The following is a 57,671-nucleotide window of genomic DNA, read 5'->3' on the forward strand; positions in this document are numbered from 1 at the left end:
AACCAGACGCGTAGCAATTCGGCGGCCCGGCGGGCGTAGGTTTCATCTTCCGTGAAATAATAGGTTACGGCCAATTGCTGTACATCTTCGCAAAGCTGGTGCAGGTAGGTAGCATCCTTAATCGTATACCGTTCCGGATTTATGCGACCGTCCTTGCGGATGTACGGCAGCCCATCCGGCTTGGTCGAATCGGGCCACCAGTACGGTCCCATGCTCATGTAGTCGTGCTTGTCTCCACTCGGCGGTACTTTGCTTTTGTACGTAACCGAATACGCAGGATGGTTCAGGGTTTGCCGGGCCTGTTGAATTAACGCTTCCAAAGCCTGTTGTACGGCCGCATCACCCTGCCTGCTTCGGGCTTTTTGCTGAGCCAGAAACGTACCATCGAGCAAAAACGTGGGAGCTTTTTGCTGGGCCCACAATGCGGGCATGGTCAGTGCAAAGAAGAGTAACGCGATTAGTCGGTTCATCAGCAGGAGGTAGCAAGGGCTTCCGATACGGAAGCCCTCAACGCATTAATTAAGTTGTAGTCGTTTGATACTCACCGTCATACTCTTTCCCGTATTATTCACCGCATTGACGTACACATAAGCTGTATACGCTCCATCGGCCGTTTTGACGAACGCTCCCTGATCAGCCGTTAGACCAAAGGCGTAATCCGACGCATGAGTAAAGGTGGTACGCTCCAGATCAACATCGTCAATATAGACATCAAAACCCGCCGTACCGCGAAGCTGGGCATCTTTTACATCGACTCGTTTGTCCATCAGCGTACGCGTCGTTAATCCGGCGGGCAGGCTTATATCGCTCAAGTACTGGCTTCGGGAGGGAGCCACCCAGGCGTGACCGAAAGTAAAGCCGCTTAACGTCGGTCGGTAGAGGTACACGAAATCAATTTTGGCGGCCAGATTATTACGTTCCACTTCTTCTTTCGTGTATACCGCCATGTCGGCAATGGACACGTAGGCTCTAGCTCCGTCGGTGAGTTGGAGGGTACGCTTCATATCCATACGACTAATGCGGTAAGCTGGCGACTCAAACCGTACTTCTTTTCCAGTCGAGGAAGTACCACTGAACCGAAACCGCACCTCACGACCCTTGGCTTCTTCCGTAGGAGCATAGGAATAGCGTAACGTAACGGCTGACTGGTTTTCGCCCCCCAGCAGCGTAGCCGTAGAAACCGCTCCAGTCGTGACCGTATCCGAAGCCGTTTGCACGGGTTGATCCACGCCGGTATTTCGGTTCGTATACCAGGAATACCGACTGAATCCCGTACCTGTTCCTCCGGCAATGGTAGCTTCCACCCGTACCTCTTTGAGTTGTCCTTCCAGCGTACCCAGGGCGTAGGCAAATTCCATGCGATCACCGACAACGGCAGGACCCGTCGTTTTTTTGAGCAGGTCGTTTCGGAGCGGACCACTGGGTTCATCGTCCGATTTCTGACAGGCCTGTAGTACTACTCCCGCCAGTAAAAGAGTCCATAGCTTTTTCATGTTATTGCTGGAGAGTTACCGTGACTGTATACGTTTTCCGTACCGTCCGATTGCCCGAGACGACTGTGTATTGTTGCGGTTGTGTATAGTCCGTCCAGATGCCCATGGTCGGTTCTACAATGGCGTCCGTCACCACACTGCAATAGGGTTTTACGCGTTGCAGATTAGTACCAAAGCGAGCCACCGCCGTGACGGTCTGGGCTACGGTATCTATTTTGGTCTGACCACTGACTAACACCGTACGGTGATCTGAACCGAGTAAATCGAAGAAGGTCATGTAGCACTGCGAACGAGTAGTAATCAGCAGCCCTGTTTCATCGACGGGCATTTTGGTACAGGAAAGAGCCAGCAGTCCGAGGAGTATGAATAAGTAGTTTCGTTTCATAGGAAAAAGCATCTTCGGGCTTAGAACCACGGTTCGTTTTGGATGATCTGCGGGTTAACTTCAATCTCACCCGTCGGAATCTGGAATTGGTAGTACCGCTGGTAATCGCGGATGGGAGCGTTCACAAATTCATCGCGAATCCGGGTTCCCTGCGAATCGTACAACACCTGACCGGAGGGCATAGGCCAGATTTCCTCGGCTTTCCGCCAGCGGCGAATGTCGAAGAAGCGGTGCCCCTCTCCGACCAGCTCCACAATACGCTCTTGTTCGATGGCTTTGAAAAATTCATCCTTGCTCGAAAACTTCGCCTGGTTCAGGGGTGGTAGATTCCCCCGACGACGGATTTTGTCGAGCAGACCAAACAGTTCGGCCGTGGGTCCGCTGAGTTCGTTGACCGCTTCGGCGTACATGAGCCAGACGTCGGGCAATCGCATCAGGTACATATCCTGCGGGCCATCGCTCCGACCAATACCGCCGGTTTGCCGAATCCATTTCCGGAAAACATACCCCGCTGGAGCCCCGTCGTAGTTGATGAACGTAATCCCGTCGCGGTTCCCAAAGCGGAAGGTAATGCTGTCCTGTACGTTCAGTCCGTCCGTCGTCAGGCGAAGCATTTTCTGTTCGTCCCAGAGCATAGTCGCCCGCATACGGTAATCCCGGCCGACGTATGAACGGGGGTTCGTAGCACTGTTGGCCAGCGTAGTATTGCGACTCAATACCACGGACGGAGCAAAATCACCCGTACTCGTGAGCTGATACCGATTTACCAGCCGATAGGTCGGAGCCACCCATACCTGACCGTTGCCGGTGTTCCGTGAGCCAAAATCCCGCTGCATTTCTTCACCCTGATTGAGTAAAGGACCACCAAACTGTACCGAAAAGAGAATTTCCGGATCGTATTCGTTGAAATATTGAAACAGGTGCCAGTAGTTGGGATTGTCCGCCGGACCCGGCTCACCATTCCGAAACAGCGGAATGTTTTTGTCGATGATTTTCTTGAAATCCGCTGCCGCTGCTGCGTAGTGCTTCTGGGCTTCGCCCGCATTGTTTTCGTTTTTCATCCAGCAGGCCCAGTACAGATTTACTTTGCCGCTGAAGCCCCAGGCGGCCAGCTTCGAGGCCCGGCCCAGGTTATCGCCCGTATAGTTGTCGGGCAGTACACTCGCGGCGTAGGAGAGATCCGCCAGAATCGAATCTTTCACAACGGCCCTGGGCGTACGCGTCAGGGTATACGCTTCGGCATTGCCGTTGAGTCGGCGACCGAAATACGGCACGTCGCCCCAGAGGTCGATCAGACGGAAGTAGTTCAGAGCCCGCAGGAAGCGTACTTCGCCCACCAGGCGGTTCATCAGAGCCTGATCGCTTTCGGATCTCAGGTTTGCCCGCAGTGTACCGATGTTCTGAAGTACATAGTTAGCCCGGTTGATGGTCCGGTAACAGTCTCCCCAGAGGAAGCCAAAGTTGCCACTCGAACCGATAGCACCAGGGTTGTACGTCCCCTGGTTGTTGCTGGTACCCCGGGTATGCACGAATTCTCCGGCTCCATCGAAGTAGTACTCGCGGTCAAAGGTCGTGCGGTTGGCTTCGTACACACCATTGACGGCGAAAATGGCATCGTCGGTCGTTTTCCAGAATAAATCCGAAGAAAGCTGAGTAGTGGGTACCTGATCGAGCAGGTCTTTCTGGCAGGCACTCAGGCCTATCAGTACTATTCCCACCATAGATATGTATCGTTTCACGAGCGAAAAAGTCAAGGTGAATTAAAAACTCAGGTTCAAACCAAAGGAATACGACTTGAGCAGCGGGAAAGGGTCATCCTGATTGTCGGCACCCGATTGCGTCGTACTTTTTTCGGGATCAACACCCCGGTACTTACTGAAGGTCAGCAAGTTCTCAGCCGTCAGATAGACCCGTACCCGGCTTACGCCGATGCGGGTGGTGTATTTGCTGGGGATATTGTAGCCTGCCTGAATGTTCTTGAGACGCAGGTAGCCAAAGTTGTCCAGCCAGAAGGTTGACTCCGCCTGATTGTTCCCACCCGAACCCGTAACCAGCCGGGGTAAGGAAGCCGAGCGATTGTCCAGATTCCAGGTGTCATTCCAGTGAAAGTCCTGAAACGCATTCCGGGCGGCGGGAATATTGACGTTGTTGAAAGGCTCCAGCCAGAAGTCTTTCCGCCCCGTAGCGGCCTGCCACAAGATGCTCAGGTCGAAACCTTTGTAGTTACCAAAGAGGTTAAAGCCGTAATTGCCCGTCGGTTGCTCCCGGTTGAAACGGGGCATGGCCTTGCGGTCTTCGTCGTTGATCTGACCATCGCCATTGAGGTCGCGGTACAGAATATCGCCCGGCGAAACGTACTGGCCCTGGTATGGAGCATTGGCGATGTCTTCCCAGCTCTGAGCAATGCCCTGCGATACGCGACTGTAGGCGTAGTGGTAAGGCATGTTCAGGTACGTATAACCTTTACCGAGAAACTCATTCCATTCCAGCAACCGATTCTGGTTGAAGCTCACATTCATCGTTGCTCCCAGGTTTACCTGACCTATTTTAGTGCGGTACGTCAGGTTCACTTCCATCCCGTTGTTCCGCAGTTTTCCGATGTTCATGCGGGGAGCGTTGTACCCCGAAAGCAACGTGGATAGCGACGAAGGCCGGATCATACCCGTAGTGAGTTTGGTATAGGCATCGATTTCGGCGGTTAGTCGTCCGTCGAAAAAGGCCAGATCGAGTCCTACGTTGGCCGTATTGGTTTGTTCCCAGGAAAAGTCCTCATTGATGATCTTGGCCGAACTGAAGCCCTTGGCGATCTTTCCGTTGAGGATGTAATTGGTCAGGTTAAAAATGTCCCGTTGCTCGTAGCGACCCACACCCGAGTTATTGCCCAGTTTACCAAGGGAGGCCCGGAGTTTACCCGACGAAATAATCGAGGTCAGATTCTGGAAAAAAGGCTCCTCCGAGAAACGCCAGCCCGCCGATACGGCCGGGAAAAAGCCAAACTGATAGCCGGGCAGGAATTTACTCGACCCATCGTACCGGGCCGTAAATTCGAACAGGTACTTATCATTGACGACGTAATTCAAACGACCGATCACCGAGCGTAAGCCCTCCGCGTCGCTGTTTCCTCCGGCGGTTTGCGTCGTCGTCAGGGCCGCGTCAATTTCACTAAGCAAGGGATTGATCCGGTCGAGACGGCTGGCGGACATGTTTCGGTTAAACCAGTACTCTTCGGTATAACCCAGCAGGGCCGTTAGCTGATGGTTTCGGAATAAGGTTTTGTTATACGTAATCCGGCCCTGCAAGAGTGTTTTGTATCCCTGATTGTTGCTGTTACTGATGCCCGCACTGGGGTTGACGATGGTACGGGCAATCTGATCGGTCTGAAAATTCCAGACGTCGGTCGGGTCGTTGTAGCTTTTGGTGAACTGGTTATAGTACCGCAGTCCAAAATCCCCGCGAAATGTTAATCCGGCCAGTGGTAACCATTCCCCGTACACGTTGGCGTTGATCTCCTGCCGATCCCGCTGGTTATGGTACACCGAATACCGGGCAAACATGTTGGCAGCCTGAGCGTCTTCGCCGTAAGCCATGATGCCGCCGTATCGACCCGTAGCCGGATCGTAGGGCAAAATCCCGGCGATGGCGTACCGAATGTCGTAGCCATCCGTACCGCTGTAATTGATGAATCCCTCCTGGTTGGCATACTCCTGTTTCGACCACTGGCCGTCCATCCGCAGGCCGACTTTGATGGCGTCGCGAACTTTGTAATCAAGGTTAAAACGCGTGTTGTAACGTTTGTAGTTGTGATTGATGAGTACGCCTAGTTCGTCCAAGATACCCGCCGACAGATAAAAATTCATCCGATCATTGCTCCCCGAAGCCGAGAGGTTATGCGTTTGTATCCGACCGTTATCCCGCAGGATTACGTCCCACCAGTTTGTATTTGGGTATTTCACGGGATCGACGAGGCTTTTGGATAACCAGTCTTCCACGGTTCCGTACCGAAACGTCGTTGACGAAGCACCAGCCCCCGAAGCCCGCATGTGCATGGTGAGGGAGCGGGCGTAATCATCAAAGTAGTTGTAGAAGTTCGTGGGCTGCGATAAGCCGTAGGTTCCGGTATAACTGATCTGGGCTTTTTGTTTTGTGAACCATTTTTAGTCGTAATCAGTACGACACCATTAGCCGCCCGTGATCCGTAAATGGAAGCTGAAGCCGCGTCTTTCAGGACTGAAATACTGGCCACATCGTTCATGTCGATGCGGTTGATATCCACGTCAGGCATACCATCCACGACAATCAGCGGACCGGAGTTATTAACCGTACCGAGTCCCCGAATAATCAGGTTGGCACTGTTGCGTCCGGCCTGGCCCGTCGATTGCTGTACGGAAAGACCCGGTACCAGTCCGGAGAGGCCCGAGGAAACGTTGCTGAGCGAACGGCTGGCAATTTTCTCGTCGATGTTAATGGCTGCGACGGCTCCCGTCAGGTTTTCTTTTTCTGGGTACCGTAGCCAACGACCACACTTCGTTGAGGGCCTTGGTATCGGGAGCCATGGTAATGTCTCGGGACGTTTCGTTCGTCAGATTCACTTCCTGCGTGATGTACTACGACGGAGACAAGCAGCGTACCGCCGCCCGTAGGTACGGGAAAGGTGAATTGTCCTTCGGCGTTGGAAGTCGTACCGGCGGCAGGACTTCCCTTGAGCTGGATAGTGGCTCCGGGGATACCCATGCCTTTTTCATCGAGTACCCGTCCCGTAAACGTATACGTGCTGGGCCGATTGGCGGGTGGTGGGTTGTTGCCCGGTGTCTGGGCGGTAGCCTCCCCCGCTACGAGCAGCAGCGTAATAGCCAGGGAGCCTAGCCAGCAGGTGGCAAATAGAGGTTTACGCATAAAACACATCGAGTAAGGTAGTGGAATAAGAGGTAGGCAAGAGCCTTATCTGGGGCCAGAGTAGCGATGAACTCCACTGCAACATTAGTGGATATAAGTCTATAAAATACTGGAATAATCTAAATGGAACGCTTTCTCCACTCCTTTGAACACTTTATCACCCACCCGAACGATTCCTCCCCCTTTTTGATACATTTAGCCCCCCTGCCCCGCTTTTGCCCCTGCTACCTTTGTTTCCTACACTGGCCGATGTTTTCCTCCGTGAAAAAAAGAAGAATTCGTTTACTGCTCATTGAAGTAGGATGCACGGGCCTGTTGGTGGCTCTGTTGCTGTACCTGATTTCGCTCGTTCATTAAGCCTTTACCCCTTTCTAGGTTATGAAAATGCTACTGATGGGCCTAACTTTCGTTGCTACGCATGCTTTCGGACAGGCTGATTTTAATGCCGAGATTCAAAGAACACTGCAAGCCTCTGTACAGGCTGAAGTCCGCTGGGCTCTACAACAACCGCCCCGTACGGTTACGGCCCAAACCTCACCCCGGAGTGCCGGAGGTCGCCATGATTTCTATTCGGAAGGCGATTACTGGTGGCCCGACTCCACGAATCTCCAGGGGCCGTACCTCCAACGCGACGGGCTGAGCAATCCCGACAACTTCGTGGCACACCGACAGGCCCTCATCCGGCTAAGTCAGATCATGGGAGCACTGGCCTCGGCCTACGTATTACAACCCGATCGACGGTACAGTGAGCAGGCTCTTCGTCACCTGAAGGCCTGGTTTGTCGATACAACGACCCGGATGAATCCTTCCCTGACGTACGCTCAGGCCATCAAAGGCCGGGTTACGGGGCGGGGCATTGGGATCATCGATACGATTCATTTAATGGAAGTGGTGCAGGCCGTTCAGGTGATGGAAGCTCAGTTGGATGCTGCTACCGTCGCCGTGGTACGTAGCTGGTTTCGTATGTACCTGCACTGGCTGACGCACCATCGTACGGAATCGAAGAACGGGAGGCGAAGAATAATCACGGTACGTGCTGGGTTATGCAGGTGGCGGCCTTTGCCCGCTTTACCGGCCATGACTCGCTGCTTGCCGTATGCCGGGATCGGTACAAAACTGTTCTACTTCCCCAGCAAATGGCCGCCGATGGTAGTTTCCCGCTCGAACTCCGGCGGACGAAACCCTACGGTTATTCCCTGTTCAACCTCGATGCGATGGCAATGATTTGTCAGATTGCTTCTACGCCCCGGGATAACCTCTGGACGTATGAGACACCCGACGGACGTAGCATTCGCAGGGGCATCAGCTACCTCTACCCTTACGTCGTTGACAAGAATCGCTGGCCCTTGCCACCCGATGTGATGTACTGGGACAACTGGCCCGTCGCTCAACCTTTCCTGGTTTTCGGAGCCCTGGCTTTTCAGCAACCAGAATGGCTTCAAACCTGGAAAAAAGGGGATCATACGCCTGCAAACGAAGAAGTCATTCGTAACCTTCCGATTCGCCATCCCCTACTCTGGCTTCCTCATTCATTCCGTACTAACTAATTCAACCATGAAACGACTTTTTATCGGTCTTGCTCTGGCAAGTAGCTGGGCGTTTGTATCTCCCACCTTTATTGATCGATCTTTTCAACACGCCCAGGAACAAAGCCGATGTATGCTTAGCGAGTTGAAAATCGCGGAATCAAAAGAGGCTTCCAAGCTGGTATCCCCCCGCAGCCTCAATGCGAAAGGCGAACTCGAACGAGTAGCCGCCCGCGACTGGACGAGTGGTTTTTTTCCGGGCCAACTCTGGTATGTATACGAATACACCGGAAAGCCCGAATGGGCCGAGCAGGCTCGCCACTTTACGGCCCAACTGGAAGGCGAAAAAACCAACGCCCGCACCCACGACATGGGTTTTAAAATGTATTGCAGTTACGGCAATGGCTATCGTCTGACGCAGGATCCCGCGTACAAACAAATCCTCATCGAGTCCGCCCGTACGCTGTCAAAACGCTTTAAGCCCGCGGCGGGAATTATCCGCTCCTGGGATCATCATCAGGACGTGTGGCAGTGCCCGGTTATCATTGACAATATGATGAATCTGGAACTGCTGTTTGCCGCCACGCGGTGGACCGGGGATTCTTCTTTTTACAACATCGCCGTCACGCACGCCCGCACAACAATGAACAATCACTTTCGGCCGGATTTCAGCTCCTATCACGTGGTGGATTACGATACGCTGACGGGTCAGGTACGTACCAGGCAAACTCACCAGGGTTACAGCCACGAGTCGGCCTGGGCCCGGGGACAGGCCTGGGCTTTATATGGCTATACTTTGTGTTACCGGGAAACGAAAGATCCGGCCTTTCTCCGACAGGCCGAAGCTATCGCCCGTTTTCTGCTCCAGCACCCCCGTTTGCCGAAGGATTTGATTCCGTATTATGATTTCGATGCTCCCGGAATTCCGAACGAACCCCGCGATGTGTCGGCAGCTACGGTGATGGCTTCCGCTTTGTACGAACTCAGTACCTATGCCCCCAAGGCTAATTACTGTGCCAAAGCTGATCAGCTCCTGACCAATCTTTCCAAAACGTACCTGGCTCCTGCCGGGAGTAGCCATGGGTTTCTTTTGCTGCACAGTACGGGTTCCAAACCGCATAACAGTGAGGTGGACGTACCACTGATTTACGCCGATTATTACTGGCTGGAGGCCTTGTTACGGGCGAAACGGCTGAACGAGAAGAAAGCCTTGTTTTAATACGAAAAGGCCAGTGAATCGTAACGATTCACTGGCCTTTTACGGCTCACGCCACTCAGGACGGCGTTTCTTCGGTGACTACCTGTTGACTATATTCCGTTGGCGTTAAACCGAATTCGGCCCGGAAGGCCCGGCTGAAGTATTTGGGATCACTGAAGCCTACGGCAAAAGCAATTTCCGAAACGTTGGCTTTGCGTTGCTTTAATAATATTTTCGCCTTTTTCAGTCGCGTCGTTCGCAGCAAATCCACGACGGAGCGATCCGTCAACATTTTTACTTTTCGAAATAATACGGGGCGACTCATGCCCATCGCTGCCACCAGACTGCCTACGTTGAAATCCGGGTCTGCTAAATGTTGATCGAGTACCGTCATGAGCTGATTTAAAAACTTCTCGTCCGGGTGTTCAAGCGTCTGGGCCTGCGGCTGTAGCGTAATCAGGCGATGATACTTCGTCTTCAGTTGCTGCCGTAACAACAGCAGATTCTGTACGCGGGCCCGTAGTAACACCGGGTGAAAAGGTTTAGTCAGGTAATCATCCGCTCCCGTTTGCAGTCCTGATAACTGATGATCGACGCCATCTTTCGCCGTCAGCATGATGACCGGAATGTGACTGGTACGTGCATCCGTTTTGAGGCGATGCGTCAGGGTTAATCCATCCATTTCGGGCATGGCGAGGTCCGTAATCAACAGATCAGGTAAGAGCTGCGAAGCCGTTTCCCAGGCCTCTACCCCATTGCTAGCTTCCAGTACCTCATAGTCCGTAGTTAGCAGATCAGCCAGATAATTTCGAATGTCCGCCTGATCTTCTACGATGAGGAGTAGCGGCTTTTCTCCGGCGGCTGGTTCCGAACGGGTAACGGCGGGTAATGCTTCGGATACCACTGGTTCTGGAACGGTAACCAATGGCTCCTCGACTGGTAGGATGGGTAAGGTGATTTTGAATCGGGTAAAGCCCGTGGGTTCCAAACCGGCCGCCTGGCTCTCTACGCTGATTTGTCCCTGGTGTTGTTCTACAATGCTTTTGCTCAAGGCCAGTCCCAGACCAAAACCCGTATCCCGCGACTGATGGCGATCCGCCTGATAGAACTGTTTGAAAATCTGACTGATTTCTTCCGCTGGAATCCCCAGACCCGTATCTTCAATGAGCAGCGTCACTTCTTCCTGCGTTGCCCGCACCCGCACGCTAATACGCCCGCCGGCAGGCGTAAATTTGAAGGCGTTGACTAATAGGTTGGAAATCACTTTTTCCATTTCCCCCGCGTCAAACCACAAGGGGATTTCTTCGCCTTCCGATTCGAAGTTGAGTTGTACCTGACGCGAACGGGCGTGCCCGAGAAACGAGTGTACGATTTGTCGGAGAAAGCGGACGAAATCCGCCTGCTGCCGCTGTAGCTGGACATTGCCCGTTTCGTGTTTTCGAAAATCCAGCAACTGATTGAGTAAGCGTAACAAGCGGTCCGTACTGGCCCGCATCAGACTAACCTGTTTATGAATGCCCGGTTCCTGACCGTATTGGCTCGCCAGTACTTCCAGCGGCCCCATCACCAGCGTCAAAGGCGTACGAATTTCGTGGGCGATTTCCGTAAAAAGTTAAGCTTGGTTTGATGGAGTTCCTGCTGGCGTTTTTTCTCTTCGTGTTCCCGCTGTAATTCGTGGGCCAGTTGCAATCGGTTACGGTTAAATCTTGACCACAACCGTAACAAGGCCACAAACGTCAGGGCATACACGACGTACGCTAAGGGTGTTTTCCAGAGCGGCGGTAATACTGTAATGGTCAGCTCCAGGGGTTTAGAATTCCAGACGTCATCATTATTCGAGCCTTTTACGCGTAGCACATATGTTCCCGGATTCAGGTTCATGTACAAAGCCCGGGGTTCCGACACGTAATTCCATTCTTCATCAAACCCCATCAACTGGTAAGCGTACCGATTTTTTGACGAGTTGATGTAATTGAACGCCGCAAAATCGATGGAAAATACATTCTGTTGATGCGTAAAGGTGAGGCCTCGTTCAAAATCAATATCAGATTCTCCACTTTCTGAAAGCCGGGTAATCGGTTCATTGAACAACCGGACCTGTGTAAACGCCAGTTGAGGAACCCGCGTATTCCGACGGATACTGTCGGGATGGAAATGAACGATGCCATTGTAGCCCCCAAAATAGAGATAGCCCTGGGGATCCTGATAGGTGGAGTTAGGCGTAAACTCGTTGCATACCAATCCATCATGCCGGTTGTAATGCACAAAGCGGTCGTGTTCCGGATCGAAATGGGCCAGACCTTTGTCGGTACTAATCCATAAATGACCCTGACGGTCTTCCTGGATGCCCACGATTGTATTACTCGGCAGACCATTAGCCGTACTAAATCGTTCGAATCCCTGCTGACCGGGACGTAACAGATTCAATCCCCCTTCCCGCGTGCCCACCCACAGTCGGTGTTTCCGGTCTTCGTACAGACAAACGAGGTGATCACTGCTGAGCGACATCGGGTCCGTTTCGCGGTGCTGGTAGCGAACAAAGGCGTCCCGTCCGGGTAGTTTCCGGTTCAGACCGCTGGTGGTGCCTACCCACAGTTGCTGCTGATAATCGAGTAATAAACACGTGGCATTTCTTGAACTCAAGGAGGTATGCTGACCCGCTCGGGGTACGTAGGATTCAAATGATCGGTTCTTTGGATCGAATGCACACAAACCTCCCAGATTAGTCAGAATCCATAGTTTGCCCTGAGTATCCCGTTTCAAATCGTAAATGCGATCATTGGGCAACGAGTGAGGATTATTCGGTTCGTGCAGGAAACGGGTAATCACCTGCGTCCGTAAATCCAGGTAGTTGAGCCCCTTCAGCGTGCCGATCCACAAGCCCTGATTTCCCTCAGCCAGCAGGCATTTGACTTTATCATTGGAAAGTGAGTTCGGGTCTTTGGGGTCGTGGCGATAATGACGGGCGACGCTTCGATTGGCGTTGATCAGCATAACGCCCCGGTCTTCCGTACCCAGCCAAATTTGCCGTCCGTCGATTGAGGGCAGTATCGGTCCCGCGATTTTAAATGTTTCACCCAAGGGGCCAAACGACCCAAATTGTCGGGCGTAGGGACTGTAGAAATCCACGCCCCCATAGTAGGTTCCGACCCAAATGGAACCATCGCGATCCCGGAAGATGGATCGAACCGAATTATCACTCAGCGATTCCGCGTCGGTTGGTTCATTGGTTAGCGTTTTGAACCAGCTTCCATCCGACGCCACCACGTACAAGCCCGACAACGTACCAATCCAGAAGTGTCCGCTTCTGTCCGGTTGAATGGTACGAATGGTTTGCGTGGATAGATCCAGTCCCGGTACGGGATTCCAGCTACTAATTCTTCCTAAACGCGGGTCAAATACGGCGATCCCCTTTCGGTCCGTACCCAGCCACAAACGCCCCTGCGGATCCTGAGCAATGGTATTGATTCCGTTCGAGAGGTTATGATAGACGGAATCGGCGGGTTGTAAGAAGTAGTCCTGTACATCAAACTGGCCATTGGTACGGACTTTCAGTTGGGTTAATCCCAACGACGTTCCCAGCCATAGGTTACCCTGACGGTCTTCAAACAGAGCCCGCGTGTTGGGGTGACTCGGTTCAGTACGCTGATAAGTATAGCTCCGTAAGGACTTCAGTCGATACGGTTTCGGGCCTTCGAGCTGATAAAGCCCTTTCGACGTACCGACCCACACGCGATGTCGCCGATCTTCGGTAATACTTAAAATGGTGGAATCCGGCAAACCCTGTGCTGAAATACGTTCGAAATCGTCTCCTTCAGATTTGTACAGAGCTAAGCCTTTACTGGTTCCCACCCATAACCTTCCCTGACTATCGTGCAAAAGAGCATTGATTGTATTGGACGGCAAGTTCTTTCGCCGCGTAGGCTGATTTCTATATACGACCACCTGCCGGGAATCGTAGCGGTTTAAGCCATCGCGGGTGCCTAACCATATAAAACCTTTACGGTCCTGGGTGATCGCGTACACGCTGCTTTGCGATAAGCCTTCATCAACACTGAGATGGGAAAAGACAGGCTTGGTCATTTGCCCCTGACAAAAAGGTATCAGGAAAAATAAGCAGAGGATACAAAGCCAGCCCGCACTTGTTTGAGCATTCATGGAATTTTCAGACTCGTTTTCTTAGCTCAACGGGTCCTACCAAAGATAATTTTATTCATATATTTTAATTTAATAATCATATTTTATTTTATCTGACTAAGGGTCGCATTACGCAAGTGTCGTCCTTCGTTTCTCGTGTTTGTACTTAACCTATCCTGCCTTTTTCTGTATTCATAATAGTTTGACCTTCGTAGCTGATTTTGGTCGTTCTCACGAAACCTATCATTGCATCGGACTATTACTCGGCGACTGACTTGTAAACCCCTCTTTATCAGGCCAGAACAATTGAATAAAGTTCACTTAAAGTATCATTAATCCTATATCATCGCGGCAGTAGTATAAGCTATTTTTGTACATTAAATTTTATACTAACAGTCATTGTCAAAAACAAATTTCTTTCACAGTTATCAGGGGCATCAGCTATTGCACTTCTACTGGTTATTACTGAACCAATATTGGATGGTTTATTTTATAAATCTGTAATAAACACCTCTCCTATCTTTCGCACTACTCAACATAACCCTTGATTGTCTTTTGTTCACTGGCTCTATCTCTATAAATCTAATTTCTCCGCTGAAGCGAATGACTTAGCTGATAAAGACAAAAATTGTGTAATTCTCTAAATCGATAAGTAAACCCGTCTAATTATTTATTTATGTATTTTTAGCATATTAATCTAATCTAACAAACTATTTTACAGCTATTTGCCAATACATATATACGTCAAAAGTAACGTTATTTTTAACGTTAAAATTTGGATTCTATCATTAAGAAATAGTCTTTATTTTAACGTTAAAATAAACGTCAAATATTTTAATATTGATTATCTTTTTAGCGTTAAAATCAGTGTTGTTTTTTACATATATTATTAGCTAATTTACACGTTAATTACAGATTCATTATTTACTCTATTTTTAGCGTAAAAAATAGCGTCCTTTATACCTTTATTATAAATGTTATTTTTAACGCTTTATATGTTTTATTTTGAGCGTTAATATAACCGTAATTTTAAGCGTCTGTAATAAGTTCAATTTTAACTCTATTTTTAACGTTAAAATTAGATTCAAAAATAAAGTTTTAATTAGCTTTGGATTTATGTTTGAAAATAACGTGTTTTGGTATTCTGAATTTCGAGTCAAAGTCAGCGATCAATCCAGAGCTAATAATGGCTTGTTTTTGAGCGGCAGAAACAACTTCAGTTTTAGTGTAGTATCCAACGCTTTTTTTAACGCTAATTTAAACGTTACAACCATGGTTTTTACCGTCGGAGGAATTAAAGGTGGAAGTGGGAAAACGACTATTGCGACCAATCTTACGGTCTTACTGTCCAAACAGGGATTCGATGTTTTACTGGTAGATGCCGATGAACAGGAAACCTCTACTGATTTTACGGCCTGGCGGGAAGAGAATCTGCAGGGAGAAATTGGCTTTACCGCCATCAAGCTCTCGGGAGAGGCGGTTCGTAGTCAGATTTTAAAGCTAGTACCCAAGTATGACCACATTGTGATTGATACCGGAGGTCGGGATACGACTAGTCAGCGGGCAGCTATGACTGTTTCGGACGTCTACTTGGTACCCTTCAATCCCCGTAGTTTCGATTTGTGGACCTTGAACAAAGTCGAACGACTGGTTCAGGAAATCCGGGCCGTTCAGGCAACTCCTTTAACTGCCTTCGCCTTTTTGAATCGGGCAGACCCGAAAGGTACGGACAATAACGATGCCGCTGAACTCTTACAGGCTTCTGAAGTTTTTACTTATTTACCCACGCCGTTAATCAATCGAAAAGCTTATTCCAACGCCGCTTCTCAGGGATTAGGTGTGGTGGAAATGGAGGCGAAAGATCCTAAAGCAACGACGGAAATTACTAAATTATTCGAAGCAATCAATCCTCTGATTGTCAAAGGATAGTTTAAATTATTTGACGTTAATGTTCACTGGTATTATCGACGCTATTTTTACCCTTCAATTTAACGTTAAATAAAGCTTTTTTTTAACGTATCTTTTGAGGCAGAAAATCACTGTATCTATTCACGTTATGGCCATTTCATCCGCACCCAAAAAGAAAGCTTCCAGTGATTCGGTTCCTGAAGATAAAATTCTGGAGGTCATCAATCGGGGAGGCTCTACGACTCGACCGGTTGAAAAAGAGCCGGAGGAAAAACCCGCTCGTAAAGAAGCCAAGTCCAAACCCGCGAAAGCCGAACCTGTACTTGTGCCGGAAGTACTCAAACGCTTTTCGATTGAGTTAACCGAAAGCGAAACGCATATGATCAAGGAGCTTCGGAATCACCGCCCACAACGCGGTAGGGCCCGTAAGATTTCCATTTCGGTCACGGACTGGATCATCGAGGCCGTACAGGAGAAAATTGATCGGGAAAAACGTAAATACGGCGTTGAGTAAATTCCGTATGGGGGAGGGGAGGGGCTGTAGTGAACCCTACAGCCCAAATGATTTGGCGGTATAGCTACCTACGTTTTTGATTTCGTTGTTAGCCATCCGTACCTCGATGTCGTAAAGGATTTTATTAATCTTCTCGATCGGGAAGGACTCGATGACTTCCTCTGCCTGGTCCTGTCGCAACTTGAAACGATTCACCAGACGGTCCATCAAAGGACTAAAATCAATGACATTAGGCGTAATGTAGGAAACCTCAAACTCTACCTGTTCCACGGGTTTACGACCCCGACCGGGGCGATCCCCCAGAATAGGCGTGAACGTAAAGGTCAGGTCCGTATGGCCATTGATTTCGCGACTGGCTACTTCCAGTACATCCCGTTGAAATTGCGTCCATACGGGGTATTTATCCTTACCCGTCTTGGTATCCATCACACCCAGCATGAGCTTTAGATCCACGAGCTTACGACGGAAGGTCTTGTTTTTCATGTTTTTGTACATGCACAACAATTCGTAAATCCGCTTGGCGTAAATGGACTGCAAACTTATCGCGGCCTGTAACTGAATTTTTGTAAAGCGTTCTTTCAGATCAACATAGAAAGGGCGAATTTCCTGGGACAGGGCAATTTCGATAATGCCCGTCCCTTTTTTGTACTTCGCCGAAGCGGCAAAGGTCGTCTGCAGGAAATCCCCGTTGGGCAAATAACCCTGTACCAGCCGGGTGACGATGCGGGCTGTGGCATTTTTATACGCTTCAAATTTAATCTCTTCACTGCCCATGATTTTTGCAATTTCCTTGATGGAAACCTGATAGACTTTCATGGGTGAATCATCGGGACGAACCTGAGCAATAACCATGTAGAGGATATTTCGCTCCGTCTCCGTCATCTCGTAACGGGCCTGTGTAAGGAAGTTGTCCTGATAAATTTCTATCTGTGCATTCATGGGTTAAGAGATCGGCTATGACTGAACAAATAACGCATAAAAAAGAATATAATGTACCTAGTTTGAACAAATACATTTTATTACCAACCAAACTACATTTTTATGGATCGGGTTTACCGACTAAACCCCATTTTTTAAATGGAAAATACCGACCAAAGTCCATGTTTTTACCGACCAAACTACATTTTTTAAAAGTTATCCACAGGATAATATACTAATAATCAACTCATTACAACGCTAGTTTTTCCCTTCAAGAGATTATCAAGAGATATTGAAAAACACAAACTCTTGATGAATGAAAAAAGGGCCCCCGCTTCGTACGGGTTGAAATCAAAAAAGGCTTTTATAAAAATCAAAAAATCAAAAAGCGTGGCAAAGAAAAAAAGAGAGTCAGGCCGTGAACTAAATTTTTAGTTTATCGACTAACCTAGAAAGCGAACTTAACTCCATTCCGCCCAGCATCGTCAGCTCGCAAATACAGCCTCTCTCAGCCATTTTCTAAAGGAAGCATTTACCCTGACCCCAGTCAAATACTTTGAAGGCCTCACAAAGGCTCTTATTGAAGTCGGCTCTGAAGATCTTACTTTGTTACACCGACCAAACTACATTTTTTAATTCCGATCCCCGGTCAGCAGGGTTGCAAGGCCTGAGAGTGCCACTTCCCGCTCCATCTTTCAGATACGCACCGACCAAACTACATTTTATTACAAACCATTTCGCTTCAGAGTGATTGGTTATGATGAGTATAGAATCATTGTTAATAAATAACTGTCTGATTATGAGCTATCTTTATAAACCACTAGATTGTTTTTGAGACGTAGAAGATACACCGACCAAACTACATTTTATTAGGCAGTTTGTTTAAAAATCAACAAGTTAAGATACTGATTTTCAGATAGTTAAAAACCATATTTTCAAGTAAAATACAGGACGACCAAACTACATTTTATTAAGAAATCTGGGTTAGAATCAGGCTGATGTACGTCCAAAAATGACCGACCAAACCACATTTTATTTAGTATAGGCCTATTGAATATCAACTGTTTAACTTCAACCTTAACACTGGATTTGCTCCAATGATAATGACCGACCAAACTACATTTTATTAAGATGAGGCGAAAGGAAATTCAGTCTATTGTTTTGATTATAAGATGGTTATAACCCAGCCTCTAAAGGATCTATTCATCAATACATTCAAAATACCGACTGCATTGTGTATGCCATTCGAACGCCAATGACAGGTTCTATCGCCAGTTTTTTCGTTTTACGGAGAAGGATAACGAAGAAATGTATGAAACTAAAATCAGCGGTACAGCAAACGTCTTTTAAAACGTTTAGTGTACCGCTAATTTTAACGTTAAAATTAGTGCTTACAAAAGCTATTATAAACTGAAAGCGAGGTAGTAACCCCCTGGCTTATGACCATTTTTTACACCACCAACGGCTAACACAACATACTGCTTTCCATGCATCACATACGTCATCGGAGTAGCGAACCCACCCGCAGGTAGTTGGTATTCCCAGACTACTTTGCCCGTTTCTTTGTCGAAAGCACGGAAGCGTTCATCCTTCGTGGCAGCTATGAATACCAAACCTCCAGCCGTAACCAAAGGGCCTCCGTAGCTCTCCGTTCCCGTAATAGGTAATCCTTTTTTCGTCAATTCAGGAAATTCGCCGAGCGGAACTCTCCAGAGATATTCTCCGGTATTAAGATCAATTGCATTCAGGGTTCCCCAAGGAGGCTTAGTAGCCGGATAGCCATCGGGATCAAGAAAACGTTTCCAACCCGTATTCACATAAGGTGGAGGGGGTGGTGTATCGACGTTAGTTACCGTGGGTTTTGAATCATGGGGATCGGGCGGAATGGGCTTATTGATTCCCAGAAGAAAATTAACGATGGCCAGACGCGTTTTTTCCGGTACATGCTGAAACGAAGGCATCCGACCCCGTCCCGTCTGCAAAATTTGCATTACCTGTTGAGGTGAATACTTGGCTTTTACATTCCGTAAGTCGGGGTATTCGACCCCATTGCCTTTACGTTCGGAGCCGTGGCAAATCGAGCAATGATCGAGATAAAGCGTTTCGCCCGAAAGCGGTTGGGATTTCTGACGTTTAAATTCTTCCATCTGCACATCCCAGACCATCTCATTAGCATTTTGATAGAGAATACCCTGCTCGTCAACGGCACTGCCACCCCATTCGGCTCCACCTCCCAATCCGAAAACCAGCGTTCCTTCTTTACTGGGCGGTATGAATTTGTTTCCGGAACGCGTTTCCTGAAAACGCTTGAATACAAACGCATGAGCTTCAGGGGTACGCGTCGTGATGTCAGCTTCGGTTAAAAACTGTCGCGTAAGTGGAGCCGGTTTCAGCGGGTATTTTTGCGTAGGCCAGGGGATTTCACCAGGTAGAGCTTCGGTGGGTACCGGCCGTTCTTCAATCGGAAACAGCGACTCTCCCGTGTCTCGGTTCAATACATACACCAGGCCATCTTTCGTCGCCTGTACGACTACTTCTACTTTTTACCCTGATGAACTACGGTGGTGAGCGTTGGTGGACAGGGAATATCGCGATCCCATAAGTCGTGATGGATCGTCTGAAAATGCCAGATTCGTTTCCCCGTCTCCGCCTCTAGAGCCATAATACAGTCAGAAAAAAGGTTTGTTCCTTCCCGAGCACCGCCGTAGAAATCGCTGGAGGGAGAGCCCGTACCGAGATAAACCACTCCGCGTTTTTCATCCAATACCATACCTCCCCAATTATTAGCGGCCCCACTTTTTTTCCAGGCGTCTTTGGGCCAGGTATCATAGCCGTATTCACCCGGGTGAGGAATGGTATGAAAAACCCACTTGAGTTTACCCGTACGTACATCAAATCCGCGAATGTATCCCGGAGCGGCATCCGTACCTTCCCCCACCCGCGAACCCATTACCAGGGTTTCTTTATAAATGCGCCCGGACTGGTAGCATCAACCGGTAAGGCGTTTATATCCCGGTCCAGGCCGTCGCCTACACCTTCGTGTAGATCGATGGAACCCTTCTCACCGAATTCAGACACCAGCGTACCTTTCTCGGCATCCAAAGCAAACAGCCGGGAGCCCGCCGAATAGTAAATCCGTTTTCCTTCGGGCCAGTACATCAAACCCCGGATGGGATGAAAGGTAGGAATCTGATTTTCGAAAGGATCAAATTTCCAGAGTTCTTCTCCCGTATCCGCTTTCAGAGCGAAGAGCTTGAGGAGCGGCGTCGTCCCGTATAGGATTCCATGGATCATTAAGGGCTGACACTGAATTTCAAACGGGTTTTCACCCTGAACCGCTTTATAGCTCCAGGCTACTTTAAGCTGCGAGACATTGCTGCGATTAATCTGATCAAGTTTTGAATAGCGGTTACCGGCGTAGTTGCCTCCGTACGTGGGCCAATCTTCCGAGGGTTTTTCGGGACTGCTACAACTCCAGCCAAACAGAGCGAAGGCTCCGATCAATGCAAGGTATTTCATAACGTAGGTGGCGATGCCTATACGCTATAAGGCGAGTGGACGCCGGATTGTTTAGGAATGATTCTGGTCGCTAGTATGACCTATACCACTTCTGTTGCTTCAGCAAGGGTAGGCAAAGAGGGCAAATCAATACTAAAACGGGTGCCCTGATTCAATTGAGAACTTACCATGATCCGGCCACCGTGTAGTTTAATAATCTTTTCCGTCAGGGATAAGCCAATACCGTTTCCTTTGATGGCATGCGAGTTGGTAGCCCGGTAAAAAGGCTGGAAAATATAGTCAAGCTCCGATTCGGCAATCCCAATACCCTGATCTTCGAAGAGTACTTCAACGTGGTCCGAATGAGGATTCACCGTAATTTGCGTATGATGATCGGGTGAAAACTTGCAGCCGTTTTCAATCAGATTCATAAAAGCCATTTGTAAAAGTGACTCTTCGCCTTTGATGGCAATAGCGGGTAAGGATTCATCTTCGTCCTGAGCATCCGTCGCAAAACTGATGCGGTAATTAGGATACTTATGTAATACGGAAGCCACGGCTTCGTAGATCACTTCGTCGAGCTGGACGGTTGCCCAGGTTACCTGAATTTCCTTGACGTCAAACTGAGCCAGTTCGAGCAATCCATTGGATAACGCGTTCAGGCGGTTAATGTCTTCCAGAAGCGATTTTAATAAATTCTGGTATTCTTCACTCGAACGGGGTTTAATTAAAGAAACCTCGATTTGGTTGGTAATCAGTGTTAAAGGCGTACGTAGCTCATGTGATGCATTAGAGACAAAACTTCGCTGCATTTCGAAACTGGAAATCCGGTCGAGCATCTGATTAAACGATACGGCTAGCCGACTCAGTTCATCGTCCGCGTCGGGCGGAACGGGTAGGCGTAGTTCCAGATTTGAAACTTTGATCTGCTCAATTTTTTCGATCATGTTCGAGATCGGTTTAATGGAGCGACGGGCGAAAATCTGACTCAGCACAATAACCACCAAAAAGGCAATCACCAGGTAGCTACCGAGACCGTAATCATTTCGTGCATTTTCTGCTGCCCGTAATCATCAATGGCGTACGAAACTACTTTGTACCGTTGCCCTTTGGAGTTGTGCAGTAATAGACCGTAACCCATGCGTTCGCCATCGCTGATCGAAACTACCTTCTGACTGGTAATCTGTTGTAACAGCGGTTCGGTGATCGTAAAGGGAGGTTCCTGGATTTCCTTGTCATCCAGCTCCCCACTGTCGTACAGGAGTTGATTTTGTTCATCGAAAATGGCTACGCGGCGGTTGGATAAAGAGGTATAGGTCCCTTCGTCAATCCATCGTAACAGCGAACGATCCAGCGATTCCCCCCGAGACATGAGGTGCGTCATCGTCACCCCCCGGTTTTTAACGATATTCAGAAAGTAATCCCGATTCGAGGTAGAGAAGTAGTAGTAAAAGTTCGCCAGAAACAGGAGCAGCACGGGCGAAACCACCACGACGAAGGTAAGGGACAGGCGGGTACGGAGGTGCATGTTTATTCGGCCATTTCTTTCATGATGTAACCAATGCCTTTGCGGGTATGGATGAGTTTCGTCGTGAAATCCTTGTCAATTTTCTTTCGTAGGGTATTAATGTAAACATCAATCAGGTTGGTGCCCGTGTCAAAAGGAATATCCCAGACGTTTTCGGCGATTTCGTTTCGGGTCAGTACCGTTCCCTGATTTCTCAAAAAGTACTCCAACAGGGCAATTTCGCGGGGGGTGACGTTGATAGGGCGACCGGCCCGGCTTACCGTTTTTTCCCGCAGATCCAGTATCAGATCCGCAATGCTCAACTGGCTGTGAGCGGCGGAAGTACTGGATTGCTGACTACGCTTGCGGCTTACCTGAATGCGGGCCAGCAATTCACTGAACTCGAAGGGTTTGACCAGATAATCATCGGCTCCGGCGTCGAAGCCCGTGAGTTTGTTTTCAATTGTACCCAGGGCGGTCAGAATAATGATGGGAATGTGGCTGTTTCGATCGTGAATGTAGCGACACAGGTCGTACCCATTGATGTCGGGCAAATTAATATCCAGTATGACCAGATTAATCTCGCCCAGTTCCAGAGCTTTCTTCGCGGAAGCTCCATCCAGAGCTACGGAGGCCTGAAAGCCGTATTCGTCCAATCCGCGTTTGAGCGAAGTGGCGAGTTTCAACTCATCTTCTACAATTAATATCCGCATACAGAATCCAATCGAGGTGGCGTATTAAAATCCCTCAGAAAAAGTCAAGTTTACTACGTCAATCCTCACATTAAAATTTTTTAATCACCTACGAGAGGTTTTACGGTTTAACTAAAACCCCCGTACTAATCTTTAATGGCTAGGTAAAACGCTGAAAAACAGACGTATATAGGCCAAAGATACAATTTTCCTAAGCTTTAAAAATAGAACTATATAACCTTTAGCGAATTCTAATCCTGTCTTTAACTTCTCTTAATGTTGGCCTAATCTTAGGCATTTACATTTGTTACGAGGGTTTTACCAGTGGTAGTAAAACGGATGATTTTACCCAATTAATTGATGAATGCCTCGGATTTATTACGTTTTCTTAACTACTCCATGTTAGTACGTCAGTCATTGATTTATCCAATCGCCTTTCTGGTGGCTATGCTTGGTTTTCAGGCCCAGGCTCAACCGAAGGTTACGCAAGGCATACCGCTGATAGCGGCCCCTACTGATACGCTTCAACTGACTTTAACGCAGGCTGAAGAGCAGTTTACCCGGCAGAACTTAAATCTGATGATTGCTCAGCTGGGCATCAGCGAGTCCCAGAAGCAGGAAATACAGGCGAAACTTCGGCCGAACCCTACGGTTTACGCTGAAATCATGCCTTACAATAATGGTACGGCTACCGCGGGTAGGGAACGGGCTATTCTGCCGTTTCGCCAAAGTAATTCCGAGCAGATTGTACAGTTGCAACAATTGCTTCTACTGGCCGGTAAACGCAACAAACAGCTAGCCATCGCCCAAACCAGTACCGAAATCGCCCGTGACCGCTTTCAGGATCTGATCCGGACGTTGCGGTACGAACTGCGGAGTACGTTTTACAGTCTGTACTTTAATCAGCAGTCGATTAGTATTTACGACGAGGAAATTCAGACGCTTCAGCAGACGGTGACGCTGTACCAGCAGCAGTACGAAAAAGGGAACGTTCCCCTCAAAGATCTAACCCGGCTGAAAGCGTATCTGTTTAATCTGACGACGGAAAAACAGTCGCTTATCCTGCAACTGGCCAACGATCAGGCTGAACTGGCCGTACTGCTGAATATGAATCCGGCGACGGTGATACGGCCTGAAGTAACAACACAGGAGCTTGAAGCTTACAATCCGGCTTCTCTGACGCTGAATGATTTGTACAACCGGGCAGAAGAAAACCGGTACGATCTGAAAGCGTATACTGATCAGTCCAAACTTGAACAGCAGAATCTGATTCTACAGAAAGCATTGGCTAAACCTGATCTGACCGTGCAGGCGACCTTTGACCGCAACGGGGCTTTTGGTTCAAATTATGTCGGGGTGGGCGTTGGATTGCCCGTACCCATTTTCAACAAAAACCAGGGCAACATCGAAGCCGCAAAAATTCGTACGCAGGCCAGCCAGCAGGGCATCGCCGCTTATCGATTGCAGGTGCAGAGCGAAGTACAGAAAGCGTATGTAAAAGTGCTCCAGACCAACCAGTTATACCAGCAGTTTGATACTCGCTTTAACGAAGACTTTTCGCGTCTCATTGACGGCGTAACCACGAATTATCGCAAGCAAAATATCGACGTAGTCGAGTTTCTGGACTTTTTCGATTCGTATAAAAATAGTCAGATTCAGTACCGTCAACTCCAGAACAACCGAATGCAAAGCCTCGAAGAGTTAGGCTACGCGGTCGGAACAAATCTATTCAGTCGATAAACTACTCATGAAAACGAATTCATTTCCCGCACTTAAATGGTGCCTGTACGTAGCTCTGCTGCTAAGTCTGGGCATGACCGGTTGTCATTCCGACTCGGATAAAGATACGCAAACGGCCGAAGCCACGCCCGTCGATTCGAACTTACTGGCCGGAGCTACCATCGACACCGCCCGGCTGAAACCCATTACCAACGAACTACAGCTAACGGGTAAAGTCACCTTTAACCAGGACAAAGTAGTCAAGGTCTTTTCGCTGGTGGGCGGTCGTATTGAAAACGTGAAAGCAGATCTGGGAGCCCACGTACAAAAGGGACAAACGCTGGCGGTCATCAGTTCGGGCGATCTGGCTGATTTGCATCAGGAAGCGATTGCCGCCCAGGGACAATTAGCTCTGGCTCAGAAAAATATGCAGGTAGCCGAAGACATGGTACAAGCCGGATTGTCTTCCCAGAAAGACCTCGTTGCCGCTCGTGGACAATTGTCTGCGGCGAAGGGGGAGGTTGACCGGGTCAACGAACGCCGCCGCATCATGGGTGGGAGTGGAGCTTCCTACATCGTAAAGGCTCCGATTAGTGGCTTCATCGTGGAAAAAACGGCCGCTTCCGGTATGGAACTGCGGTCGGATGATCCCGAAACGCTGTTCACCATCTCTAACCTCGATCAGGTATGGGTGATGGCAAACGTGTACGAAGCCGACCTGAGTAACATTAATGAAGGCGACGAAGCAACGATCACCACCATCGCTTATCCGGATCAGGTATACAAAGGTCGAATCGATAAGGTTTTCAACGTTCTCGACCCCGATAGCAAGACCATGAAGGTGCGAATTACGCTGCTCAATGCCGACTTTAAACTCAAGCCCGAGATGTTTGCCAACGTCATTGTTTCGTATCCGGGACAGGGGGAACGTATAGCAATTCCCGGTAATGCACTCGTATTCGACAAGAGCCGGAATTTCGTTGTCGTCGTCAATCGGCAGAATCAGCCCGTTGTACGTGAAGTGACCATCTTTAAAACCATCGGGGATACGGTCTATCTCAACAGTGGCTTGCAGGCGGGCGACCGCATTGTAACGAAAACCAACTGTTGATTTACAATGCCTTAGATAATTAATGGAGCCGGGCTCCGACCTTTCCCATGAATAAGTTCATTAAAGGTATTTTGTCCTTCTCGCTGAAGAACAAATTCTTGATCTTCTTTCTGACGCTGCTGGCCGCTGTAGCGGGTTTCATCTGCTATCAGAATACCCCCATTGAAGCGTTTCCTGACGTAACCAATACCCGGATTACAATCATTACGCAGTGGCCGGGACGCTCCGCTGAAGAGGTGGAAAAATTCGTTACCATTCCGGTGGAAATCGGGCTGAACTCCGTTCAGAAAAAAACGGATATTCGCTCGTCAACGCTGTTTGGGTTGTCCGTCGTCAATGTCATGTTTGACGATGGGGTGGACGATGCCTTCGCCCGTCAGCAGGTCAATAACCTCCTGGGCAATGTGGATTTACCCGAAGGCATTCGGCCCGAAGTACAGCCGCCCTACGGACCTACGGGGGAAATTCTCCGCTATACGCTCAAGTCACCCACGCGGTCGGTACGGGAATTGAAAACGCTTCAGGACTGGGTCATTGACCGGCAGTTCAAAAGCGTACCCGGCGTGGCCGACGTAGTAAGCTACGGCGGGGAAGCCAAAGCGTACGAGATTTCCATCAATCCCCACCGCCTGCTTGACTACGGCATTACGCCACTGGAAGTATTCCAGGCGGTACAAAGTGCCAACCTCAACGTGGGGGGCGACGTGATTGAAAAAAGTTCGGAGGCTTATGTAGTCCGGGGCATCGGGATGCTCGATAACTTACAGGACATCGAGAATACGGTAATCAAAAACGTGAAGGGTACGCCCATCATGGTACGTAACGTGGCCGATGTGGCAGAGTCTGCCTTACCCCGCTGGGCCAGGCTGGTCGTGACAAAGAAGACGACGTCGTCGAAGGTGTAGTGATTATGCGGAAGGGCGAAAATCCCAGTGAAGTCATTGCCCGGGTGAAGGATAAAATCAAGGAACTCAACACCACGATTTTGCCCGAGGACGTTAAAATCAATACGTTCTACAACCGCGAAACGCTCATCAACTTCTCCACGCATACCGTTACCCACAACCTGCTGGAAGGTCTGATTTTCGTAACCGTAATCGTCTTTATTTTCATGGCCGACTGGCGGACGACCGTCACCGTATCCATTGTCATTCCCTTAGCGTTGCTCTTTGCCTTCATTTGTTTACGACTGAAAGGCATGTCGGCGAACCTGCTTTCGATGGGTGCCATTGACTTTGGAATCATCGTCGATGGAGCGGTGGTGATGGTGGAAGGCATTTTTGTAACGTTGGACGAGATGGCTCACCGCGAAGGCATGACGCGTTTCAACAAGATGGCTAAACTGGGCGTGATTCGGAAAACGGGTACGGAAATGGGTAAAGCCATTTTCTTTTCCAAAGCCATTATCATTACCTGTCTGGTCCCCATTTTCTCATTTCAGAAAGTAGAAGGAAAGATGTTCTCGCCCCTGGCCTGGACCCTGGGCTTTGCCTTACTCGGAGCCCTGATTTTTACGCTGACGCTGGTGCCCGTACTGGCCAGTATGCTGCTGAAGAAGGACGTGAAAGAAAAACATAACTTCTTCACAGATTTCATCACCCGCTCGACCATGAAAGGCTTTGGCTTTACGTACGCCCACAAGAAACTAACGCTGCTGGCTACGACGATACTCGTCGTTATTGGGCTGGCTGGTTTTAAACTGTTGGGTACGGAGTTTCTGCCGGAGCTGAATGAGGGCTCCATTTACGTGCGTGCAACCATGCCGATGTCGATTTCATTGCCAGAATCTGTACGCCTGACCACGCAGATGCGAAAAGTATTCGAGCAGTTCCCCGAGGTAAAAGCAGTGATTTCCCAAACCGGACGTCCCAACGATGGTACGGATCCGACCGGCTTCTACAACATTGAGTTTCTGGTGGATATTCATCCAAAGGACGAGTGGAAAAGCGGTATCACGAAAGAGCAACTGATTGCTCAGATGCAGAAAAAACTTTCGGTATTTCCCGGCGTAGATTTTGGCTTTTCGCAACCCATTATGGACAACGTGGCCGAAGCCGTCTCAGGGGTGAAGGGTAGTATCGCCGTCAAGATCTACGGTAAGGATCTGAACATTCTGGAAGAAAAAGCCGGAGAAATCGATGCTCAACTGGCTACCGTATCGGGAATTACGGATCTAGGGGTGATTCGGAACATCGGTCAGCCGGAAATGCACATTTTGCTGGATGAGCAAAAGCTGGCTCTGTACGGGGTGAATAAAACCGATGCTCAGGCCGTCGTTGAAATGGCCATTGGCGGGAAAGCTGCCACGCAGATTTACGAAGGTGAACGCCGTTTTGATTTACGGATTCGGTACGCCCCCAACTTCCGCTCAACTGAGGAACAGATTGCCAATCTGATGGTACCGACGATGAACAATACCGAAATTCCCATCAAACAGATTGCCACGATCAGTACACAAACGGGTCCGGTATTGATTTATCGGGAAGGGAACGTTCGCTACGGAGCCGTGAAGTTTTCCGTACGGGGTCGGGATATGGGCGGTGCAGTAGCCGAAGCCCAGCAGAAAGTGGCCGCTGCGGTGAAACTGCCGCCAGGTTATACGGTGAAATGGGCGGGGGATTTTGAAAACCAGCAACGGGCTACGGCTCGACTGGCTCAGGTAGTACCGATCAGTTTGCTGGGTATTTTCCTCATCCTGTTTGTATTGTTCGGTAATGCTAAGGACGCCGGTTTGGTGCTCATCAACGTGCCTTTTGCGATTATTGGTGGAATTGCCGCTCTGCTCATTTCACACGTCAATTTCAGCATCTCGGCGGGCATTGGATTCATCGCTCTCTTTGGTATCTGTATTCAGAATGGGGTAATTCTGATCTCGGTATTCAAGAAGAATCTGCAAAAGAAAATTCCGCTCAACCAGTCCATTTCGCAGGGCGTATTGTCACGGGTCCGTCCCGTGGTCATGACGGCCATGATGGCGGCGATCGGTCTGATTCCGGCGGCTTTATCTACGGGGATTGGTTCAGAAACTTCAAAACCTCTGGCAATTGTCGTCATAGGTGGTCTGATTACGGCGACCTTGCTGACGCTATTGGTATTCCCACTGGTGTTTTACATGTCCTACCGACGGACGTATGCTCACTTGGTAGATCAGTTGTAGGTTTAGGTTAATGCAAAACAGGAAGAGCGGCGTAAAAATACACCGCTCTTCCTGTTTTGGTCTTTTTCTGGAATAGGTTTCCCAACCTGTACCTACTATTTGGCCGTTTCCAACTGACTAGTCTCACCACTAGTTAAACCATGAATAGTAGTAAAAACCTGACCGATATTAGGTGCAAGCTCGAAAACAAGCAGAAGTATACTAACCCCGGCAGGGTTCAACTTAGCCCCGTATGCAATGCGGGGAATACGTGAGCTTGCACCCGAATACAAAATGGTCTCACAACTCAGGCGAGATCTTTTTTACAACTTCAAAAACTCCACCCGCCGATTATTCGCCTTTCCCACCAGCGTATCATTTGAATCAATGGGTTGGGTTTTGCCTTTCCCATCGGTTTCCAATCGGGATGCATCCAGGCCAAAGTCCGAGATCAAAATACTTTTCACCGATTCCGCCCGGCGTTTGGACAGGTCCACATTCGAGCTTTCATTCCCATCCGCGTCGGTATGACCTACGATCTTCACGCGTAGACTGGCATTTTCCTTCAAAACATTGGCAATATCCTGCAAGGCCCCGAACGAACCGGGCTTGATGCGATCACTGTTTACATCGAAAAGAATCCCGTGTGTGGTAAATTTTCCTTCGGTCAGCAGTTTATTACGGGTATCCGGAGCACCCACCGCCAGCTCGATGTTACTCACAAAAAAGGCTCCACCTTTCTTGTCGTAATCTGGAGCGTAAGCAGCCAGTACTAATGAATTCAAGGCTGTAGTCGTTTCCAAGGCCCGAGGTAAATCCAGCACTTTGGTACTATCCAGATAAACTCGAACGCGTTGCTTTTGCCGCCAGATAGACACCTTTACCGCATTTTTCTTGGGAACAACGAATTCGGGAGAGCCGTCCCGGTGCTGCGAGCCGATCAGATGCGAGGAATAGTGAATACTTCCATAACCCGAAGATTTGGGCCGGAAGGCAACTTTGAAATTAGGCGTTGACGAAGTAGCCTCATCGGCCCCCCAGCTAAATTTATCGTTGGCGGTTTTCGTCTGCATCAGACTGATAATAAGCGTACCGATACCAGCGATACCTGGAGAAGCCATGACATCCATTTGCAGGGTGAAATTTTCGGGTAAATCCTGCGTCAGGTATTCCGGATAAAAAACGCCATCCTGATTCATACGTAGCCACTTTCCGGGTCGATTGTTCACCGTAACCAGTTCGCCACCCGTACGCGTATTCCATTGAGCCGGAAAATCGCCTATGGCATCCTGCGAGAAATCTTCGTGAACAATGATTTTTTCTCCCGGAACAAAATCAAAGCGTGAATACGAGGTAAAAGGAATGGGCGAAGCGGGTGCCGCTGCTGGGGAAACAGACGGAGCAGGATCGTTAGAAGTTCCCACGGTACTAGTGGAACCGTTGGGCTCAGACGTAGGTGGCGTAGACTCTTCGCCCGCTTTTGATTCCTTCTTTTTCTTTTTTGAAGTGGCCTTGTCGATCGACTGATCAATGGTTTGGTCAATCTTCTGATTTACTTTCTGCTCTACTCTACTTTTAATACGGTCTAACAATTGAGCCTGAGCATGGCCCGCCCACATACTGACAACTACTAGTACCAAAAATTTCTGCATGCCTGAATAAAGAGTTAAGGAGTTTCAAATGCGGAAGCAAGTATACTGACTTCTGCCATAGCCTGCGGCTTTAAGAAGTATGAACACGAACTAAAAATGGATTATCGGTTGTCAGGCAGGATTAAATACGTTTATTTTTTGGCGAAGAACGTATATTGAATGTTCCAGCGAAATTCCTTGCCCGGTTCGGCCTTGATTGGAATATACGGTTCCGGACAAAACGTCGTACGCTTGGCCCAGCACACGATTCGGCTCAGCGGTTGATCGCCGGTGACGGTAACCCCTACACTTTTGTTTTCCACGCGGAGGTGGTAGTCTTTGGCGGTTGTACCAAAGCCCGTCAGGAAGACCTGCGTCGATTCGCCCGGCCCCAGTTCCTTCAGAAAACGCCACGTGTTTCCTTCCACCGCCGCCAGCGTACCCAGTCCCTGGGTTTCGCCTTGAGTTTGGAGGGCAAACGGAAACGTGACCCGGCAGTCGGGGCCCGTCGGCTGGCGATCCAGTACAAAGAAATTGTGGTTGTAGACGTTTGTTTGGATCGTTTTAGTCCCCGTATTTTTCAGGCGGTGTTCCAATACCAGTACGGGTTTGTTAGGAAGCAGTCGAACCGTTTTTTCGTAGTGGTACGAATACCCCGCCGCATCGCTTAGTTCGTGCACGAAGGTCACTTCATCTTTACCTACGCGGGTCGTCCAGTGACCGGGATTGGTGTTTTCGTAAGAATGATAAAAACGGTAGGCGGTCGTATCTTTTTTACGTAAAGCACCCACACCAATTTTCAGAAAGGTCTCGCCGGGATTTGCGGCTGCGTAACCTATAGCTACAAATTCTTCTACGGGACCCGTAATGGCGTCGTTTACCTTGGGATCGTGTGTATCGAACCAGGGGCCGAAAAAGGAGTGGCCCCGATACTGTAAATCGGTAATGACACCCGACCAGTCAAAACGCTCCGCCCGATAATAACCTTTTTCAGCATCCGGCACATACAGTTTAGCGGTGATCAGTCCGTTGGAAATCGTAGCTTCGGGAAAGGACTCACTTCGTTGAAAAGCCCAGAGACTGAGCGTTAAACAAAACAATCCCAGTAAGCGGCTGAAACGGGGAAAAAGAGGTCGAAAAGAGCCTTGTAAATCAACGCGAAGAGCCATCGTAGGTAAGAGTTGAGAAGCACAAAGAACGGCCAAAATGGAGCGGAAAAGCCTTCAAATAAACAGAAGATTTATGTTTCTGCGTCCGTAGCTCGCGAAAAAGAGCTATACTTAACCTTTAAAACGCTCAATTAACTGCTTGGCAATGCTTACTACCGATGGCTTCCGTCGTTATTTAGGAATACATCCTGAAGAAACCCGTACCGTCTGGCTTTTTTTCCTCCATCACTTTCTCTTAGGAATTGGAACGATTCAATTATATGTAGCCGCGAATGCCATTCTACTGGAAAATGACCCGGCTACGAGTTTGCCCCTGGCGTACATAGCCTCGGCCATTGGGATGATTCTGATCGGTAAAGCCTACGCTCATTACGAACATCACCTGGGGCTGAGTTCCGTCGCGTTACGCGTACTCTGGACCGTGAGTGTCATGACCCTTCTGGTGATGCTGGTGGTTTGGGTCGGCCATTCGATCATAGCGGCCATTGGTATCATGGTCGGGTACCGGATTATTTACTTGCTGACCAGTCTGGAATTCTGGGGCGTATCGGCAGTAGTATTCGACACGCGGCAGGGCAAACGCCTCTTCAGTATCATCAGTTCGGGCGATATGCCCGCCAAAGCTCTGGGGGCCGTACTGGCCGCTCTGGTACACGCTCACGCCGATTTATTGACGTTACTGGGCGTTTCGTTACTGGCCTTTCTGGGAGCCTTATTCACATTAAAACTAACGCTACGTTCGCACGCCATTCGTACCCGCGACCGTTCAACGGCCCGTCGTCGTCCGCAATCGCGTTTGATTCAGCAGTTATTTGGTGGAAGCGAACTGGTCTTTTTCATGTGTCTGAGTATCCTGACCGTGGCGTGTTTCGCAACCAAAATTGAGTTTAACTTCTTTCTGGACGTTAAACACCGTTTTCACGATCAGTCTGAAGTAATTGCGTACGTCAGCTACTGGCTGGCGGGCACCTACGTACTGGCCATGTTGGTGAAGCTCCTGCTGTCCCGGCGGGCACTGGATCGTTTGGGGGTGCAGAATTCCTTATTAGTATTACCGCTGGTAGCATTGATTGGATTGCTGGGATTGTCCATTACCCGGAGTGTAGTAGGCGACGAAACGGTTCTGTTAGTATGGGCCTGCTTGCTATACGTTTCAGTGGAGGTCATTCGTCGTTCCTTATTCGATGCGGTTTTTCTGGTTCTTTTTCAACCGCTGACGCCCCATCAACGGCTGCTGGGTCATACCCTGGCCAAGGGCATGTACGAACCGCTAGGTCTGGGTCTGGCGGGTTTGTTGCTGGGACTTTCGCAGTGGTTAGCCCTGAGCGAAAGCAAGGTCATCTGGTTCTGGCTGATTTTTCCGGTGGCTACGGGTCTGCTCATTCGACGGGCGTATCGCTTTTATTTACATACCCTGGGCGATGCCTTATCCCGGCGATTCCTGCCCGGCGAACAGGTAGCCCTGCCTGGCGAAATAGCTCTGGCTGCCGAACAGGATTTAACGAGTCCTTCACCCGAGCGGGTACTGGCGGCAGTAGCCTGGTTTGAAGAAAATCAACCGACCTTACTAGCTCAGAAAACATTGCCGCTGTTGAGACATCCCGACGCGTTGGTGCGGCTGGGGGTACTGGAACGTATAGGCTCCGAGGCCAAACAAATGCCTCTGCAACCCTTACTGGCGGATACGCATCCGCAAGTACGCCAGCGGACGGCCCAGCTCCTGGCTCAGCAGCCAGGGCCCATTCGGGAATTGCTCGAATCGCCCGACCGGGGTATCCAGAAAGGAGCTCTGCTCGGACGCCTGCAGAAAGATCGTACCGATAGCATTGCCCGCGAACAGTTGGATCGCTGGATTAACGCATTTACCGAAGAAGAGCAGGTTGCGGCTCTTGAAGTAATCCGTCATTTGTACTTAACGGAGTATACGGCTTTTGTTCAGAAAGGCTTACAAAGTACCCGGCCTGCGGTGGTAAAACAGGCCATTGAAACGGCGGGTAGACATTCGTCACTGGTCCCTCAATTATTAACTTTACTACGCGACCGTTCGTACGGACGAGCTACGCTGCGGAACTTACGTCAGGCCGCGAGTGAAAACTTATCAGCCTTTACGCCTCTGCTGGACGCTCCCGTCGAACAGCGGCGGATGCTGGCTCAGTTGCTGAGTACCCTGCAAACGCCTGAAAGTGAGCAATGGTTGATGCGACTGGCCGGAGAATCGGACCGCACGGTACGGGAAACGGCTCTGCATTCGTTGCGGCATTTTTCTTCATCGGCCGAAAATCGACTGTTTTTTGAGGCGTTGCTTTCCGAAGACCTCGCTTTGGCCGAGCGGATTCAGGCGGGACAGTACGCCGCGATGGATGCCGAATGGCAATCGGCTCTGGGTTACGAAATGGAGCGAGTACTGAAACGGATTTTGCGGATACTCAGTAAACTATACGATGCCGAAGCTTTGAACCAGATTCAGCAGAGTCTGCAACACCCTTCGCAGGAGCGGAGTGCCAACGCCCTCGAAATGCTCGAAAACCTGGTGCCCCGGCCCGTGTATCGCTTGTTCCGTACGCAACTGGAAGCGTCGGCTTCCATTGTACCCGAATCGATGGCTGAGTCGGTAGCCTTTATTCTGGAGGAAGGAACGACCCTGTTTACGGAATGGACCGTCAGCGTAGCCCTGCGTCGCTGGAATTCCTGGGTAGGAGATCCGAAACTGGTGACGGCTTATCTATCACATCCGATTCATTTACTCAGCGAAAGTGCGGAAAACACGCTCGCTGCTTTTGAAAAAAATACGCCTATGCACGCTCATGCAACGTCCAGCCATTCGGCTCACGAACTAGTACAGATTCTGAAGAATACGCCTTTGTTTGCCAGTACCGCGGAAAACGTACTCGCCAGTATCATTCCGATTATGAAACAGGTGCATTACCCGGCGGGAGAGGTGATTATCCGAAAGGGCGATCTGGGCGATAGTATGTTCGTAATTCTGTCGGGGGAGATAGAAATTTACGATCAGGATACGCTACTGGCCGAAATGGGCCGGGGCGATCTCTTCGGCGAACTGGCCCTGCTGGATTCCGAACCGCGTTCGGCTACGGTCATTGCCCAAACGGCGGCTACGCTGTTCCGGATCGATCAGGAAGATTTTTATGATCTGATGGAAGAACGCGACGAAGCCTGCGGAACGTAATGCGGGTACTCTGCCAGCGGATTCGTCATCAGAATGAAGTGGTTACGGCTCAAGCAAGGTAGCCTGCTTTTGCAAAAGCTCCAGTTGGACGGCTTTGGCGGGTTGCCGATGAGCGAGGGCCGTAGCCGTCCAATACTGATGCGAGCTTAAAAAAGTGATCTGCTTCTGTAGCCATTCCGCTTCCGTACCGATCAGGTGTCGGGCCTGTAATTCCTGGTAGAGGGTATGGGAAATGGACCCGAAACCCGGCCGACCCAGGTAATCCAGATCCGCATCGCAGAGGATTTGTTCCAGATGCGTTTGCGGGTTTTGCGGAACCTTCGTTGCCCGAATCATCCCGCAAATCAACTCAATCTGCCCGGCTGAGTAGCCAAATGTGGACAGGCATTGCTCTACTACTTCACAACCCGCTTCTTCGTGGTTTTCATACGTATACATGAAGCCACAATCGTGGTACAAAGCCGCTGTACGTAACAACATAAGCGATTCCTGATCTTCAACCCCTTCGCTCCGAGCCAGCCATTCAGCGGCTCGAACTACATCTTCCGTATGGTGCAGACCGTGGTAATAGAGCGTTTCGGGTAATTGTTGCCGTAGTAAATCAAGGATGAATGCTTCGGCTTGTATAAGGTTCATACTAGGAGAGGTTTGGTAGGGATGCATATGGTGCGATTAAGCCTGTACTTCGACTACTGCCACGGGCTGGGCTTTATTTTTGAGCGTAATTTCGCCCAAAGGCTGACCTTGGAAGGATTCTTTGACTTGTTGATACACGGCATCACTGATCAGGATCTGCCCGGGTTTTGCCACGGATTGCAGTCGCTGGGCCAGATTGACGGTATCACCAATCACTGTATAATCCAGTCGTTTGAGCGAAGCCGAACCAATGTTTCCCGAAACCATTTCTCCCGAATTGATACCAATGGCTACCTGCGGGAGGAAGGTCTGATCGGGTAAAACTTCTTCCATCTCCGACAGTTGCGTACGCACGGCCAGCGAGGCTTCAATGGCCCGATCCAGGTGAAATTCACCCCGGAATACGGCCATAACGGCATCGCCAATGAACTTATCGATATAGCCGCCCTGGGCAATGATGGCCTTCACGATCACTTCGAAGTACGAGTTGATGAGCTTCACTACTACATCGGCAGGTTCGCGTTCAGTGATCGCCGTAAATCCGCAAATGTCCACAAATACGACGGTGCCTTCCACCGTTTCATTGGCCGTGAGGGAAGATTCGAACTCCGAACGGGTCATAAACTGAAGTACATTTTCATCGACGTACATCCGCAGAATATCGTTTTCCTTGATGGCTTTCAGCGTTTGCCGGAGCTGATCGACGTGCTTCAGCGTCTTCTGCATCGTCACTTCCAGGTCCTCGAAATCCACGGGTTTACACAGAAAATCGTATGCCCCCCGGTTCATGGCTACGCGGATGTTTTCCATATCGCCGTAGGCCGAAACGATGACGGCCTTAACGATGGGATTGGTTTCGTGAAGTTTCACCAATAAGGTCAGACCATCCATTTCGGGCATGTTGATGTCACTCAATACCACGTCCGTATCGGGATGCTGCTGCAATTGCTGAAGGGCTTCCACGCCATTCTGGGCGAAGATGAATTCGTACTTTCCTTCCCTGATCTGACGGCGAAACTTCTGCTTGATGAGTATTTCCAAATCCGTTTCATCATCCACAACCAAAATCTTTGCCTTCATAATGTGTCTTTGAGTTTCTGCTTTAACTCGCTGAAATCAAGCGGTTTGGTTAAAAAATCATTTGCTCCCAGGCTGAGAGCTTTGGCGTGCGTGTCTTCGTCGCCGTAAGCGGTAATCATCATGACGAGCGGCGGGGCCATGGGGTGCGACTCTCGAATGGATTCCAGTAATTCCAGACCGCTCATTCCGGGCATGTTGATGTCCGATAGAATGAGTACAATTTCCGAGTGCTGATCCTCAAGGCGGGTAAGGGCTTCTTCTCCGGAGAAAGTAAAGATAAAGCGAAGTTCTCCACTTCGGATTTCGCGACGAAAACGTTGTTCAAAAAGCGACTGAACATCGGGTTCGTCGTCTACAACTAATATATGCATGAAGGAATCGTTAAAATCGTTGGATTAGGCGGGCAGGCGAATAATAAACTCAGTAAAAGCATCTGGCTCGGAAATCACTTCCAGCGTACCGCCGTGGGCTTTGGTAATGATGTCATAGCTTAGGGAAAGGCCCAGACCCGTACCCTGTCCGCTGGGTTTGGTGGTGAAAAAGGGCTGAAAAATTTTCTGTTTGACGTGTTCGGGCATTCCTGTACCGTTGTCGCGAATGCGTATTTCGATCTGTTTCTGCACACGCTGGGTCCGAATGCTCACCGTAGGTTCGTAGCCCTGCGGTTGCTGACGCTTGCGTTCGGAGACGGCGTAAAAGGCATTGGTAAACATATTCAGCAATACCCGGCCCAAATCCTGCGGCAAGACGTTGATCTTGCCCAGACTGGCATCGAAATCCGTTACTAATTTGGCGTTGAAGGTTTTATCCTTGGCCCGCAAGCCGTGGTAGGCCAGTCGCAGGTACTCATCAGCCAGAGCGTTCAGATCAATCGCTTCTTTTTGCCCCGAAGACGTACGCGAGTGTTGAAGCATCCCTTTTACGATACTATCCGCCCGCTTGCCGTGGTGCTGAATTTTCTGAAGGTTCTGCTCAATATCGCTGAGCAGCTCACTGACTAATTCCGTATCAAGCGTTTCTTTCTGGGACTCTTCCCGCAATTCTTCCACGAGTTCGACACTGACTTCCGAGAAGTTATTGACGAAGTTGAGGGGATTCTGGATTTCGTGGGCAATCCCCGCCGTCAGTTCCCCAAGTGAAGCCATCTTCTCGGCGTGAATGAGCTGGTTTTGCGTAGCTTTCAGGTGATCAAGGGCTTTTTCGAGTTCTTCTTTTTGTAAACGAAGTTCGGCGGTACGTTCAGCGACGAGTACTTCGAGTTCATTTTTCTGGGCTTCGGTTACCTTGCTTAGTTGCTCCTGTTGTTCCCGCCGCAGACGTTCATCTTCCAACGCTTTCTCCTGCTTTCGGTTATTCAGCCACAACGCGAATACCCAAACGAAAGCGAAAAAGCGGGCGGCATTGAGGTAGTCGTCAAATTGACCATAGAAATCTTCGTTTAGCAATTGAATGAACGTAGACAAAAACGAGACTGCCGTGAAAGGAATCAGCGAAATGGAAACCGAACGTACAGGACGAAAAAAATCCAGCTTGAAAACGGCAAGAATCATCCCAAAAAGCACCAGCGGCCAGGCCATCCGAATCAGTACCGAATCCCGAAGGATCATCTGACCTACGAGCAGAGCGATAGAAAAATGCCGGAGGTACACCAGCTGTTGATCCAGCCAGACATTTTTATTCGCTGTATCTAACGTTTTGCGGACGTAATTGATGAAAAAGAAGACAATGAGGAAGGACGCGACAGACATAAGTTTCCAGTAAAACAGGGGAGCTGCGTAGGAAGTACGGCTTAAATAATTAAAATTAAAACAGAAACGGGGTATTGCCAACGGAAAAGCCTAAAAAGCCTTCGCAAGGCCAAATAATAGCGGCTCCGAACCAGAAAATACCGTAGGAATGCCCACTGCGTACCGTAAAAAGCTATTTTGATGCTTAATCCGTTACATTGTTTCCATCGATTAAGGAAGATAGGGTAGAATTGAAGCTGGGTCTCCGCTGGCTGACGTATCTTTACGCTAGACCTCTAACTACCGTTATGAAACGACTTTTTCTGTGGATGATTTTAGTGCTGGCGGTTGCGAAGACCCAGGCTCAGCAAATGTCGCTGGATACATTGCTTCCCGTTCGGGGCTTCTGTATCGCTGCTCCCTTGCCGAATCGACTCGATGAGTTTATCCGTTTCATTGATACGGAACTGGCCCCTCGAAAAGTTAATACACTGGTCCTGCGGGTGGATTACAACTATCAATTCAAAACGCATCCTGAATTACGCGACAGTGTGGCTTTGTCAAAAGCGAGGTACGCCGACTCGTGCAAGCCTGCCGCAAAAATAAGATTACGCTGATTCCGCAGGTTAATTTGCTGGGCCATCAGTCCTGGGCTAACAAAACCGGAAATCTGCTGGAAAAATACCCGCAACTGGATGAAACGCCCTGGGTGAAAATGCCCGCCAAGTACGAGTGGCCCAATCCCGATGGCTTGTACTGTAAAAGCTATTGCCCGCTGCATCCGGACGTACATGCGATCGTATTCGATCTAACAGACGAAATTTGCGATGCTTTCGAAGCCTCTGCCTTCCACGCCGGGTTGGATGAGGTCTTTTACATCGGGGAAGCCCGCTGCCCCCGCTGCGGTGGTCGTGACCCGGCTGAACTATACGCCGGAGAGGTACGCACGCTTCGGGACCATCTGGCCCAGAAAAACCGCAAACTCTGGATGTGGGGAGATCGCTTACTGGAGGGTAAAGTCACGGGTATGGGGATGTGGGAAGCCAGCTTTAACCAGACCCACCGGGCCATCGATCTGATTCCGAAAGACGTGATGATTTGTGACTGGCATTACGAACGTCCTGACCAGACGCCCGTGTACTTTGCCATGAAAGGCCTCAGCGTAGTAACCTGTCCCTGGCGGAAACCTAAAAATGCCGTTGCTCAGGTACAGGACATGCTCCGGTTCCGCCGCTCGGCTACCCGGCCCATGAAAGAATTGTATCAGGGTATGATGCAAACCGTTTGGTCAGATGCCGGCAGTTTTCTGGATGAATTCTATGGTCGGAAAAAAAGCACTTCCGAAGAAACGCCCACGCGATGTTTTCATGATCTGTACCGTGAAATTGCCCGCTTAACTCCCTAGTTTTCTGCTATGAAAAATTCGCGTATTCCTTCCATCGACGTTTTTCGGGGATTGACGATGTTACTCATGATCTTCGTCAACGATCTCTGGACGCTGCGGGCGATTCCTTCCTGGCTGGAACACGCCGAGGCGAACGTCGACTTTCTGGGACTAGCGGATACGGTGTTTCCCTGTTTTCTTTTCATTTTGGGAATGTCCATTCCGCTTGGCGTAGATGCCCGGTTAACCAAAAGAGAATCCCCGGTACGGATTTCCGGGCATATTGTAGTACGTACGCTGGCATTACTGGTCATGGGAGTTTTTACGGTCAATGCTCCGGACATAAACTCAGAGCTCACGGGTCTTTCTTCGGCCTGGTTTCAGATTTTGATGGTTACGGCTTTTTTTCTGATTTGGAATGTGTATCCGAAAACTTTTGCCCCCGTTTTGGTCCGCCTACTACAAGGTATGGGGGTACTGATTTTACTGGTCCTGGCCGTACGATTTCGCGGAGGTACACCAGAAAATCCGCAAATTTTCCGTCCTCAATGGTGGGGAATCCTGGGGCTGATCGGCTGGGGCTACGGCGTTTCAGCCTTACTCTATGTGTGGATGAAGGGTACTACTGGAGCACTGGTTGGAGCGTTCTTCTTTTTTACGCTGGCGACCATCGCTGCTCACGCCGACTGGCAAGTCGCAGGTTTTCCCTTGCAGGATCTGATTCTAGGTAATGGAGCGTTTCACGCTTTTACCATGGCGGGCCTGCTGACGACCCTTCTACTACGAAAACAGGACTCGGTTCGGGGGGTGAGCTTTCTGGTAGGAGGGGGCTGCCTCATGTTGGGTGCCGGGTTTATTGCTCATGCGTACTTCATCACTTCAAAAATACAGCTACGCCTACCTGGGTGTTTCTGTGTACCGGCATTGCACTACTGGTATATGCGGTAATTTACGTACTAGTGGAGATTGGTCAAAAAGAACGCTGGTTTATCTGGCTCAAACCCGCCGGCGTGTATACGCTAACCTGCTATCTGTTGCCGTACTACTTTTACAGTTTAGCGGAGCTTACAGGCTGGACTTTGCCCGATACTTTGTTAACCAGCGGGCTGGGATTAGTAAAGAGTCTTCTATTCTCAGGCCTGGTTATTGCAACCGCTCAGTTATTAAGTATGATTCATATGCGTTTAAAATTATAAGTAAAAATCACCTGTATAAGTAAGTATTTAAACTCGTAAAGTACAAGACTGTACTCTTAAATATCAGGCTTTTAGGTGTAAAGCTAACGGATATGACTATTCGTCATTAGTAAAATTTTTTAATTACTACGTTTGCTTAATTAAAAAAGCCTATTACATTTGCCTCGTAATCAAGGCCCTGCCGCCCTTTTACAGGTGTTTTGAATACGTGAGAAACAGTCTCCCGCCAAGTAATAGTTAGGTCTAAACGCCAATAGTACCTGCCAGTATTTTTTAGTGTTGTAGCAGTCGTTTTTTGCCCTCTTTGTCGTCTGCTTGTTCCTGACTTACCGCCCAGTTCTCATCCGGGATTTCTTTTGCGAAATCCAAAATTCCGTTGTGTTCATTGATTAACCTTTACCGCCTGCTGTATCGTGTGCCTCGTTAGGGCTTACGTATATCATTATTCGTTCGCCGTCTTTGTGAAAGATAGGTGTTAACGCCGTGGGCTAAGGTATCCTTTTGAAACATTTTGAAGCATTGAATTAACCCCTGCCTGCCAGCAAGGACTCAAACCCTGTTGTCTCATTTTAAAGGATTGAATTTATGCAGTTTATATCTACTCTGCGAAATAGCTTAGCAGCGGCCGTACTTACTTCTCTTGCAGTAACGGCTCACGCACAAAACCCTCTAAGCCCCGCGATGGGCTTTAACGTAATGGTTCGGGATAACCTGACCGTATCAAGCAACGAAACCGACGGACCTATGGCGGCTGGTGGTAATTTTATCATCAAAGGCGGTTATCAGGTTAATATTCATGAAGTAGGCACGTACAGAGGAACGGGAACGAACATCATTGGTCTGTACGTAGGCAATCAGGTGATTTTTGAAAGCGGCAATACCGTGAAGATTGGAAATGGCCGCTATGTGAAGATTGGAAATCTGAGTAATACGGATGTCTCCAATGGCAATCATCAAACGGAAAGCACGCGAATTGTTAAAAAGGGATTTTCACGCGATAGCAATCCACGGATTGAACTAGCACTCACGCAGCCCGTTGATAAAGTACCCATTGGTGAGGGCGAGAAAATTGATTTCGAGACGATCTATAAAAACTTTGAAGTAGCTTCTCATGACATTTCATTCTGTTCGACAAACGCTACTCTGGTGACTCCCAATGGCGAACCGATTACTTCTACCCAAATTCCAGGTCATGGTCAGGTAAAAGTGGTTTTGAAAGCGAATACCGTGAATACGCTGAATATCTCAGGTGAGGATTTAAACCGGATTGTTTCGATTGGATTTTCGGGTAGTGTACAACGACCCAATGCTTCAACGCCCTTTGTTATAAACGTAAGTGTAAACGGAACTTTCAACTGGAACCCCTTTAACTTTACCGGTATTGGTGATCAGGACGGACAATTCATCCTCTTTAACTTTCATCAGACCAGTAAAATCTTATTGACAGGTCAAAATAACACCATCAAAGGAAGTTTGCTGGCCCCGTCTGCCGATGTTATAAAAAGCATTTCCAGCAATATTGATGGTCAGGTGATTGCTCGTAGTTACGATCAGTCCGGTGGCGAAAACCACTATCAGTTATTCAATGCCAGCGTTCCGGGTTGTAAGGAAACCTCGCTCCCGGTAGAATTGAGCTACTTCAAGGCCGAAGCCAATAATCAGCAACAGGCGGTGCTGACTTGGGGTACGTCTCAGGAAGTAAACAGTGCGTATTTCATCGTTGAAAAAGTCGCGATGGTAAAACCTTCGAAGGCATTCGTACGCTACCCGCTAAAGGGCAGTCGAAACAAGCTCAGACCTACACGTTTGTCGATGAACAGGCGGCCTATGGAGTCAACTACTACCGCCTCAAACAAATCGATACGGATGGCAGCAGTCAGATATTCCGTAGTGTTTCCGTCATTATCGATTCCCCCGAAAATCGTCTGTTTTCCGTATACCCCAACCCCAGTCGGGGATCAACCTTCAGCCTACGCATTCAGGACGAAGCCACGCAGATTCAGTTGCAAACCTTACAAGGCATACGTGTACCCGTACAGATTTCATCCGCTTCGCAGGAGATCCGGGTAAGCCCTACGCAGTCGCTTGCACCCGGTACCTACGTTTTACGTATCCAGGACCGCTCAGGCGTATATGCTCGCAAAATCGTCATCCTTTAGGCTATTCGTTTACAAGTTCAATCAATTCTATGCAAAAGAGGCGGAGCTACTTCCGTCTCTTTTTGTTTTGTAAAAAGTTGATAGTGAATAATTTGATGTAAACAAAGAATACACCTTTTCCATCGGTTAGAATTTCAGTACTGTTTTTTTTGCATTAAAATGCGTTTTTGCATAAAATTGCAAAAAGTAGATTCGTATGCAGGTATTGAAAGCTCGCAGGGCTACCTTATTCATTTTTCTGGTATGCGGCCTTGGTATTGCCACCTGGGCTCCGTTGGTGCCTTTTGCCAAAGAACGTCTGGCTCTGAACGAGGCTCAGCTAGGTCTTTTGTTACTTTCGCTTGGAGCTGGGGCCTTAATCATGCTTCCCCTGAGTAGCATTTTCCTGCATCGCTACGGAAGTCGGAACGTCATTCTGGCGGCTGGTTTACTAATGGCCTTCCTGTTGCCAACCCTGGTCATACTGGTTCATCCGCTAGCCATGGGAGCAGCCCTGTTTTTTTTCGGGGCAAGTATGGCTACAGTCGATGTGGCGATGAATGTACAGGCCCTCAGCGTCGAAAAACAAATGCAAAAGCCGATTATGTCTTCTTTTCACGGCCTCTATAGTCTGGGAGGAATCTTAGGACCTTTGGTAATGGCGGGTTTATTAAAGCTCCAGTTAAGTCCATTCTGGGCGGCAGGACTGGTCTCGCTAAGTCTGGTACTCATGCTCAGTAGTCAGTATAAAGCTTTGTTACCCGTAGCGGAAGAGGTACGCAGCGAAGCATCAGCAGGTCTGAGCTGGCCCAGCGGGGCGGTGTTGTTTCTGGGTCTGATGTGTTTCATCGTATTTCTGGCGGAAGGCTCCATCCTGGATTGGAGTGCCGTTTTTTTACGTGACATCCACCACGTGGACCCCGCCTTGCTGGGACTCGGATACGCGGCTTTTTCCGTAGCCATGACCATCCTGCGGTTGCTGGGGGATGGACTTACGCAAAAGCTGAACGCCCGGACGCTGGTCAGGGGCGGAGCCTTACTGGCCAGTGCGGGTTTTGGGCTGGTCATTCTTAGTCCCTGGTTTGAACTTTCGCTCGTGGGTTTCACGCTCGTCGGACTGGGAGCGGCCAACATTGTGCCTATCTTTTTTAGTGCCTCGGGACAGTTGCCACATACCTCGGCCGCTCAGGCTCTGCCCATCGTCACAACCATTGGATACGCGGGTCAGCTGGCGGGTCCGGCACTCATTGGCCTGGTGGCTGAATTGACTTCCTTACCCATAGCCTTTGCGGGCATTGCTGCCTTACTGGTGGTGGTGAGTATTTCCTATCGATCTTTTCACTGATTTTTATTCATGAAATTAGAACACGTAGCCATCTGGACCCGCCATCTGGAAACCATGCGGGCTTTTTACGAAACGTATTTTTACGGCCAATCCAACGCAAAGTACCGGAATGCGACTACAGGACTGGAAAGTTACTTTCTGCATTTTGAGTCAGGAGCCCGACTCGAACTGCTCCATAAAGCAGATATTCCGGAAAACCGTAACGACACGCTTCAGCAACAGCACCTGGGGCTGATCCACCTGGCATTTGAAGTAGAAAGTCGCGAAGCAGTAGAGCGTAAAGCTCAGGAACTTGCCGGGGCGGGTTTTCCTATCCTACGCGGACCACGGGTAACGGGCGATGGGTATTACGAATTTGAAAGTCATGATCCGGAGCAGAATCGTCTGGAAGTGAGTTACCGTCTGCCGTCTGCGTTATGAAAAAAGAACTACGCTTTTCGCACATTCTGGCCCAGCTTGAAAAGGAAAAATCGGTCACCTTTGCCAGCCTCAGTCTGGAGCTGAACGTTTCAGAAGATACAATCCGTCGGGATATTGATGAACTGGCTAATCTGGGCCTGCTGGCTAAAATTCGCGGCGGAGCCATGCCCCGCTCCGCCCATCCCCTGACCTTCAAAGATCGGATTGGCTACCTGAGTGAAGACAAAGAACGGATGGCTCTGAAAGCCATCCGACTACTGCGAAACGGCATGACGGTATTCATGGATAGTGGTACGTCGGTTTACACGCTCGTTTCTTTGCTACCCGTAGCGATCGAACTTCGGGTGATTACGAATAATGCAGCATTGATTCCTTTGCTGGGTCAGTATGCAAATATTGAAACACAAATACTAGGTGGGAAGTACAACAAAGAACGGGAAATCTTAACCGGATTGCTAGCCGTAAAAGCCGTCGAACAGTTCCGGGCGGACTTGTTTTTCATGGGCGTTTGCTCCATCGATCTTCAGGCGGGCATTACTGCCACCCATCAGCCCGAGGCCGAACTGAAACGGGCCATGGCAGCCGCTTCGCTCCAGGTCATTGCCCTCTCAGACGCCAGCAAGCTTGGTACGCAGGATCCTTTTGCAGTATGCCGGCTTGCGGAAGTATCCCATATCATTACCGAACGCAATGCAGACGACGCACGCTTTGAGCCTTATCAAAAAGCAGGCGTACGTTTTCTCTAAATTTCTGGTTAAAAGGGGGTATTGAACCTTTGATTGCAGGAAATTAGTTCGCGACCGGGACAATGCGTATGTGTTTTCCCGATCGCCGAACTAGTTTTATTCAAAAATCGAAGCCAGTATCTCCAGCCCTTTCCGACTTAAAGGTTTTTCCAGATACGCCGCAACCTGGGGGTAGTTCGCCGCCCGCTGCTGGTCCGCCGGATCTACGGATGAGGTGATAATCACCACCCGGATTACACTACGCAGGTCATACTGCTGTAGGGCTTCCAGAAATTGCCAGCCATTCATAAGGGGCATGTTCAGATCCAGCAAAATGAGGTATGATTCGTCCGTTTCCTGAGCCGCAAGTAAAAAATCCAGAACTTCCCTGCCATTATAAAAAAGCTGCGGTTGTCGGGACAAACCCATGTTGATGACCCGTAACTGGTGTAGCTTAAGCGTTATGAGATCATCATCTACGATGAGTACGTTCATAAATTGTAAGGCAAATTGGCGTTTACCTGCTGAGCTTTATGGGCAATATCTCGTACAATCGTATCCAGTTCCTGAGCCGAAGTACGAATGTGAGCCATTAATTCAGTTCGCAGGGCTTCATTCATTTCTTCTTCTTCCAGAGCATCAACCAGACCCATCAGACGAGCGATGGGGGTTCGAACCACGTGACACTGAATCCAGGCTATTTCTTTTAACTTCTGGTTCTGGGTTTTAATGGTTCGGTCGTAATGCACATGCTGGGTAATGTCGTTGGCTAGAATCAGCTTCGATTGACGGCCGTTGAGGAAAATGACTTTGCTTTGAATGTATACAAAAATAATTTCCCCATTTTTCTTTTGATGCCGAAACATACCCTGGTAAGAATTTCTCTCCGAAAGCAGCGATTCTTTTACCGCCTCCTCCAGTAAGAGAATATCCTCCCTGGGTCTTATTTCCCGGATCGACATATTGAGAAATTCGACTTTATCGTAGCCATAATGCTTTAGAGCTGCTTCATTTACGTCAACAAATTTCAGGGTTTTTAAATCATACACCCACATGGGTACCGGACTTAACTGAAATAACGTACTGTACCGTTTTTCGGATTCAAGTAAAGAGATTTTTAATTTATATCGTTCAATGCAGTACAAAATACTCTTTTGTAAAGAGAAAGCTGACCATTCGCTTTTGAGCAAATAATCGGAAAAGCCTAATTCAATGAATCGGCTACTGAGACCAAAGGCCGGATCATCGGCTAGAACAATGATGGGCGTGCGAGGACAAAGCGATACCAAAGCCGTAATGGCTTCGGCTAAATAAGGGCCTGTAACCGAACTATCCAGTAAGACGACTTCCAGATTAGTAGCACGGGGAGAACGTAAGAAATCGGCAGCTTCTGCTATCGTTTTTAACCGTGCAATTTCCTGGGCATCATACCTTCCGCTAAGGAAATTCCGAATTTTTTCTAAATCCGGATCGCTATTTTGAACTACTAGTAAGCGTGTGCAATAATTCATGGAATAATGGGCAGAAACCATACCGTACCAAGCCGGTTCCTGGTGGGGAGACGCGGCAAAGCAAATATTGGTTTCAGCAAACGGATCAATGTATGTGGCGGCAATGACATCGTGCCCCGTCAGGTTACCTGATTAGGCTAAGTAAAGATGGTAAGTCTTTAGCTAACCTGTTTACTTATGATTAAAAAGTATCAACTCAGGTTAAAAAAATACTAGGCTATTCAATCGATACCCTGAGCATGCTTGTTTATACCATTTCTAACTTTTATTACCTTCGTACTACGGCGTTTTAAACGGAATTACCCTACCTCTTTACCGTTGTTTCGGATATGATTAAGAACTTTTTTTACTGACGCTTCTTACGCTGGCCGCTTTTTCAAGCCATGCTGCCCGCGTTGATACGCTGGAGATCACTAGCACCCGCATGAACCGAACCCTACGAACGGCAGTCGTTCTGCCCGATCGGTACAAAAAGACAAAGCAGGCTTTTCCCGTTCTGTACCTGTTGCACGGGGGGAGCGGAAGTTTTCGGGACTGGCTCACCAAAACGCCTGACCGCACGTTACTGCACCGGCTTTCGGATCAGTACAACCTGATTATTGTAACGCCCGATGGCGACCCAACCAGTTATTATTTCGATAGTCCTTTCGTGAAGGAAAGCCAGTTTGAAACGTTTATTGCTCAGGAACTTGTCGAGAAAATTGATCGTACCTACCGCACCGTTCGCACGGGGAAGGGCCGCGTTATTGCGGGGCTTTCCATGGGCGGGCATGGAGCCCTGTATATTTCCAGCCGCCACCCCGAGCTGTATGCGGCAGCGGGTAGTATGAGTGGGGTGATGGACATCAACACCGCTCACTGGAAAGTAGATTCGAGCTTTGCCCGGTTGCGGGCTGCTAATTTTGCCCGCCTCCTGGGACCGCCCAAATCCGGGCCCATGCCTTATCCCGGCTATACGCTCGTAACCCTGGCCGATCGGCTCAAGAGTAACCAGTTACCTTTGATTCTGGATATTGGCGTGGATGATTTTTTGATTGAGACGAACCGCGACCTGCACCTCCGTTTGGTCGAAAACCAGACGCCTCACGACTACACGGAACGGCCCGGTGCCCATACCTGGCCGTACTGGGAGAACGCCTTGCCGTATCAGGTGTTGTTTTTTAGCAAAATTCTCAAAGCCAATCAGGTGGCGGTACCTTGATTCAAACGATGAAAAAACGCATACGTTACAGCTGCTTTATACTCTGGGGAATACTGGGTCTGCTTTCTGCAAGTACCGCCCAAACGCTTCGCATCGAAGGAGGACGCATTACGGGCAGTCGTCAGGGGGACGTTCGTAGTTACAAGGGCATTCCGTTCGCGGCACCGCCCGTGGGTAATCTTCGCTGGCAAGCTCCTCACGCAGTGGTACCCTGGAAAGGTGTTCGGGCGTGTACTTCCTTCGGACCCAGTCCCATGCAGCCTTCTCCCGCTCCGTTCAGTATGTGGAGCCAGGAATTTCTGATTCCTAAAGAACCCATTAGCGAAGATTGTCTGTATCTAAATGTCTGGACCAGTGCTCGTAAAGGCGAAAAACAACCCGTATTGGTCTGGATTTACGGCGGTGGTTTTTCGGGTGGAGGAAGTGCCGTACCTATTTATGATGGGACCGCCATGGCTGCCAGAGGCATTGTCTTCGTTAGTTTCAACTACCGGGTAGGGCCTTTTGGATTCTTCGCTCATCCCGAGCTTACGCAGGAATCGGGTCATCATGCTTCCGGAAATTACGGGCTGATGGATCAAATTGCCGCCTTGCGTTGGGTGCAGAAAAACATCGCCGCCTTCGGAGGAGATCCTGCAAACGTGACCATTGCCGGTCAGTCGGCGGGTTCGATGAGTGTGAATAGTCTGGTTGCCAGTCCTCAGGCTAGTCATCTTTTTCAAAAAGCCATCGCCGAAAGCGGAGCCAGTTTTGCCCGACCCCTGGCCGGTTTAAAAGCAGCCGAGGAAAGTGGTGTGCAAGCCATGCACACGTTGAAAGCAGCCTCCCTGGCCGAGCTTCGCGGTAAACCTGCCGCTGAGATTCAGCGAATGGCACCCACCGTTCGGGGCCCCATCGTTGATGGGTACATCCTGCCCGAAACGGTGGCTCAGTTGTTTGCCACCCGAAAACAGAATCCCGTCGTTTTACTCACGGGCTGGAATGAGGAAGAAGGGCTACTGCAAAGTCCCCTGAAAACGGCTGGAGCGTATTGCCAGTACCTACAGCAGCAGTATGGATCGGAGGCGGCTTCGCTTTTGCGTTTTTACCCGGCAACTACTGAGGAGCAGGCAACGGTTTCGCAATACAATCTTTCACGGGATCTGATGTTTGGCATTCAGAATTACGCCTGGGCTCAGATACAAAGTCAACAGGGTCAGCCGGTGTACGTTTATCGCTTTACCCGGAAAGTACCGGGTACGGGTGAATACGCCAGGTACGGGGCCTTTCACACGGGCGAAGTTGCCTACGCCTATGACAACCTGAAATTCATCGATCGCCCCTGGCAGAAGGGAGATCACGAACTGGCCCGGATCATGTCGGCGTACTGGCTGAATTTCATCAAAACCGGAAATCCCAACGGAAAAGGCTTACCAGGCTGGCCAGTCTACGAAAATCAAAACAAACGTATCATGGAGCTCGGTGATCAGGTACAGACTCGCCCCCTACCCGATGCGGCGGCTCTGGACTTTCTGTATCAGCTTCAGAAACAAAACTAAATTCAGTTCGGGCGACTGAATCGGTCTGCTGAGTACAGAAAAACCACGAATTCGTAGCTAAAACGGAATGTTTTTCGCTACGAATTCGGAGTTTGGATCAGGGTAATCGTTATCGCTGAATGATCACTTTGAACGTTTTGGCAGAACCCAGCGAGTCATTTTTCAGAGAGACCAGGTACAGTCCCGGAGCAACGCCGTGTACCGGAAAACGAATCTCATTACGTCCACGCATCAATTCCAGTTGCTGAGTGGCGATAACCGTACCTTGTAAAGAATACAGCTGAACGGAAGTTGATTTCTGTAAATTTTCATCCGAGTAGTCAACGAGTACTTTAACTTCTCCATTGGCAACAGGATTAGAAGCCACTTGAAGGGAAATGCCTTTGTAGTCGATTAATTGAACTGAACGCATACTGCTATACGTAAACGTTCCGTCGTTGTCAATCTGCTTCAATTGGTAATAATGCAGCGTCTGTGGATTCAGATTGTTGTGCGTAAAGTTGTATACCTGACGTACTTGCGTCGTACCTTTTCCGGCTATTCGAGCGACGGTTTCGAACGATTTTCCATCCGTCGAATGCTGTACTTCAAAAAAAGCATTATTCCGTTCGGAGGCGGTACTCCATTGCAGGAGTGCGGCCTGAGTCCCTTCCGCTTTGGCAGTAAAAGCGGCCAGCGATACGGGCAAGCTTAGGGGAGTGTACTCATACGTAACGCAAACGCCCGCACCTACTTCCGTAGAAACTACGGTCTCCAGATTACCGGCTCCCGAAATGGTCGTTGAGCTTTCTACCGTGGTAGGAATGGCTAAGTTTCCGGAACCCGTAAAGATATTTTTCTGAGCAGTAGACGTGTATTTCTTTTCGCTGGTCGAACTGGCAAACTTGTAATAATAAGAAATTCCGGAAGGGCCTGCATAGTCTACTTTACCATCGAAATTGGCTAGGGAACCGGACAGCTTAACGCTCGTTATCAGCTCTATATCGCCAATAATAGCCGGCAAATCCATCAGAATTGAGCCTCCTACGGATAGTTTGTAGTTGTCTGCACTACCCGTGTTTTCGATGTTAATATTTGCGTGGTACGCTGATTCCATGGCGTACATATAAACGGTATTGAGCTTACCCAGGGTGGCATCGTACTTAGGAAGCTGAAAGGTTTCCGTCCAGCTGGTAACGGTAGTGGGCTTACCCGTGCAGTACGTTAGGGTATTGGTAATGGGCTTGAGCCCAATGCCGGGAACGCTTACGGACCCACTGGCAGGAACAGTTACGTTTTGGGTAGCATCAATACTGTCCGTGTAACCCTGGGTGGGGTATACATAGGAAATAACATAGTTGCCGGGATAACTGGGCAGAACAAAATTGCCTGAAGCATCTGTGATCGTGGAACTGATTAAATCGTAGGTGTCAGGATTACGAAGTTCGACCAAAATTCCGTTCAGGCTACTTCGCCATTTTCTTTTGTATTGTTGGCTATGCCCTTTTCCTGCCAGACGCTACCGCGGATGCTTGAAGAAGGAGGGGAGGTCTGTGCAAATAACACAGCATGAATTAGTAAAAATGTGGCAATAGATACGAAAGTTTTCATCGTAAAGTACTTGTTAATACACAATAGAGTTGTAGAGAAACCTAGAAAAAGTTTCGTAAGGCGACGATGTTAAATACCAATAAAATAGTTGTTCGCAGATAGCTAAAAGAGTTCGTTTTTAGCATAAGCAAACCTGTGGACAAGTAGCGGTTGTCTGTTGGAAATAAAAAAGATGGCGGAAAATTGATAGGTTTGAATGCCTTAGTTAAAGCATTCGGTAGTACTAACAAATGGTTGATTGTTAGCAGAAATTAATTTCGTCAATGGCGGGGGGTGTACAACGATTAGATCAAATAATTTGGCGGATGTTTTTACTTAATTGTGGTGCAAAATAAATAATTTGCCTTTTAATAAAAAAATTAAAAATGAAAAAAAATAGGTATAACTATACGTTTCAACCAGTCTACTAATGTATTAACAAGGGGATAAAAGCTTATTTTTCAATTGAATAAATAAGCTTTACAGCTACGTAATTTTTTGATGTACAGTAGGTTAATTTTTTCTGATAAGTGAATAATGCTCATTAGCTTGTAGTAATATTACTACAATATACGTAATGCTGTTGCTACTATTCAATTCGTTTAAATATTTTTGGTGATGCTTGTTTTTCACTTTGAAAGCAGGCATAAACAGGGACTTTTAAAATAAAAAGTTAAGGATATGATGCAGCAGATTCATGATAAAATCAATATTTAATTTAACATAAGTAAAGTAGAGCTAAGCTATGTATGATAAAACTATAAAATTAGTTAACAGATATAGTTTAAAAAGCACAAGTATTGAAAATCGTTTGTATTGGAAAGCTAATGGTGTGAAATAAAGTGAGTAGAGTGACTTTCAAGTCCGGCAGCTCTACTCACTTTCTATTTGTATTAATCATTTAGCCGGGACTTTAGCTGCTCAAATTCATCCTTGTAACGCATCAAATCATCAGCGGAATAAGTAACCTGACCGCTTTCCATCAGATAAATCATGTACGAGAGAAAATAGTACCGTTCCCGACTGGTAAGTTCATTTTTATCTTCCGTAGATAGGGGCCGCCGCAACAGATCCAGGATCAGTCGATTCTGAGCCATTACTTTAGCCAGCATACTGTGTAACGTATCTTTTTGAGCAAATTCGGGTTTTTCAGGCATGAATTCCATAGTAGTCAATGATTAAGTAAGGAAATAGATGATTCTGGCCGGGGAATGCTAAAAGGCTTATTCCAGCAGTTCGTGTGCACATTTAAATTGGCTTATTCTAGGCACAATCAGACGTATGAATGCTTTGAGGGTTGCAATTTTCGATGCATAAAAAAAATATTGCAAAGCTGGTCGATACATAGTACCTTGCCATGCAAACTAATGAAACGATAGCTATGAAAATCTTACTTGGTGGAATGATCATTGGCCTGAGTCTTTGGAGTATGTCCTGTGTCTCTTCATCGGATACGAACATTACGGTTAGTGACAATGAAAAGGCGTATACCTTTTCAGCTCATTACGATCAATCCCGAACAGCCGCTCTGCAAGCGTATATGGCGGATGCCTTTGGAGAAAAGGAATGGGGTTCGCAAGACGACATCGATCAGATCACCACATTGGCCGATCAGACCACCTTTCACATCGAAGCCTCTGCGGGCCAACTGGCTATTGAGCTGGATAAATCGGCCAACAAGCCTGCGGCCTACCAGCGAATGAAGCAGGTCTGCGAAGGAATGCGAAAGGTTATCCTAAACCCCTAAGTCAGGAGGCACGATAACTAACCAGCAGAGCCAGTGGCAGCTGGCTTTGCGGATACCTGCCGGAGGAAATAGTCTTGTAGACTAACTAGCGATACCTCTTGGAAAACAAGATCAATGTTTAGTAGCGACGCACATCAGTGATAGAGCACTACTGGCCGCATCAGGATTACGGGCCGACAGAACATTGCCCAGCCGGTATTTGAATTCAGCTTTACCCGGAATTCCCTTTAAAGCATCCGCTCCAATTTCGTGGTTGTGCGGAAACACCTTGACTGTAAAACCCAGCGGTTCCAGCGTATTTTTAAAAAACTGCTCCGTAACGCCGTGACCGGGTTTATGGTGAATTTCCGAAGCCAGAGCCGCCTGTTGCTGAGGTCCTGATTTGTGGAAACTATGGCCAATCCATCGGTAGTACCACAGACGAGCATGCCAGAGTAGTTTGGCCAGCCCTTTGTAATTCCAGGCACTTAGTTGGGGGTCGTGGTCGGTGACGATCACGCCACCAGGCTTCACCAGACGGGCCGCTTCCCGAAGTACGGTTTCCATGTCATCGCAGTGGTGAAGCGTAGCGTTAAGCGTTACGATGTCGGCAAATTCCGAAGTAAAAGGCAAAGCAGTAGCATCGGCCAATACGGGTACATAACCTTGTTTAGCAGCAAACAACAGCGAGTTGGGGGCCACATCCACGCCAATCAGCAGACGTGGATTTCCCTGCAAGGTGGCAAAAATGTTGCCGGGACCACAGCCGATGTCTACCACTACTTTATCGTCCCAGTCACCCGAAGCAGCCTGCCAGCGACTTTTGAAGTGGTCGCTTCGGTGGCAGTAAATGAGGTATTCTTCCGCCCATTCCGGATGATCAAAGTAATAGGCATTGGCCTGAAGCCCGGCTGTAATCTGGTTGAGGGGAAATGCAAGGTACTGACCATTGTCCTTCAAAGCGACTGTCCCCTTCAAATACGGAGAGAGGGCTGCCTTCATTTGGAAAGTGTTCATCATGGAATACTATGAGTAGTGGTGGAGAATACTAAAAACAGCGAGGTAAATAATGTTCGATCCATACTCGGCGGTAATAAGGAAGAATAAACGGTATTGAAACAAGAAGGCAATCAATAAGTGATACTGCTATACGTCTGGCTAAATATATAGTGATATCCGTTTTTAATCAACAAATGAATTGGGAAAATACAGCGTTTGTATAATTTATTAGGAATTGATAATGAGACGAAGACTTGAAGGGATTGTTATTCTCAGATGTAAAGATAATTTATGCTAAATGGAGATAATAATATTTATATTTTTTATATGTAATCCACTGATATAAAGAAGTTTGTGTACGATAATTTTTGATATTTGGTAATATATGAAATGCTAAAAACTACGAATAACTGTACGCTTATAATCGATCATTAGTAGTGGATAAGCACTAAATAAGGCTATTGATTATCCATTTTAAGCAGAAAAGGATCACCCATGCTGGCGATCCTTTTCTGCTTAAAATGGTTTATAAAAGTTCCTTGTATTCTTCACTAAACGGTTGATTACGGAGTCGCTTACCCGTTACTTTAAACAGGGCATTGGCTACACTACCACCCGTGGGAGGTAAAGCGGGTTCACCCAGACCCGTAGGGTCAATTCCGTTGTCGACAAAGTGAACGTCTACTTCCGGAATTTCAGAAAGACGAATCAGCCGAAAGCTATTGAAATTTTTCTGTTCCGGTACGCCCTCTTTGAAGCTTAGGTTACCGTACATCGCATGGCCCAGACCATCCACAATACTACCCACCACCTGCTGGCGGGCACCGCTGGGGTTGACCACCAGCCGCAATCAACCGCGGCGTGAATTTTGCTGACTACCGGGATACCTTTTTTCACGCTGACTTCTGTTACCTGGGCCACGTACGAGTTATGCGAAAAATAGACGCTAAAGCCCTGATTTTTCTTCTGACCCCAGCCCGCTTTCTGGGCTGCTAGCTGGATGACCGCCTTCATCCGGTCAATGTCGTATTTGATGGCTCCGGCGGGTTTGGCTTTGGCCTGATCCAGCAGAGCTAACCGGAAGGCAACGGGGTCTTTACCCGCCGCCTGGGCGACTTCATCAAGGAAAGACTGTTCGGCGAAGGCCAGGAAATTGGTAATCGGAGCCCGCCAGGGACCCGTCGTAATGGCAGACTTGCGGTCAACCGAATCAATCAGCAGGTTCGGGACGGCACCCGATGGAAAATTATCCTCCCGCGTAGAGTTGCCAACATTGAAGCCCACACCACGTAATTTATAGCCAATCAGGTTGTTCTGAGCATCCAGAGCCGCTTCAAACCGGTACCGCACACAAGGCCGGTAACTGCCGCCACCCATGTCGTCTTCACGCGTCCAGATTACTTTTACCGGGGCCTTAATCAAGCTCGAAAGCTCGGCGGCTTCGAGTACGTAATCAGCCTTCAACCGGCGACCAAAACCACCGCCCATACGGGTCATGGTTACGCTGACCCGGTCAGGACTGATGTTAAGTAATTTGGCCGTTTCCGTACGGGCGAGTTCCGGGGTTTGAGTCGGTCCTACCAGTTCAACACCATCAGGCCGAACGTGAGCGAAAAAATTCATCGGCTCCATCGGATTATGGGGCAGGAAGGGGCATTGATACTCAGCTTTTATAATTTTAGCCGCCTGCTGAAAAGCCGTATCCACATCGCCGTCTTTGCGTCGAACCGTCGCCTTGGAACTGTCGAGCATTTCCTGTAAGAGCCGGTTATGATCGGCTGTACTTTCCAGATCAGCCTCTTTTTCGTAAGTGATCTTCACGACTTCGCGGGCTTTCTGCACCTGCCAGGTGGATTTCCCTACGATGGCAACGTTGTTTTTAAACGTAACCACATCGACAATCCCCGGCATGGCTTTCGCCGCTTCGGCGTCAACGGACTTTACCTTCAGTCCGAAGGCCGTAGGTCGCTGAATCATGGCGAACAGCATCCCTTCCCGGTAAAAGTCAAGACCAAATAGCGGTTTCCCCGTCACGATCGCGGGATTATCCGTATTGGCCACGGACTGTCCGATCAGTTTAAAGTCCTTCCGGTTTTTTAATACTACATCGGTGGGAATGGGCAGGGCGGAAGCTTCAGTAGCTAGCTCGCCGTAGCTGAGCTTTTTACCCGCGTGCAGGACAAATCCCTTGTCGGTTGTACATTCCTGAACGGGGACCTGCCAGCGTTTGGCCGCGGCCTGCATCAACATCTGACGAGCCGTAGCTCCAGCTTTTCGCAGGCGTTGGTAGGAGTGACGAATGGAGCCACTGCCACCGGCCACCTGTCGCTCAAATGCAGTAGTATTTAAAGGAGCCTGAACAATCACGACGCGTTTCCAGTCCGCGTCGAGGTCCTCGGCTACCAGCATGGGGAAGGCCGTTTTAATGTTCTGCCCAACTTCGGGGTTGGGCGATTGAATGGTGATGGTACCATCGGGCGAAATAGCCAGATAGCTATTGAAAGTACCGTCGGAGCGGGGGGCGGCTTCACTGTCCGTCCAGTGAAAACCCAAAAGCAAGCCTCCGCCTGCGGAAGCCGCCAGTTTTAGAAAGGTACGTCTGTTGGAAGTCATGAATGCAGTTAGGGCTTAGAGCAGAGACAGCTATTTTTTCTTCGTGGCGGCTCGCTGTACGGCTTCACGAATGCGGTGATACGTACCACAGCGGCAAAGATTGCCCGACATGGCCGCTTCGATTTCGGGCAGCGTAGGCTTGGCATTTTTCTTGAGAAATGCCGCTGCTGTCATGATTTGTCCCGCCTGACAGTATCCGCACTGCGGTACATCGACTTCGTTCCAGGCCTGCTGAACGGGATGGTCGCCTTTTTCAGAAAGCCCTTCGATCGTCGTGATTTTTGCCTGGGATACCGCTGAAACGGGTAGTACGCAGGAACGGGTAGCTTCACCATTGACGTGAACGGTACAGGCTCCGCATTGGGCCATACCGCAGCCGAATTTAGTACCCACCAGTCCTAAATGATCCCGTAGCACCCACAGCAGGGGTGTATCCGGATCGGCTTCCGTCTGATAGTCACGGTTATTAATTTTTAGCTTGAATACCGCCATGAGTGCGTCAGATTTGGTAAGAATGCTCGTAGATAGGAAAGTTACTTTTTTTGACGGAAATGTTCAAAAAAGAAACGATCAACGAAGGAGATTCTGCGACAGAACCTGAACAGGATAACTAAATAAACTACTGATAATCAATGAAGCGTTATGACAAATTACCCTGCGTATCTGGCATAAGGGTCGCAGATACGCAGGGCATTTCAGTAACTACAAGAGTACCTATTTTCGGGACGAAAGAAACGATTCATCCGTCAGAGCCTTCATGAAGTGAACCAGATCTGCCTTTTCCTGCGTACTCAGGTTCAATGGATCGGCTGACAGCGTCTGGTTGGGTACAGGTAATCCCAGGCCCTGACCTCCGCCCCGGTCATAAAATTCCACGACTTCTTCGAGGGTTTTGTATACACCGTTGTGCATATACGGAGCCGTTAGGGCTACATTCCGTACGGTCGGTGTTTTGAAGGCGTGACGGTGCAGGTCGGCACCCGTCAGGTTGTACTTTCCTACATCCGAATCCAGACTCAGGTTTTTCCAGCCGGCCTGAGCAGGCACACCGAGCACTTCACTCTCCGCTTTTTCGTAGAAGGGGGGAACTGTACCATTCGTCAGGGGCAGGAAATGACAGGTGGCACACTTCGCTTTTCCAGCAAAAAGATTGAATCCGCGTTTTTCATTCGCGTTCAGGGCCTGCGGATTGCCGCGTACGTACTGATCAAAACGGCTATTCAGTGAAATCAGCGTTCGTT

General features: G+C 48.9%; 44 protein-coding genes and 5 pseudogenes (2 of these 49 running past the window's edge). 19 read left to right on the top strand and 30 right to left on the bottom strand.

The genetic code is table 11. From position 1 onward, the window contains the following. The 7 genes and pseudogenes from BWI93_RS15155 to BWI93_RS28915 all read right to left on the bottom strand — a co-directional run. Positions 1 to 470, bottom strand: partial view of an alginate lyase family protein gene (locus BWI93_RS15155; RefSeq protein WP_094812738.1) — the 5' portion only. 712 nt of this gene lie to the left of the window's left edge; the window shows 470 of its 1,182 coding nt (coding positions 1-470); the start codon lies at positions 468 to 470; its stop codon lies beyond the left edge, outside the window. A 45-nt stretch (positions 471 to 515) separates the two neighbouring features. Beyond that, entirely contained in the window at positions 516 to 1,493 is a 978-nt protein-coding gene (locus tag BWI93_RS15160) for a DUF4466 family protein (RefSeq protein WP_094812740.1), read from the bottom strand. A 1-nt stretch (position 1,494) separates the two neighbouring features. Then, complete coding sequence (locus BWI93_RS15165) at positions 1,495 to 1,878, bottom strand: hypothetical protein (RefSeq protein WP_094812742.1); 384 nt, start codon at positions 1,876 to 1,878, stop codon at positions 1,495 to 1,497. A gap of 20 nt (positions 1,879 to 1,898) precedes the next feature. Then, the gene (locus BWI93_RS15170) at positions 1,899 to 3,599 is read right to left on the bottom strand and encodes a RagB/SusD family nutrient uptake outer membrane protein (protein ID WP_094812744.1); all 1,701 of its coding nucleotides are present in this window, start codon (positions 3,597 to 3,599) and stop codon (positions 1,899 to 1,901) included. A 39-nt stretch (positions 3,600 to 3,638) separates the two neighbouring features. Beyond that, positions 3,639 to 6,005 (bottom strand): SusC/RagA family TonB-linked outer membrane protein, encoded by a 2,367-nt coding sequence (locus tag BWI93_RS15175; protein WP_255157907.1) that lies wholly within the window; start codon positions 6,003 to 6,005, stop codon positions 3,639 to 3,641. A 68-nt stretch (positions 6,006 to 6,073) separates the two neighbouring features. Beyond that, positions 6,074 to 6,421, bottom strand: a pseudogene (locus tag BWI93_RS29625) (TonB-dependent receptor plug domain-containing protein); the annotation flags it as partial. Further along, entirely contained in the window at positions 6,361 to 6,771 is a 411-nt protein-coding gene (locus BWI93_RS28915) for a carboxypeptidase regulatory-like domain-containing protein (RefSeq protein ID WP_255157896.1), read from the bottom strand. The pseudogene BWI93_RS29625 and the gene BWI93_RS28915, both read right to left, overlap by 61 nt. Positions 6,772 to 7,164: 393 nt before the next feature. Between BWI93_RS28915 and BWI93_RS15180 the strand changes: the two are divergent. Beyond that, positions 7,165 to 8,318, top strand: a pseudogene (locus BWI93_RS15180) (alginate lyase family protein). A gap of 7 nt (positions 8,319 to 8,325) precedes the next feature. Further along, a complete protein-coding gene (locus BWI93_RS15185) occupies positions 8,326 to 9,516 on the top strand; it encodes a glycoside hydrolase family 88 protein (RefSeq protein WP_094812746.1) in 1,191 nt (396 codons plus the stop codon). A gap of 55 nt (positions 9,517 to 9,571) precedes the next feature. On the opposite strand, the gene BWI93_RS28920 is transcribed toward BWI93_RS15185, so the two are convergent. Both BWI93_RS28920 and BWI93_RS28925 read right to left on the bottom strand, forming a co-directional pair. Further along, positions 9,572 to 11,062 (bottom strand): response regulator, encoded by a 1,491-nt coding sequence (locus BWI93_RS28920; protein ID WP_255157908.1) that lies wholly within the window; start codon positions 11,060 to 11,062, stop codon positions 9,572 to 9,574. Positions 11,063 to 11,067: 5 nt separating this feature from the next. Beyond that, entirely contained in the window at positions 11,068 to 13,653 is a 2,586-nt protein-coding gene (locus BWI93_RS28925) for a two-component regulator propeller domain-containing protein (RefSeq protein WP_255157897.1), read from the bottom strand. Positions 13,654 to 14,904: 1,251 nt separating this feature from the next. On the opposite strand from BWI93_RS28925, the gene BWI93_RS15195 reads away from it, so the two are divergent. Together BWI93_RS15195 and BWI93_RS15200 are read left to right on the top strand one after the other, a co-directional pair. Further along, the gene (locus BWI93_RS15195; RefSeq protein ID WP_094812864.1) at positions 14,905 to 15,561 is read left to right on the top strand and encodes an AAA family ATPase; all 657 of its coding nucleotides are present in this window, start codon (positions 14,905 to 14,907) and stop codon (positions 15,559 to 15,561) included. Between the two features lie 127 nt (positions 15,562 to 15,688). Then, on the top strand, positions 15,689 to 16,054 hold the full coding sequence (locus BWI93_RS15200) for a hypothetical protein (RefSeq protein WP_094812748.1): 366 nt from the start codon (positions 15,689 to 15,691) through the stop codon (positions 16,052 to 16,054). 36 nt (positions 16,055 to 16,090) lie between these two features. Here the strand turns inward: BWI93_RS15200 and BWI93_RS15205 are convergent, their stop codons facing one another. The 7 genes from BWI93_RS15205 to BWI93_RS15225 all read right to left on the bottom strand — a co-directional run bounded on the left by BWI93_RS15205 (position 16,091) and on the right by BWI93_RS15225 (position 22,690). Next, positions 16,091 to 16,993: a replication initiation protein gene (locus tag BWI93_RS15205; protein WP_094812750.1), complete on the bottom strand. Its 903-nt coding sequence runs from the start codon at positions 16,991 to 16,993 to the stop codon at positions 16,091 to 16,093. A gap of 1,382 nt (positions 16,994 to 18,375) precedes the next feature. Next, on the bottom strand, positions 18,376 to 19,476 hold the full coding sequence (locus BWI93_RS29630) for a c-type cytochrome (protein WP_369679164.1): 1,101 nt from the start codon (positions 19,474 to 19,476) through the stop codon (positions 18,376 to 18,378). Between the two features lie 32 nt (positions 19,477 to 19,508). After that, the gene (locus tag BWI93_RS29635) at positions 19,509 to 19,922 is read right to left on the bottom strand and encodes a hypothetical protein (protein WP_369679165.1); all 414 of its coding nucleotides are present in this window, start codon (positions 19,920 to 19,922) and stop codon (positions 19,509 to 19,511) included. Further along, the gene (locus BWI93_RS29640) at positions 19,922 to 20,491 is read right to left on the bottom strand and encodes a hypothetical protein (protein ID WP_369679166.1); all 570 of its coding nucleotides are present in this window, start codon (positions 20,489 to 20,491) and stop codon (positions 19,922 to 19,924) included. The genes BWI93_RS29635 and BWI93_RS29640 overlap by 1 nt, the downstream gene beginning before the upstream one ends. An 80-nt stretch (positions 20,492 to 20,571) precedes the next feature. Further along, positions 20,572 to 21,489 (bottom strand): cell wall metabolism sensor histidine kinase WalK, encoded by a 918-nt coding sequence (locus BWI93_RS15215; RefSeq protein WP_094812752.1) that lies wholly within the window; start codon positions 21,487 to 21,489, stop codon positions 20,572 to 20,574. Further along, positions 21,486 to 21,998, bottom strand: a complete 513-nt coding sequence (locus BWI93_RS15220; protein WP_094812754.1) for a hypothetical protein — start codon at positions 21,996 to 21,998, stop codon at positions 21,486 to 21,488. The genes BWI93_RS15215 and BWI93_RS15220 overlap by 4 nt, the downstream gene beginning before the upstream one ends. A 2-nt stretch (positions 21,999 to 22,000) precedes the next feature. Then, positions 22,001 to 22,690, bottom strand: a complete 690-nt coding sequence (locus tag BWI93_RS15225; RefSeq protein ID WP_094812756.1) for a response regulator transcription factor — start codon at positions 22,688 to 22,690, stop codon at positions 22,001 to 22,003. Positions 22,691 to 23,029: 339 nt separating this feature from the next. On the opposite strand from BWI93_RS15225, the gene BWI93_RS15230 reads away from it, so the two are divergent. The 3 genes and pseudogenes from BWI93_RS15230 (at position 23,030) to BWI93_RS15240 (ending at position 28,656) form a co-directional block, all read left to right on the top strand. Next, the gene (locus BWI93_RS15230) at positions 23,030 to 24,409 is read left to right on the top strand and encodes a TolC family protein (protein ID WP_094812758.1); all 1,380 of its coding nucleotides are present in this window, start codon (positions 23,030 to 23,032) and stop codon (positions 24,407 to 24,409) included. A 7-nt stretch (positions 24,410 to 24,416) separates the two neighbouring features. Further along, positions 24,417 to 25,499 carry an efflux RND transporter periplasmic adaptor subunit gene (locus tag BWI93_RS15235; RefSeq protein ID WP_255157898.1) on the top strand — a complete coding sequence of 361 codons (1,083 nt, stop codon included), beginning with the start codon at positions 24,417 to 24,419 and terminating at the stop codon, positions 25,497 to 25,499. Between the two features lie 47 nt (positions 25,500 to 25,546). Further along, a pseudogene (locus BWI93_RS15240) lies at positions 25,547 to 28,656 on the top strand (efflux RND transporter permease subunit). A gap of 302 nt (positions 28,657 to 28,958) precedes the next feature. Here the strand turns inward: BWI93_RS15240 and BWI93_RS15245 are convergent. After that, positions 28,959 to 30,287 (bottom strand): OmpA family protein, encoded by a 1,329-nt coding sequence (locus BWI93_RS15245; RefSeq protein ID WP_094812760.1) that lies wholly within the window; start codon positions 30,285 to 30,287, stop codon positions 28,959 to 28,961. Between the two features lie 131 nt (positions 30,288 to 30,418). Next, positions 30,419 to 31,435: a hypothetical protein gene (locus tag BWI93_RS15250; protein ID WP_255157899.1), complete on the bottom strand. Its 1,017-nt coding sequence runs from the start codon at positions 31,433 to 31,435 to the stop codon at positions 30,419 to 30,421. A 145-nt stretch (positions 31,436 to 31,580) separates the two neighbouring features. Here BWI93_RS15250 and BWI93_RS15255 point away from each other — a divergent pair, with 145 nt between their 5' ends. Continuing rightward, positions 31,581 to 34,622, top strand: a complete 3,042-nt coding sequence (locus BWI93_RS15255) for a cyclic nucleotide-binding domain-containing protein (RefSeq protein ID WP_094812762.1) — start codon at positions 31,581 to 31,583, stop codon at positions 34,620 to 34,622. Positions 34,623 to 34,664: 42 nt separating this feature from the next. Here BWI93_RS15255 and BWI93_RS15260 read toward each other — a convergent pair whose 3' ends face one another. The 4 genes from BWI93_RS15260 to BWI93_RS15275 are packed head-to-tail and all read right to left on the bottom strand — an operon-like array spanning position 34,665 to position 38,086. Next, a complete protein-coding gene (locus tag BWI93_RS15260; RefSeq protein ID WP_094812764.1) occupies positions 34,665 to 35,258 on the bottom strand; it encodes an HD domain-containing protein in 594 nt (197 codons plus the stop codon). Between the two features lie 36 nt (positions 35,259 to 35,294). Further along, positions 35,295 to 36,338: an adenylate/guanylate cyclase domain-containing protein gene (locus BWI93_RS15265; protein ID WP_094812766.1), complete on the bottom strand. Its 1,044-nt coding sequence runs from the start codon at positions 36,336 to 36,338 to the stop codon at positions 35,295 to 35,297. Continuing rightward, a complete protein-coding gene (locus tag BWI93_RS15270; RefSeq protein WP_094812768.1) occupies positions 36,335 to 36,709 on the bottom strand; it encodes a response regulator in 375 nt (124 codons plus the stop codon). Before BWI93_RS15270 ends, BWI93_RS15265 begins: the two co-directional genes overlap by 4 nt. A gap of 24 nt (positions 36,710 to 36,733) precedes the next feature. Beyond that, on the bottom strand, positions 36,734 to 38,086 hold the full coding sequence (locus tag BWI93_RS15275) for a sensor histidine kinase (protein ID WP_094812770.1): 1,353 nt from the start codon (positions 38,084 to 38,086) through the stop codon (positions 36,734 to 36,736). 287 nt (positions 38,087 to 38,373) lie between these two features. Between BWI93_RS15275 and BWI93_RS28930 the strand changes: the two genes are divergently transcribed. The 8 genes and pseudogenes from BWI93_RS28930 (at position 38,374) to BWI93_RS15305 (ending at position 45,294) form a co-directional block, all read left to right on the top strand. Then, on the top strand, positions 38,374 to 38,682 hold the full coding sequence (locus BWI93_RS28930; RefSeq protein ID WP_255157900.1) for a hypothetical protein: 309 nt from the start codon (positions 38,374 to 38,376) through the stop codon (positions 38,680 to 38,682). Beyond that, positions 38,649 to 39,470 (top strand): family 20 glycosylhydrolase, encoded by an 822-nt coding sequence (locus tag BWI93_RS15280; protein ID WP_255157901.1) that lies wholly within the window; start codon positions 38,649 to 38,651, stop codon positions 39,468 to 39,470. Before BWI93_RS28930 ends, BWI93_RS15280 begins: the two co-directional genes overlap by 34 nt. 9 nt (positions 39,471 to 39,479) lie before the next feature. Continuing rightward, on the top strand, positions 39,480 to 40,397 hold the full coding sequence (locus tag BWI93_RS15285) for a DUF5009 domain-containing protein (RefSeq protein ID WP_255157902.1): 918 nt from the start codon (positions 39,480 to 39,482) through the stop codon (positions 40,395 to 40,397). Between the two features lie 833 nt (positions 40,398 to 41,230). Continuing rightward, positions 41,231 to 42,220 (top strand): annotated as a pseudogene (locus BWI93_RS15290) (collagen-binding domain-containing protein); the annotation flags it as partial. A 401-nt stretch (positions 42,221 to 42,621) separates the two neighbouring features. After that, positions 42,622 to 42,804 (top strand): T9SS type A sorting domain-containing protein, encoded by a 183-nt coding sequence (locus tag BWI93_RS29645; protein WP_369679167.1) that lies wholly within the window; start codon positions 42,622 to 42,624, stop codon positions 42,802 to 42,804. 196 nt (positions 42,805 to 43,000) lie between these two features. Next, complete coding sequence (locus BWI93_RS15295; RefSeq protein ID WP_094812774.1) at positions 43,001 to 44,128, top strand: MFS transporter; 1,128 nt, start codon at positions 43,001 to 43,003, stop codon at positions 44,126 to 44,128. Between the two features lie 9 nt (positions 44,129 to 44,137). Further along, entirely contained in the window at positions 44,138 to 44,548 is a 411-nt protein-coding gene (locus BWI93_RS15300; protein ID WP_094812776.1) for a VOC family protein, read from the top strand. After that, positions 44,545 to 45,294: a DeoR/GlpR family DNA-binding transcription regulator gene (locus BWI93_RS15305; protein WP_094812778.1), complete on the top strand. Its 750-nt coding sequence runs from the start codon at positions 44,545 to 44,547 to the stop codon at positions 45,292 to 45,294. The genes BWI93_RS15300 and BWI93_RS15305 overlap by 4 nt, the downstream gene beginning before the upstream one ends. A gap of 96 nt (positions 45,295 to 45,390) precedes the next feature. Here BWI93_RS15305 and BWI93_RS15310 read toward each other — a convergent pair whose 3' ends face one another. Together BWI93_RS15310 and BWI93_RS15315 are read right to left on the bottom strand one after the other, a co-directional pair. Further along, complete coding sequence (locus BWI93_RS15310) at positions 45,391 to 45,768, bottom strand: response regulator (protein WP_094812780.1); 378 nt, start codon at positions 45,766 to 45,768, stop codon at positions 45,391 to 45,393. Further along, positions 45,765 to 46,784, bottom strand: a complete 1,020-nt coding sequence (locus tag BWI93_RS15315) for a PAS domain S-box protein (RefSeq protein WP_158242834.1) — start codon at positions 46,782 to 46,784, stop codon at positions 45,765 to 45,767. The genes BWI93_RS15310 and BWI93_RS15315 overlap by 4 nt, the downstream gene beginning before the upstream one ends. Positions 46,785 to 47,208: 424 nt before the next feature. Between BWI93_RS15315 and BWI93_RS15320 the strand changes: the two genes are divergently transcribed. Both BWI93_RS15320 and BWI93_RS15325 read left to right on the top strand, forming a co-directional pair. Then, complete coding sequence (locus tag BWI93_RS15320) at positions 47,209 to 47,985, top strand: alpha/beta hydrolase family protein (RefSeq protein ID WP_094812784.1); 777 nt, start codon at positions 47,209 to 47,211, stop codon at positions 47,983 to 47,985. Positions 47,986 to 47,993: 8 nt separating this feature from the next. Further along, positions 47,994 to 49,523, top strand: coding sequence for a carboxylesterase/lipase family protein (locus BWI93_RS15325; protein WP_094812868.1), 1,530 nt, complete (start codon positions 47,994 to 47,996; stop codon positions 49,521 to 49,523). Between the two features lie 109 nt (positions 49,524 to 49,632). On the opposite strand, the gene BWI93_RS15330 is transcribed toward BWI93_RS15325, so the two are convergent. Then, entirely contained in the window at positions 49,633 to 50,955 is a 1,323-nt protein-coding gene (locus tag BWI93_RS15330) for a T9SS type A sorting domain-containing protein (protein WP_094812786.1), read from the bottom strand. Between the two features lie 1,030 nt (positions 50,956 to 51,985). Continuing rightward, a complete protein-coding gene (locus BWI93_RS15335; RefSeq protein WP_094812788.1) occupies positions 51,986 to 52,258 on the bottom strand; it encodes a hypothetical protein in 273 nt (90 codons plus the stop codon). Between the two features lie 215 nt (positions 52,259 to 52,473). Here BWI93_RS15335 and BWI93_RS15340 point away from each other — a divergent pair, with 215 nt between their 5' ends. Next, entirely contained in the window at positions 52,474 to 52,839 is a 366-nt protein-coding gene (locus tag BWI93_RS15340; protein ID WP_094812790.1) for a hypothetical protein, read from the top strand. A gap of 111 nt (positions 52,840 to 52,950) precedes the next feature. Here BWI93_RS15340 and BWI93_RS15345 read toward each other — a convergent pair whose 3' ends face one another. The 4 genes and pseudogenes from BWI93_RS15345 to BWI93_RS15360 form a co-directional block, all read right to left on the bottom strand. After that, positions 52,951 to 53,820, bottom strand: coding sequence for a class I SAM-dependent methyltransferase (locus tag BWI93_RS15345; RefSeq protein WP_094812792.1), 870 nt, complete (start codon positions 53,818 to 53,820; stop codon positions 52,951 to 52,953). Positions 53,821 to 54,343: 523 nt separating this feature from the next. Then, positions 54,344 to 56,430, bottom strand: a pseudogene (locus tag BWI93_RS15350) (molybdopterin cofactor-binding domain-containing protein). Between the two features lie 30 nt (positions 56,431 to 56,460). After that, a complete protein-coding gene (locus tag BWI93_RS15355) occupies positions 56,461 to 56,922 on the bottom strand; it encodes a (2Fe-2S)-binding protein (protein ID WP_094812794.1) in 462 nt (153 codons plus the stop codon). 222 nt (positions 56,923 to 57,144) lie between these two features. After that, positions 57,145 to 57,671 carry the 3' portion of a cytochrome c peroxidase gene (locus BWI93_RS15360; protein WP_094812796.1) on the bottom strand. The gene runs 1,285 nt beyond the window's last position, so the window shows 527 of its 1,812 coding nt (coding positions 1,286-1,812); its start codon lies beyond the right edge, outside the window — the gene reads right to left on this strand; the stop codon is at positions 57,145 to 57,147.

Origin of the sequence: Siphonobacter sp. BAB-5385 (genome assembly GCF_002261125.1) — a bacterium.
GTDB lineage: Bacteria > Bacteroidota > Bacteroidia > Cytophagales > Spirosomataceae > Siphonobacter.

Coding starts and splice junctions, on each gene's coding strand:
- BWI93_RS15340 (WP_094812790.1), top strand. CDS start 52,474: ATGAAAATCTTACTTGGTGGAATGATCATTGGCCTGAGTCTTTGGAGT.
- BWI93_RS15200 (WP_094812748.1), top strand. CDS start 15,689: ATGGCCATTTCATCCGCACCCAAAAAGAAAGCTTCCAGTGATTCGGTT.
- BWI93_RS15260 (WP_094812764.1), bottom strand. CDS start 35,258: ATGAACCTTATACAAGCCGAAGCATTCATCCTTGATTTACTACGGCAA.
- BWI93_RS15225 (WP_094812756.1), bottom strand. CDS start 22,690: ATGCGGATATTAATTGTAGAAGATGAGTTGAAACTCGCCACTTCGCTC.
- BWI93_RS15160 (WP_094812740.1), bottom strand. CDS start 1,493: ATGAAAAAGCTATGGACTCTTTTACTGGCGGGAGTAGTACTACAGGCC.
- BWI93_RS29635 (WP_369679165.1), bottom strand. CDS start 19,922: ATGGGTTCGCGGGTGGGGGAAGGTACGGATGCCGCTCCGGGATACATT.
- BWI93_RS15165 (WP_094812742.1), bottom strand. CDS start 1,878: ATGAAACGAAACTACTTATTCATACTCCTCGGACTGCTGGCTCTTTCC.
- BWI93_RS28930 (WP_255157900.1), top strand. CDS start 38,374: ATGAAACGACTTTTTCTGTGGATGATTTTAGTGCTGGCGGTTGCGAAG.
- BWI93_RS15255 (WP_094812762.1), top strand. CDS start 31,581: ATGCTTACTACCGATGGCTTCCGTCGTTATTTAGGAATACATCCTGAA.
- BWI93_RS15310 (WP_094812780.1), bottom strand. CDS start 45,768: ATGAACGTACTCATCGTAGATGATGATCTCATAACGCTTAAGCTACAC.
- BWI93_RS15300 (WP_094812776.1), top strand. CDS start 44,138: ATGAAATTAGAACACGTAGCCATCTGGACCCGCCATCTGGAAACCATG.
- BWI93_RS15345 (WP_094812792.1), bottom strand. CDS start 53,820: ATGAAGGCAGCCCTCTCTCCGTATTTGAAGGGGACAGTCGCTTTGAAG.
- BWI93_RS15265 (WP_094812766.1), bottom strand. CDS start 36,338: ATGAAGGCAAAGATTTTGGTTGTGGATGATGAAACGGATTTGGAAATA.
- BWI93_RS15185 (WP_094812746.1), top strand. CDS start 8,326: ATGAAACGACTTTTTATCGGTCTTGCTCTGGCAAGTAGCTGGGCGTTT.
- BWI93_RS15235 (WP_255157898.1), top strand. CDS start 24,417: ATGAAAACGAATTCATTTCCCGCACTTAAATGGTGCCTGTACGTAGCT.
- BWI93_RS15315 (WP_158242834.1), bottom strand. CDS start 46,784: ATGAATTATTGCACACGCTTACTAGTAGTTCAAAATAGCGATCCGGAT.
- BWI93_RS29640 (WP_369679166.1), bottom strand. CDS start 20,491: ATGAAATACCTTGCATTGATCGGAGCCTTCGCTCTGTTTGGCTGGAGT.
- BWI93_RS15195 (WP_094812864.1), top strand. CDS start 14,905: ATGGTTTTTACCGTCGGAGGAATTAAAGGTGGAAGTGGGAAAACGACT.
- BWI93_RS28925 (WP_255157897.1), bottom strand. CDS start 13,653: ATGAATGCTCAAACAAGTGCGGGCTGGCTTTGTATCCTCTGCTTATTT.
- BWI93_RS15335 (WP_094812788.1), bottom strand. CDS start 52,258: ATGGAATTCATGCCTGAAAAACCCGAATTTGCTCAAAAAGATACGTTA.
- BWI93_RS15230 (WP_094812758.1), top strand. CDS start 23,030: ATGAATGCCTCGGATTTATTACGTTTTCTTAACTACTCCATGTTAGTA.
- BWI93_RS15295 (WP_094812774.1), top strand. CDS start 43,001: ATGCAGGTATTGAAAGCTCGCAGGGCTACCTTATTCATTTTTCTGGTA.
- BWI93_RS15275 (WP_094812770.1), bottom strand. CDS start 38,086: ATGTCTGTCGCGTCCTTCCTCATTGTCTTCTTTTTCATCAATTACGTC.
- BWI93_RS15320 (WP_094812784.1), top strand. CDS start 47,209: ATGAACCGAACCCTACGAACGGCAGTCGTTCTGCCCGATCGGTACAAA.
- BWI93_RS15305 (WP_094812778.1), top strand. CDS start 44,545: ATGAAAAAAGAACTACGCTTTTCGCACATTCTGGCCCAGCTTGAAAAG.
- BWI93_RS15205 (WP_094812750.1), bottom strand. CDS start 16,993: ATGAATGCACAGATAGAAATTTATCAGGACAACTTCCTTACACAGGCC.
- BWI93_RS28915 (WP_255157896.1), bottom strand. CDS start 6,771: ATGCGTAAACCTCTATTTGCCACCTGCTGGCTAGGCTCCCTGGCTATT.
- BWI93_RS15220 (WP_094812754.1), bottom strand. CDS start 21,998: ATGCACCTCCGTACCCGCCTGTCCCTTACCTTCGTCGTGGTGGTTTCG.
- BWI93_RS15355 (WP_094812794.1), bottom strand. CDS start 56,922: ATGGCGGTATTCAAGCTAAAAATTAATAACCGTGACTATCAGACGGAA.
- BWI93_RS15170 (WP_094812744.1), bottom strand. CDS start 3,599: ATGGTGGGAATAGTACTGATAGGCCTGAGTGCCTGCCAGAAAGACCTG.
- BWI93_RS15285 (WP_255157902.1), top strand. CDS start 39,480: ATGAAAAATTCGCGTATTCCTTCCATCGACGTTTTTCGGGGATTGACG.
- BWI93_RS15325 (WP_094812868.1), top strand. CDS start 47,994: ATGAAAAAACGCATACGTTACAGCTGCTTTATACTCTGGGGAATACTG.
- BWI93_RS15250 (WP_255157899.1), bottom strand. CDS start 31,435: ATGGCTCTTCGCGTTGATTTACAAGGCTCTTTTCGACCTCTTTTTCCC.
- BWI93_RS15245 (WP_094812760.1), bottom strand. CDS start 30,287: ATGCAGAAATTTTTGGTACTAGTAGTTGTCAGTATGTGGGCGGGCCAT.
- BWI93_RS15270 (WP_094812768.1), bottom strand. CDS start 36,709: ATGCATATATTAGTTGTAGACGACGAACCCGATGTTCAGTCGCTTTTT.